This is a genomic window from Micromonospora siamensis, assembly GCF_900090305.1.
Classification (GTDB): domain Bacteria; phylum Actinomycetota; class Actinomycetes; order Mycobacteriales; family Micromonosporaceae; genus Micromonospora; species Micromonospora siamensis.
Map to the genome: position 1 here is coordinate 4,647,415 of NZ_LT607751.1, position 57,671 is coordinate 4,705,085.

Sequence of the window (57,671 nt, forward strand, 5' to 3'; positions counted from 1 at the left end):
GCCCGCACCGCCGCACCGGCGCCCCGCCGCCCCTGCCCCGCACACCCGGTCGCCCGAACGGCGGGACCGCCGGCCCACCGGCCGCCGGAGCCCCTCACAGCGCGGAGGGTCGCGCCTACCCTATGCTGGGAGCGCTCCCGGTCGTCCGGCGCGCGCCCCACCCACGAGGAGAACCGCCCATGTCGATACTCAGCCGTCGGCACCTGCTCCGCCGCGCCGCGCTCTCCGCCGACGCCACCGGGGCCCCCGGCCCGACCCGCGCCCCGGCGCCCCCCACCGCCGAGGCCGACGCGCCCGCCGGTGGGCTGCGGTTCCCGCCGGGCTTCGGCTGGGGCGCGGCCACCTCGGCATACCAGATCGAGGGCGCCGCCAAGGAGGACGGCCGCGGCGAGTCGATCTGGGACACCTTCAGCCGTACGCCCGGGCGCACCCGCAACGGCGACACCGGCGACGTGGCGGCCGACCACTACCGGCGCTGGCCCGAGGACCTCGACCTGATGCGCGACCTCGGCCTGCGCAGCTACCGCTTCTCCGTCTCCTGGCCCCGGATCCAGGCCGACGGCACCGGCCGGCCCAACCAGCGCGGCCTGGACTTCTACCGGCGCCTGGTCGACGGGCTGCACGAGCGCGGCATCGCCCCGATGGTCACCCTCTTCCACTGGGACCTCCCCCAGGCGCTCCAAGACGCCGGCGGCTGGGAGAACCGGGACACCGCCCACCGCTTCGCCGACTACGCCACCGCCGTCTTCGAGGGCCTCGGCGACCAGGTGCCGGTCTGGTTGACCGTCAACGAGCCGAAGACCGTGGTGCAGAACGGCTACCTGTGGGGGCACCACGCGCCGGGCCGGCAGGACGCCGACGCCGCCTACCTGGTCGCCCACCACCTCCAGCTGGCCCACGGGCTCGCCGTACGTGCGCTGCGCGCCACCGGTTCCCCGGCCCGGATCGGCCCGGCGCTCAACCTGCACCCCTGCTACCCGGCCGACGACACGGCCGCGGCAGCCGCCGCCACCCGCCTCTACGACGGGTACGAGAACCGCCTCTACCTCGACTCGATCTTCACCGGGGCGTACCCGGCCGACGTGCTGGCCGACCTCGGCCCGGACAGCCGGCTGGCCCGCGGCATCACCGACGGCGACCTGGAGATCATCTCCAGCCCGGTGGACCTGCTCGCGGTGCAGTACTACACCCCGATCTACGTCACCGCCGGCGGTGGCACCGCCCAGCGCTGGCCCACCTCCGAGGCGGAGTGGCAGCAGATCTACCCCGACGGCATGTACGACATCCTGACCCGGGTCACCCGCGACTACGGCCCGGTCCCGCTGACCGTCACCGAGAACGGGCTGCCCTGCCCGGACACCCTCGGCGCGGACGACACCGTCGACGACGCCGGCCGGATCAGCTTCCTGCGCGACCACTTCGCCGCCGCGCACCGGGCGATCGGCGCCGGCGTGCCGCTGGAGAGCTACCACGTCTGGTCACTGCTGGACAACTTCGAGTGGGCCGAGGGGTACGACCAGCGCTGGGGCCTGGTCTACGTGGACTACCCGACCCAGCGCCGGATCCTCAAGCGCAGCGCCCACTGGTACCGCCAGGTCATCGCCGACAACGGCCTCTGACCCGCGAGGAGGGGCCCGGTGCGGACCGGGCCCCTCCTCGACGACTCCGCTCAGCGGGGCAGCGCCTGCTGCAACTCCGCCCGCAGCGCCGGCGTCAGCATCTCGCCGGCCTGCTTGGCCAGCCGGGCCATCTCGTAGCCCACCACGCCGATGTCGGCCTCGGCGCCGGCCAGGGTGGCCAGGATCGAACCGTCGCGGATCTGCATGACCAGAAAGTAGCCGCGGCCCATCTCCACCACCGTCTGCTTGACGACGTCCCCGTCGAACATCTGCGCCGCGCCCGCGGTGATGCTCATCAGCCCGGACGTCACCGCCGCCAGCTTGTCCGCGTGGTCCCGGGGCAGGTGCGCGGAGATCGCCACCAGCAGGCCGTCGGAGGAGACCACCACGGCGTGCGCCACCCCCGGCACCCGCTCGGCGAACGCGGTCACCAGCCAGCTCAGGTCCCGTGCCTCCTGGCTCAACGTCGTCACTGCCATCCCCCTTCACTGCGCCCGCCAACCGGCGGCAGCCTGAACTCCGTGGTCTCCTCGGCCTCGGCCCGGCGGACCCCGCTGTAGAGCCGGGAGAGCATCCCGGAGACCGCGTCCGGATCCGGCTCGTGCCGGTTCTGCTCGGCCGGCCGGGCCGAACCGTTGACCGTCGGCAGCTGCGCCATCGGCACCCGCACCGGCAACCCCCGCTCGTTGGTCCCTCCGGTCACCGGCGTCACCGGGGGCGCCGGTGTCACACCGGCCCCCGCGCCCGGGGCCGGGCCCTGCCGGGACCACCACCCGCTCCCCGCCGACGCCGGCGGGCGACCAGCCGGGGCGAGGACGTCCTCGGACCGCACCGGGACCGGACGCGCCACCGGCGAGCCCGGCGCCGGGCGGTGTCCCGGCCCGGCGCCCACCGCCGGCTGCGCGGCGGGGGCGGTCGGGACCGACTCGCCGGCCGGGTACCGCGGCGCCGGAACGGACGGGCCCGCCGGGGCGACGAGCCCCGACGGCGCCTGCGCCGGGGCCGGCGGTGCCACCGGGATCTCCCGGCTGACGGGCGCGAGCGGGAACGGCCCGGTCCCCGGCGCGGCCACCGGATCGGGGCGACGGCCGGCCACCGGCAGCTCGGCCACCGGGGCGACCGGACGGGGCTGCCCGACCAGCGAGGTGAGCATCCGCGGCGAGGCCGGCTCGTCGAGTTCGGTAGACGGGGTCGCGAGGAGAGCGCCGGGGACCAGGATCCGGGCCACCAGGCCGTGCTGGCCGCCGTCCAGCCGCACCCGCAGCCCCAGCCGGGCGGCGAGGTGGCTGACCACGAAGAGGCCCATCCGCTCGGACGCGGCCACGTCGGCCGCCGGCGGGCTGGCCAGCACCTCGTTCGCCTGCTCCAGCGCCGCGGGGCTCATCCCCAGGCCCTCGTCGGCGACCTCGATCACCGCGTCCCGGCCCTCCGGCCGCACCGTCACCCGCACCACCGTGTCCGGCCGGGAGAAGGCGGTGGCGTTCTCCAGCAGCTCGGCCAGCAGGTGCACCATCTCGCCGACGGCGTGCCCGACCAGGTACAGGTCGGCCACCTGGTCGTGGCGGACCCGCTGGTACTGCTCGATCTCGGCGCTGGCCGCCAGCAGCACCGCGCCCAGCCCGACCGGTCGGTTCCACCGCCGGGTCGACTCGGTGCCGGCGAGCACCAGCAGGCTCTCGTCGTTACGGCGCATCCGGGCGGCCAGGTGGTCCAGCTTGAACAGGTTCTCCAACTGGTCCGGGTCGGCCTCCTCCCGTTCCAGCTCGTCGAGCAGCTCCAACTGCCGCTCCACCAGCACCTGGCTGCGCCGGGCCAGGTTGACGAACATCGCGTTGACGTTGCGGCGCATCATCGCCTGCTCCACCGCCACGCTGACCGCGCTGCGGTGCACCGCCACGAACGCCTCGGCCAGCTCACCGAACTCGTCCTGCGAGCGGACCACGGCCGGCGGGACCTGGATGTCCGGCACACCCCCGGTCACCCCCCGCAACCGGTCCAGGGCGTCCGGCAGCTCCAGCTGGGCGATCCGCATCGCCTGGCCCCGCAGCAGCCGCATCGACCGGGCCACCGACCGGCCGACCAGCAGCGAGATGAGCACGCCGACCAGCAGCACGGTGACCACCGCGCCGGCGACCAGCAGCGTCGTGCGCAGCTGGTCGGAGCTGGCGTCGTCGGCCCGGCGTACCGCGTCGTCGAGGACCTTCGCCTCCACCTGGCGCAGCAGCTCCTGCCGCTGCTCGCTGGCGGCCCACCACTGTGGCGCGGGCAGCACCGCCGGGCCGGCGCCGCCGGCCGGGAGGCTCTTCTCCTCCAGCTTCGCCGCGGCGACGAACGCCGGGTCCACCGACGTGCGGTCGTACGTGCGGATCTGGTCGGCCGTCGCCGCCACCCGGAACGCGCCGAGCGCGGTGAGCTGCTGGGCGCGCAGGTCGGTCAGGGTCACCTCGTCGTTCGGCGCGTAGCGACCGGCGCGGGCCGCCTCGTAGAGCTCGGCCCGGACCCGGGAGGAGAGCTCCTTGACCCGGGCCAGCTGGACGTAGCGCAGCACCGCGTCGCTGAGCGCCTGCTGCTGCTCGCCGGGGGACGGCTCGGCCAGCAGGTTGAGCAGCGCGTCGACGGCCCGGTGGTAGTTGCTCAGGATCGTCTCGCTGCTCAACACCGCCGGCGGGATCGCGGCCCGGATGTAGACGACCTGGTCGTACGCCTCGAGCACCTCCGAGTACGCGACCCGCCAGGCGGCGTCGGAGTCGGCCAGCGGCTCGGCCGCCGCGCGCAGGTCCCGCAGCGCCGCGTCGCTGGCCGTCTGCAACGGCTTCAGCGCGGCGATCGCGGCGTCCCGGTCGCCGTTGGCCCCGGCCCGGTGCAGCGCGCCCAGCTCACCCGCGGCGCGGTCGCGTTCCTGCTGGATCTGGTGGACGGCGGCGGTGATCTGCCGGCCGATGCCCACCTGGCCGGCGAAGTCGCCCAACGCCGTGGTCTGCCCGATCAGGCCCCGGGTGAGCACTCCGGCCACCACCAGGAAGGCCACCGAGGGCACCACCAGCACGGTGGCGAGCTTGGTGCTCACCCGCCAGTCGCGCAGTCGCAGCGGTGACCGCCGCCGGTGCGGGATCACCCGGACGTCGAACCGGCTCCGCCGCCCGGACGCCACGTCGCGCGACGGGTCGGGACCTGCGCCCACTCGTGCCTCCTCGGTCCCCTCGCGCCCGCCACGTCGGCAGCGGGGTCCATCCAACCAGGCCCTTGTCCGGTGTCAACGCCCTGGCCTGAGGAAACGCTCAGGATGGATCCGGTCGTCGGTCGCCGGCCACCGGGGCTGCCGGGGGCGGTTCCTCCGTCCGGCCGATGGTGGCCAGCTCACCGGCCTCGCCGATCCGGCCCAGTGCCACCAGGGCGGCCCCGGTGGCGCCGATCTCCGGGTTCGGCTGGTGGCGTACCGGCCGCGGCGCCAGGGAGGCGGCGAAGGACCGCCGCCACCAGGGGGACGCGGTCATCGCCCCGCCACCCAGCACCACCTCGACCGGTCGAGCGACGGTGGACTCCAGCACCGCGAGGTCGTCGGCGACCATCCGGCACAGCCCGGTCATCAGTCCGGCCAGGATCTCCACCGAGGTGGTGCCGAAGCTGAGCCCCTGGAGCTGCCCGGAGCCGGCCGGCGCCAGGCCGGGAGGCCGGTCGCCGCCGAACCGTGGGTCCGCCGGTAGGCCGCCGCCCGGCGGCAGCTCGGCGAGCGCGGCGTGCAGCGCCTCCCCCGCCGGCAGCCGCAGCTCCCGGGCGGCCCAGGCGAACAGGTTCCCCCCACAGGAGTACGCGGCCCCGGTCACCACGTGGTCGTGGTCGACCCGGTAGCGCCAGAGCTCGTCGGGCAGGGGCGGCAGCACCGCACCGGCGGGGACCCGCTGGATCAGCCGGACCGCGGCGGAGGTGCCGACGGTGACCGCCGCCCGGGTCGGGTCCACACAGCCCTGGCCCACGTTGGAGGCGGCACCGTCCCCGACCGGGGCGTGCCAGCGGGCCCGGGCCAGGTCCGGCCAGCGGCGGGCGTGCGTGGAGCGGAGCCGGCCCTGCCAGTCCAGCGGGGCCAGCTCGGGCAGCTCACCGTCGCCGACCCCGGCCAGCGCACACGCCTCGGCGTCCCAGGTCAGCTGCCGCAGGTCGAGCAGGCCGGTGCCGGAGGCCTGGGACACCGACATCGGGGCGTCGTCGAGCAGCGCGCCGAGGACGTACTCGGCCAGGCCGGCGAAGCGGGCCACCGGCGCGTCGATCCGCTGCCGCAGCCACGGCAGCCGGACGTTCCAGTAGCACCGGTGCCACCAGGCGCCGGTGCGCTGGTGCAACGCCTGCGGGTCCGTCGGGGCGGCCACGTCGGCGGAGGGCTGGGGCCGGGTGTCCAGCCAGGTGAGCACCGGTCCGAGGGGTTCACCCCGGCCGTCCAGCGGCACCACCGAGTGCCACTGCGCGGAGGCGGTGACCAGCTCCACCCCGGCGAGGTGACCGGCGGCGGTCAGCTCGTCCAGGCACTCGACCAGGCAGGCGAGGTAGCCGGGACCGTCCAGGGTGCCGGACCCGTCGTCGCCGACGTCGAGGCGTACCTTGCGGCGGGCCAGCGCGCCGGGCAGCGGGTTGGCCTGCGCGTCCAGCACCAGCCCGCGTACCGACGACGTGCCGAGGTCCAGAGCCAGAATGTTCATCGCGGGTCACCGTACCCGCCGGGACGGCCGGTCACGCCAAGATCCGCGGGCAGACGGGTGGACGTGCCGCGCGCCCGGTCGGGGCACCACGGCGGGCCGCCCGGCGGTAGAGTCGACGCATGCCCGCGCACCTGTCCTGCTGGTGGCCCGCCGACCCGGCGGCCCACTCCCGCGCGTAGCTTTCTTCCCGCGGCCGCCCCTCGAGGCGGCCGCCGATCTTCCTCCGGCACCGGGCCCGCCTCCGCGGGCGGCACCGGCCCCGAGAGGAGCACCCATGCACCGCACGCACGACCCGCTCGCCGCCGTCGCCGACGGCCGCGACCCCGGCCCGTTCGCCCTGGTCCGCCGCGCCGACACCGACCGGCTGGACCTGTTCACCGGCTCGGTGGTCACCGTCGACCGGCTCGCCGACATCCCGCTGCCGTCCGGCGGCCCCGGCCCGCGCACCCTGGCCCTGGTGCCGTACCGACAGATCGCCGAGCGCGGGTTCACTCACGTCGACGACGGCGTACCCCTGGAGTGCCTGCGCATTGATGGGCACCGCACGCTGAGCCTGGGCGAGGCGCTCGCGGCACTGCCCGAGGACCCGGTGGTCACCACCGACGGCGGCTTCGACATCGACGACGCCGAGTACGCCCGCACCGTCGACCGGGTGCTGGCCGAGGAGATCGGCCGGGGCGAGGGCGCCAACTTCGTCATCCACCGCACGCTGCGCGCCACCGTGCAGGGCTCCCCGCTGCGGGCGGCGCTGGCCGCGCTGCGCCGGCTGCTCACCCGGGAACGCGGCGCGTACTGGACGTTCGTGGTCTTCACCGGCGCCCGGATCCTGGTCGGGGCCAGCCCGGAACGGCACGTCAGCGTCGAGGGCGGCACGGTGCTGATGAACCCGATCAGCGGCACCTTCCGGCACGCCGGCGCCACCCCGGACCGGGCGGCGCTGCTGCGGTTCCTGCGCGACCCGAAGGAGGTCGAGGAGCTGTACATGGTGCTCGACGAGGAGCTGAAGATGATGGCCACCGTCGCCGAGCACGGCGGCCAGGTGATCGGGCCGTACCTGAAGGAGATGGCGCACCTGGCGCACACCGAGTACCTGCTCGCCGGCCAGGGCTCGGCGGACGTCCGGGACGTGCTGCGGCACACCATGTTCGCGCCCACGGTGACCGGCAGCCCGATGGAGAACGCCTGCCGGGTGATCGCCCGGCACGAGCGGACCGGCCGGCGCTACTACTCGGGGGTGCTGGCCCTGCTCGGCCGGGACGCGGCCGGCCGGCAGACCCTGGACGCGCCGATCCTGATCCGCACCGCGGAGATCTCCCCCGCCGGTGAGCTGCGGGTGCCGGTGGGGGCGACCCTGGTCCGGCACTCCACGGCCGAGGGTGAGGTGGCCGAGACCCACGCCAAGGCCGCCGGCGTGCTGGCCGCGCTAGGCCTCGGGCCGGACGCCCCGGCCCCCACCGGCGGGCCGGGGGCCGCCGGGCGCCCGGCGCTCGCCGACGACCCGGAGGTACGCGCCGCGCTGGCCGCCCGTAACGGCCCGCTGGCCCGGTTCTGGCTCGACCGGCGTACGCCCGGGGCGGCGGTGCTGCCCGGCCTGGCCGGCCGGCGGGCGCTGATCGTGGACGGGGAGGACACGTTCACCGGGATGCTGGCCCACCAGTTGCGCGCGCTCGGCCTCGTCGTGCGGGTGCGCCCCTGGCAGGACCCGGTTCACCTCGACGGGGAGGACCTGGTGGTGGTCGGCCCCGGGCCGGGTGACCCGCGGCGGCACACCGACCCGAAGCAGGCCGCGATGCGGGGGCTGCTGAGCCGGCTGCTCGACGAGGGTCGCCCGACGCTGGCGGTCTGCCTCGGGCACCAGCTGCTCGCCGGCCTGCTCGGGTTGCGGCTGCACCGCCGGGAGGCGCCGTACCAGGGGGTGCAGCGGGAGGTGCCGGTCTTCGGCACGCCGCGACGGGTGGGCTTCTACTCGACGTTCACGGCGCTCGCCGACGCCGACCGGCTGACCACCCCGTACGGGCCGGTGGAGCTGTCCCGGGACACCACGGACGGCGCGGTGCACGCCGTACGCGGCCCGGGGTTCGCCGGGGTGCAGTTCCATCCGGAGTCGGTGCTCAGCCGGGACGGCACCCCGGTCCTGGCCGAGCTGCTCGCCCATCTGCTCGGTCAGCCGAGCCGGCTGGCGACCGCGCATGATTCACCGCATCGCGGGTAGGGCGAAGGGCGACCGGTGGTCCGGACGGGTCGAGAGCCCCCGCCCGGGCCACCGGTCGCCACGCGGTGACCGGTCAGCCGGCGGCGAGCCCCTTCTTGAGGGCGGCGCCGATCTGGATGGCCCGCTTGGCGGTCAGCGCGGTGGCGCCGAGCGCGACGCTGTCCGGCGCGGTCTCGCCGTTGTTGCTGGTGTGCGAGGCGCCGTAGGGGTTACCGGCGGTGAACTGGCTCGGGTCGGTGTAGCCGGGGGTGACCACGACGCCGCCCCAGTGGTAGAAGACGGTGAGCAGCGACAGGATGGTGGACTCCTGGCCGCCGTGGGAGGTGGCGGTGGAGCAGAACGCCGAGTAGACCTTGTTGGCCAGCGCGCCCTGGGCCCAGAGCGGGCCGGTGGTGTCGATGAACTGCTTCAGCTGGGCGGAGATCATGCCGTACCGGGTCGGCGAGCCGAAGATCACCACGTCGGCCCAGGTGAGGTCGTCCAGTTCGACCTCCATGACGTCCTGGGTCTCCAGGTGGTGCGCCTGCCAGCCGGAGTTGGAGCGGATGGCCTCCTCCGGGGCCAGTTCCCGTACCTTGCGCAGCCGTACCTCGGCGCCGGCTTCGCCCGCGGCCTCGCAGGCCGCCTGCGCCATCTGGTAGGTGATGCCGGTCGCGCTGTAGTAGATGACCGCGACCTTGATCTGGCCGTCCATCACATGTGCCTCCCTCATTGTGGATCAGCTCCGGCGACTACCCCTTACTTGCGGCGTCAAACGTCTGCGGTCCGTGCTCAAGATTTGCGCAAGTTCCGGCAGCAGACGCTCTCCCGATCGGCCGCGCCGGGGATCCTGGTCGCACCCGGCGCCCGCCCGACGGTGCACCTGGACGGGGGATCGCGCTACGCCGACGTCGCGTCGGCGGAGCGCGATCGGGGTCCGCGAGCGCGGGGGAGCGTCGTACCCGCTGCCTATGCTGACCGTCCACCAGCGACGGGAGGCGGTCATGACCGTGGCACTGACCGGCGCGCAGGCGCTGGCCCTGCGGATGAGCAGCCTGCTGCTGCGACCACACCCGGCCGCCCGTCCGGACGACGTGGCCGGGGTGGTCGAGTGGTTCGGCGCCATGCAGGCCCAGGACATGGCGAGCGGCCTCTGGTCGCTGGGCGTCCGCCTGCCGGCTCTGACGCTCGGTGACGTCCAGGCCGCGTTGGAGCGCCGGGAGGCCCTGCGAACCTGGCCGATGCGGGGCACCGTGCACCTGGTGCCGTCCCGAGACGCCCGCTGGATGCTGGGGCTGACCGGCGTACGCACGCTGTCCGGTGCCGCGGCCCGACGGGCCGTGCTCGGCCTCACCGAGGCCGACGCGGACCGGGCCGCCGACGTGCTCGGCACGGCGCTGGCCGGCGGCGGCCGACTGACCCGCGCCCAGTGCCTGGCCGCCCTGACCGGGGCCGGCCTCGACGTCGGCGGGCAGCGCGGCTACCACCTGCTCTGGTACGCCAGTCAGCGCGGGGTCACCTGCATCGCCCCGCACGTCGGCACGGAGCAGACCTTCGCCCTGTTGGACGAGTGGGCGCCCGACCCGCACCTGCCGGAGCGCGACGAGGCGCTGGGCATCCTCGCCCTGCGCTACTTCCGCGGTCACGGGCCCACCACCGTGCGGGACTTCGCGGGCTGGACCGGGCTCACCATGGCCGACGCGCGCCGGGCGGTCGCCGTGGCCGGCGACGAGCTCGCCACCGCCTCGGTCGACGGGGTGGACTCGGTGCTGCACCGCACGCTGCTCGACGCGCCCCGCGACCCGGTGGACGACGTGCGCGTGCTGCCCGGCTTCGACGAGTACCTGCTGGGCTTCAAGGACCGCAGCCTGATGCTCGACCCGGCGCACCAGCAGGCGATCGTGCCGGGCAACAACGGGATGTTCCGGTCGACGGTGGTGCGGGGCGGGCGGGTGGTCGGCACCTGGACGCGGACCATCGCCAAGACCCGGGTGAGCATCGTGGTCCAGCCGCTGGCCGACCTGGACCGGGCGGCGGTGGACACGGCGCTGGCCGGCTACGCCCGCTTCCTCGGTCTTCCGGCCCGGGTCGACTGGGCGGACTGACCGGTTGCGGCGCGTCCGGGTGACCGGCGGTGCGCCGCCCGGCTCACCGGCGCATCGGGGCCGACACCGGTTCCTGGAGCACGGCGAACGCTGGCAGGGAGCCGATGAGCCTGGCTGTTCCGGCACGGCCGGCAGCACACGCACGGTGACCAGCGCCGGAAGCGACAATCGATTCGAGCGTGATACCTCAGAGTCATCAATATTCCTCTGAGGTATCACGCTCGGGTTGGTCATGGCCCGGCGAGAGCCGGTGGGCCCGCGGGCTGGGCGGATCCGGAGGCCGGTGGGCGCCCGGACGCTGGGCGGGTCTGGACGCCGGGTGGGCCGGTGGGCCCGGAGGCCGACGCAGCCGACGGACCGCTCGGCTTGAACAGCGCGCAGCCGAGGGGTACCGCAGGGAGGGCATTGCCCGGCAAGGGAAACCGCCAGAAGAGGCAGCGCAGCCGGGGGCCGGTGGGCCGCCCGACTCCCGAAGGGACTCGGGCGGCCCGCGAGGATCAGTCGCCCAGGGCGCCGGCGGAGCGACCCTCGTGCAGGGTCAGGTTCCGGCCGGTCGACGGGTCGAACAGGTGGATCTTCTCCAGGTTGAACCAGACCCGCCGGTTCTCCCCCTCGCGCACCGGCGACTCGGCCGAGAGCCGGGTGACCAGGTTCGCGCCACCGCCACTGAAGTCCGCGCCCGCGTCGGCGGCCAGTTCCTCCAGCTCGGCCGCGCTGGCCCGCTCCCCCTCGACGGTGAAGTAGACGTACTTGTCCGAGCCCATCGACTCGACGATGTCGACCGGCGCCTCGAACTCCAGGCCCCGGCGCCGGGTGTCGTCGTCGATCAGATCGGCGTCCTCGAAGTGCTCGGGGCGGATGCCGAGGATCAGCTCGCGGGGCGCGTCGGCACCCTCCAGCTCGCGGCGGACCCGGTCGCCGATCGGCACGTCGCCCAGCGCGGTACGCAGCGCGCCGTCCTGCACGGCGGCGTGCAGGAAGTTCATCGACGGCGAGCCGATGAACCCGGCGACGAAGAGGTTGCGGGGGTGGTCGTACAGCTCCTGGGGCGGTCCGACCTGCTGCACCGCGCCGCCGCGCATGATCACCACCCGGTCGCCGAGGGTCATCGCCTCGGTCTGGTCGTGGGTGACGTAGACGGTGGTGGTGCCCAGCTGCTTCTGCAGCTTGGACACGACGGTCCGCATCTGCACGCGCAGCTTGGCGTCCAGGTTGGACAGCGGCTCGTCCATCAGGAACGCCTTGGGCTGGCGCACGATCGCCCGGCCCATCGCCACCCGCTGCCGCTGGCCGCCGGAGAGGTTCGCCGGCTTGCGGTCCAGCAGTGTGGTCAGCTCCAGCACCTTGGCGGCCTCGTCGACCTTCCGGTCGATCTCGGCCTTGTCCAGCTTCGCCAGCCGCAGCGGGAAGGCCATGTTCTCCCGCACGCTCATGTTCGGGTAGAGCGCGTACGACTGGAAGACCATGGCGATGTCGCGGTCCCGGGGGGCCTTGTCGTTGACCCGTTCCCCGCCGATGCGCAGCTCACCGGAGCTGATGTCCTCCAGCCCGGCGATCATGTTGAGGGTGGTGGACTTACCGCAGCCGGACGGGCCGACCAGGATGACGAACTCGCCGTCGGCGATCTCCAGGTCGACGTCCTGCACCGCGGTGGTCCCGTCCGGGAACCGCTTGCTCACCTTGTCCAGCACGATGTCAGCCATTGTTGTCACCTATCCCTTGACGGCGCCGGAGGTCAGGCCGGAGACGATGCGGCGCTGGAAGAAGAGCACGAACAGGATGATCGGAATGGTGATCACCACGGCGGCGGCGCAGATCGCCCCGGTGGGGTCCTCGAACTGCGACTCGCCGGTGAAGAACGACAACGCCACCGGGACCGTACGGGCCCGCTCGGTCGAGGTGAGCGTGATGGCGAACAGGAAGTCGTTCCAGCAGAAGATGAAGACCAGGATGGCCGTGGTGAACAGCCCGGGCGCGGCCAGCGGGGCGATGACCCGCCGGAACGCCTGGCCCTGGGTGGCGCCGTCCATCTTCGCCGCCTTCTCCAGGTCCCACGGGATCTGCTTGAAGAACGCCGACAGCGTGTAGATCGCCAGCGGCAGCGCGAAGGTGATGTACGGCAGGATCAGCCCCGGCCAGGTGTCGAAGAGACCCAGCTGCCGCTCGATCTCGAACAGCGGCGACACCAGCGACACCTGCGGGAACATCGCGATCAGCAGCGAGACCCCGACCAGCAGCTTCTTGCCGGGGAAGTCCAGCCGGGAGATCGCGTACGCGGCCATCGCGCCGAGCACCACCGCGATCAGCGTGGCGATGAGCGCGATGCCGATCGAGTTGACCAGCGCCCGGACGAACTGGCTGGTGTCGAAGATGGTGCGGTAGTTGTCCAGCGTCCACTCGCGTGGCCAGAACTTGCCGTCGGCGAGGGTCGCCGGGGTCTTGAAGGACAGCGAGGCGATCCAGAGCACCGGGATCAGCGCGAAGACGACGACGATGACGTCCAGCAGACCCCAGCGCAGCTTCGCCCGCGTGGTGGTTTCGACCGACATCTCAGCGCCTCTCCCCATCGTCGCTGCCCGGGGCAGCGGTGCCGAACAGCTTCACGAAGACGAACGCGATGATCGCCACGGTGATGAAGATCAGCACCGACATCGTGGAGCCGATGCCGAGGTTCAGGCCCCGGATCAGGTTGTTGTAGGCGAGCATCGACACCGAGGAGGTCTCGTTGCTGCCGGCGGTCAGCACGAAGATGTTGTCGAAGACCCGGAACGCGTCCAGGGTCCGGAACAGCAGCGCGACCAGGATCGCCGGCTTCATCACCGGCAGCATCACCTTGGTGAACCGCTGCCAGGAGGTGGCGCCGTCGGTGGAGGCGGCCTTGAGCAGGTCCTCCGGGACCAGCGCCAGCCCGGCCATCAGCAGCAGGGCCATGAACGGCGTGGTCTTCCAGATCTCGGCCAGCATGATGATCGCCAGCGAGCTGGCCCGCTCGGTCAGCGGCGCCGACCCGTCCATCAGGTTCGCCAGGTAGCCGGTGCCCGGCGTCCAGGCGTACTTCCAGGAGAAGGCGGCGACGACCGTGACGATGCCGTACGGGATCAGCGCGGCGGTCCGCACGATGCCCCGGCCGACCAGCGTCCGGTGCATGATCAGCGCAAGTCCCATGCCGAGCACCAGCTCCACGGCGACGGTGACCACCGTGATCAGCATGGTGACGCCGAAGGCGGTCCACCAGAACTGGTTGCTCAGCACGGTCACGTAGTTCTGCAGCCCGATGAACTCGCGCTCGTCCGGGAAGCGCAGGTCGAAGCGCTGCAGGGAGAGCCAGATCGAATAGATGATCGGGTACGCGGTGACCAGCACCATCACCAGCGCGGCCGGCGCGCAGAGCAGCCAGCCGAGCTTGCGTTCGGCCCGCTTGTTCTCGCTCAGCGCGGTCTTCTCCCGGCGGTTGGCCCGCTGCGTCGGCGCCACGGCGTGCCGGCCGGTGGAGCGTTCGGTCTCCTCCGCGCTGACGTCCGCGCCCGTGGGCGTCGCGTTGATGCTCACGGCAGCACTCCCTTCGAGTCGAGGGCGTCGCCGATGGCCTTGCGCAGCCGGTCCGCGGTCTGCTGCGGCTGGATGGCCGAGGGCGGCGACAGGTACGCCGACATGACGGTGGAGATGCTCTGGTAGGCCGGGTTCAGCGGGCGGACCGCCGGGTCCTTGAGCTCCTCGAGGATGGTCTCCTTCATCGGGTACGCCTTCTCCATCTCCGGCTCGGCGTAGATCTTCTCGATGGTCGGCGGCACACCGTCGTTGATCGCGGAGAACTTCTGGTTCTTCTCGTTGCGGATGCACTTGGCGGCCTCGAAGGACTCCTTCGGGTGCTTGGAGTAGGCGCTGACCGCCATGTTGATACCGCCGATGGTGACCTTGCCGGGGGTGCCCTCCTCGACGCCCGGGTACCGGGCCCACTTGACCTTCTTGGCCAGCTCCGGGTCGCCCTCCTGCAACGCCGGATAGACGTAGGGCCAGTTGACCTGGAAGGCGCCGCCGCCGTTCTGGAACTCCAGCCGTACGGGGTCCTCGACGGCGTTGCTGAACGACGGCGACGTCACGCCCGACGTGGCGAAGCGCTGCAGCTGCTCCAGCGCCTTGACGGTGCCGTCGTCCATCACCGCCTTCTTGCCGTCCTCGCTGAGGATCTTTCCGCCGGCGCTCTCGGCGAGGCTGTTGTAGAGCACCACCAGGCCCTCGTACTGGGCGCCCATGGTGAGCACCTGGTACGGCTTGTTCTGGCTCTTGAGCTCCTTGGCCTGCTGGATCATCTGGTCCCAGGTCTTCGGCGGCTCGGGGACCAGGTCGCTGCGGTACCACAGCAGCTGGACGTTGGTGTTCTTCGGCGCGGCGTAGAGCTTGTCCTCGTACCGCGCGGTCTCCAACGGGCCGGCGAGGGTGCCCTGCTCGACGTCGGCCTTGTCCTGGCCGGTCCACTCGCGGATCCAGTCGGCGCTGGCGAACTCCTGGGTCCAGGTGACGTCCAGGCCGAGGATGTCCATCCCGGTGTCCTCGGCGGCGAGCCGACGCACCATCTGCACCCGCTGGTCGTCGGCCTGCCGCGGCAGCACCCGGTAGGCGATCCTGTAGCGCCCCTGGGCCTGCTGGTTGCAGTCGTCGACCACCTTCTGCAGGTTCTGCTCCGGCGGGTAGTACAGGTTCAGCGTGGGCGTACCCTCGCTGGCACCCGAACCACAGGCTGCCAGTGGCGCCACCAAGGTCAATGCGGCGGCCGTCGCGGCCAGGCGTACGCGTGGCCGGCGCCGGTGTCGCGACTCGTCGGGGTCCGTCGTCATCGCCCTCCCCCTTCCTTCGGCGAGAGCCGGGGTGGGGCGGTCCGTGCCCCGGCGCACGGCGGAACGACCCGGGACCGGTGGGGTGGAACCCGCCCGACCCCGGGCGTTTCGTGCGGTAACACTGCCCGACCTGCGAAGTCGCGAAACCTGACCCGGCCGTGAGCCGCCCGCGTCGCCGCAGTGTGGCGCAGATCACCACGCTGCGGACGGCCTGCCCCGGCCGTACGCTCGGCCGATGGACGCCACCTTCTTCTTCGATCCCGCCTGCCCGTGGACCTGGCGCGCGTCGCGCTGGCTGGTCGCCGTGGCCGAGGCCCGCGGCCTGGCCGTCGAGTGGCGGGCGTTCAGCCTGGCCATCCTCAACGAGGGCAACGTGCCGCCGCAGTTCGCCGAGGCGATGGCCGCCTCAGGTCGGGCGCTGCGCCTGGTCGAGGCGCTGCGGGCGCAGGGCCGCCACGACGACGCCGGCCGCTTCTACACCGAGTTGGGCGCCCGCACGCACGACGCCGGCAACCCGCCGTCGGACAAGCTGGGCGCCGAGGCCGTCGAGGCGGCCGGTCTGGGGTCCGAGGCGCCCGCGCTGGACGACGAGCGCTGGGACGAGGCGGTCCGCGAGTCGCACGCCCTGTCGTACGCCTCGGCGGGCCCGGACATCGGCTCGCCGGTGCTGATGATCCCCGGTGCCGAGCGCGGCATGCACGGGCCGATCGTCACCGAGGTCCCCGGCACCGAGGACGCGCTGACCATCTGGGACTCGCTGGTGCCGCTGCTGCGGCTGGGCACCTTCCACGAGATCAAGCGCGGCCGCCGCTGACCGGCTCGCCACGCGATGTCACATCCGGGCGGCATGATGGCCGGATGATCGCGCGCTTCAAGGATCTCTGCATGGACGCGACGGACGCGCACGCGCCCGGCGCGTTCTGGGCCGGCATCCTCGATGGGGAGCTGGTCGACACGGGCGACGGCGACACCCGGGTGGACCCGCGGGGGTCGCTCCGGGGCGGAGTCGATCTGGGTCAACACGGCGCCCGAGCCGCGCACCGGCAACCAGTTCTGCGCGTTCCCGCCAAGACCCACCGCCTGACGGCGACCCCCGCCCGGCGGGCCCGTCCCACCAGGTGACCGGGCGACTACCCGGCGCGCTGCCGGTCGACTAGCCTGTGACCTGCTCCGCAGCGCGCGTCGCCGTCGAAGTCGATACGCCTCCGGCCGACCCCCGCCCGCCCGATCGGTTGGTTCTGACGGGAAGTCCCTCCGCCGCGTCACCGGTTGGGCAGGATCGTCCTACGAGGAGGTGCCGTCGTGCAGGACACCCGCGCTCTCGCCCTGACGTTCGAGGTGAGCGGCCTGCCCCCGGTCAAGACCGAGGCGCTGTCCATCTTCGCCGCCGGCCACCGGCAGGCGACGAGGGTCCGCGCCCTGCTCCAGGCGGCCTGCACGGCGGCCCAGCGCACCGGCTGGACCCCGTTGGGCGGCCCGATCGAGGTGGACCTGACCCTGCGTTGCCCGCCGGGGCACCGCACCTCCGACGCCAGCACCCTGCTGGGCGGGGTGTGCGCGGTGCTCCAGGACAAGAAGCGGGTGTCGAACATCGGCCTGGCCCACTTGGGCGTCCTCGTCGACGTCGCGCTCTACTCCGACGACCGGCAGATCCGCCGCCTGTCGTACGTGGAAGAGCCGGCGGAGGAGTTCTCCTATCGGGTGCGGGTCGCCGCCGCGCCGGCCGGGGTTTGATCGAGGTCCGCGGCGGGGTATCGCGGACGCCGACGAAGGGAGCGCCGAATGTCGGAGCCACATGTCACGCTCGACCCGAGCGGGCTGGATCCTGTGCAGCAGAAGCTGCGCGGCCCGCTGGAGGAGCAGCTGACCTCGGCCCTGCAGGCGGCGACGGAACGGGTCCGTTCGAGCTACGCCGGTGAGCCGGTCGAGCAGGTCTGCCAGCGGCTGCTGGACGAGACCCGCTCCGGCCTGCACCCCGACATCGCCGCCGGCTTCAACCCGGACATGGACGAGTTCTGCCGCGTGGCCGTGGCGATCGTCCGCGGCGAGGTCTCCTGAACCACCGGTGACCCGGCCCCGCCCGACCCCGGGCGGGGCCGGGTCGCACCGTGCTCAGCCGCGGCGCACGTCGACCGAGACGACGTGGCCGCCGTCGGCCCCGGTCGACTCGGCCAGCCGGACCGACACCGCCCGGGTCAGACCGAGACCGAAGCTGACCTGGCCCTCGAAGTCGCCCGCGTCGGCCCAGCCGCGCAGGGTCGGGAACCCGATCGCTGCCGGCGGAGCGGTGGTCACCGTGCTGGCGCCGTGCGCGTCGTGGGCCTGGGCGGAGCGGAAGGCCACGGAGAGGAACGCCGCCCCCGGCAGCCGGACGGGGGTGCCGCTGCCGTCGGTGGTCACCTGCGGCACGTACGCCACCTCGTAGCCGGGGGTCGGCCCGCGGAAGACGAAGCTGATCCGGCTGTAGCCCTCGGCGGGGTGGTCTCCGACGCGTACGCCGGTCAGGGTGGACAGCGGCAGGCCCGGCTCGGGGGTGACCGGCGGGCGGACGACGTGGTCGACCCGGGCGGGCGTGGTGGGCACGGCCCAGCCGTAGGTGACCCGCCAGTCGCCGGCGGCCGGCGCCGGCCGGGAGGCCGCCGATGTGGGCAGCACCGGCGCGGAGGGCGCGCGGCCGGTCGCGGTCGCGGCGGCCGTCGGCGCGGTGGCGCTCGTCCCGGACACCGCCGGCGTGCCGGGCGCGGACGCCGTGCCGTCGGGGTCGGCCGAGCAGGCCGCCGCGAGCAGCACGACCAGGCTCAACAGCAGTGGTACGCGCCGATCTGTCATCTCCCCAGCGTGCGCCCCTCGAACCGGCCCTGACCAGGGCCGATCGTCCGATTCCTGCGGCTGCCGGCGCACCGACCCCGGGGCGCTCAGGCGGCCAGCGGCTCCACCCGCCACCCGGTCAGCGGGTGCGCGTGGGACGCCGGCAGGCCGGCCGGCCGGGTGGGCAGTTCGGCGGCGAACTCGCGGATCAGCGCGGGCAGCCGGTAGCGGTCCGACTCGTCCCGCACGACCAGGTGCGCGTCGACCAGGTTCTCCAGGGCGAGCCGGAGCCGGTGGGTGGAGACACCCAGTTGGGCCGCTGCCCGCTCGGGCAGCGCCGCCGCCTGCGTCGAGCTGCCCAGCACCTCCAGCAGCCGGCCGGCCACGTCGTCACCGGCGCAGACGGCGGCGTACCCGGCGGCGAGCCGGTCCCGCACGGAGAGGTCACCGTGGGCCAGCCAGTCGAGCCGGCGGCGGCTGTCGACGAGCTGTCCGGTCAGGTCACGCAGGGTGAGGCCCGGACAGCCGGCCAGCCGGGACCCGACGATCCGCAGGGCCAGCGGGGAGCCCGCGCACACCCGGATCAGGCCGGCGGTGTCCGCCGGGTCGGCGGCCAGCCGCTCCGGGCCGGCGAACCCGGCGAGCAGGCGGTGGGCGTCGGCGGCGCCGAGCGGACCGACGACCACCCGGCGGACACCGTCGAGGCTGTGCAGCCTGCGCTGTCCGGCGACGATCAACGCCGAGCCGGGGCCGGCCGGGATCAGCGGCCGGACCTGCGCGTGGTGGGTCACCCCGTCGACCACGATCAGCACCCGCCGGGCGGCGAGCAGCGAGCGCAGCCGCCCGGCCCGCTCGTCGAGGTGTTCCGGCAGGTCGGCCGGGGGCACCCCGAGCGCCCGCAGCACCCGACCCAGCATCGCGTGCGGCGTGATCCCCGGCCGCTGGGCGAGGTCGACGAAGACCTGCCCGTCGGGGAACTCGTCGGCCACCGCGTGCGCGGCGCGGACCACCAGCGCGGACTTGCCCGACCCCACCGCGCCCGCGACCACCACCGCGGCGGGGGCGGCGGCGGTCACCGCCGCGACCACGGCGGCCACCTCCCGGGTACGTCCGACGAAGCCGGCCAGGTCGGCGGGGAGTTCCCGCGGCACGAGCGGGCCTACCGACAGCGCCGCGTCGACCCGGGCGGCCTGCGGCCCGGCGGACCCGACGGGACCCGGCTCCGTCGGGTCCCCGGTGGCCGCGGCGTCGGGCGTCCCGGCGGACACGGCCTGCGGGTCGGTCGTCCCCACGGGTACGGCCGAGGTCCGGGTCGTCCCGACGGGAGCGTTCGGGGCCTCGTAGTGAAGCTCCGGCTCCCGGTCGAGCATGGCCCGGTGCAGGGTGGCCAGCTCCTCCCCCGGGTCGAGACCGAGCTGCTCGCTCAGCACGTCGTGCGCGTCCCGGTAGGCCGACAAGGCGCCGGTGACGTCGCCGCAGCGGTAGAGCGCCAGCATCAGCTGCGCCCAGGCTCGCTCCCGCAGCGGGTGCGCGGCCAGGTGCCGGCGCAGCTCCGGCAGCAACTGCCCGTGCTGGCCGACGCTCAACCGGGCGTCGGTCAGCTGCTCGAACACGTGCAGCCGCTGCTCGTCCAGGCTGGCCCAGCGGTTGTCCAGGGCGGTGCCCCGGGGCAGGTCGTCACCCGCCGGGCCGCGCCAGCACGCCAGCGCGGCGGTCAACCGCTCCAGCACCTGCCCGGGGTCGCCGGTGGTCCGGCCGCTCAGTCCCTCCGCGGCCAGCCGCTGAAACTCCGCCACGTCCAGCTCGTGCGGCGCCAACCGGAGTTCGTACGCGTTCGTCCGGGCGACCAGCCGGTCACCGACGATCCGGCGGAGCGCGGCGGCGTGGCTGCGGATGTTGGCCACCGCCGAGGCCGGGCGGTCCTCCGCCCAGGTCATCTCGGCGATCTGGTTGAGCGAGAGCGACCGGTTGGCCTCCAGGGCCAGGCCGGCGAGGATCGCCTTGCGCTTGGCCGCGCCCGGTGTGGTGACCCGGCCGTCGGTGAGTACCTCCACAGTGCCCAGCAGTCGGATCTCCAGCTGCATCTCGTCGCTTTCCCCCCGTTAGCGGCCTGAGCGGGCCCAGACTAAATGGACAGTCAGGGACGGAACAAGCCAGGCCAGCGGCGCAGCAAGGGTGACGAACATCTATGGCCGGAGACGGCGTGTCGACGTGATGGATTGCCGCTCGCCGACGCTGCGCTCACGCAGGTCACCGACTTCAACACTCCGCGTGACACAAAGCGGGCGGCTCACCTGCGGCCGGAGGGCGCGATCGCTGCCAGTCCATACCCCGGGGAGCACCCCGCCAATCCCCCGCACGGCTGATCGGTCGGTGCCGTTCGGTGGCCCGACCATTGGGTTGGACGAGGTGGAGCGGCGGGCCGGCCGATCGCTTCTGGTCGCATCGCACGTACTCCTCGCCGACCGACAGCGCCCGCAACGCGGGGTTGGGGCAACAGAGATGACGCCTCATACCGTCACTCGCCGTCAGCAGGCCGGCCTGACATGCCATCGGCCGGGGCTGCCCGGCGCCTAGACTCCGCGGGTGGGAACGGTGACGGAGGCATGGTTCCGGATCGAGAGCTGGGTGGAGAAGTACGCGCCGAAAAGCCTGTCGGCACTGGGACCGCCGGCGGATCCGAGTGCCATCCATGCGGGCGAGGCCCAACTGGGACTGACCTTCCCGCCACAGTCGGTCGAATCCCTGCGCCGGCACGACGGCCTCACTCGGTGGGCGATGATCCTGCCGGAAGCACCGCCGCTCGGCGTCAGCGGCATCGTCGAGCAGCATCAGGACCGCATGGACATCGCCGAGGACGTCGACGGCTTCGCCTCCCACGCGCCGGGCGTTGAACCGTGGTGGCACGAACGGTGGCTGCCGTTCGGCGCGTCCGACGGCGGTCTTCAGGTGATCGACCGCAGAGCAGGACCAGGACACGGCCGGTTGGGCTGGGCGCCACACGACAATCCGGGCGACTTCTCCGAGCCGTGGCCTACCCTGTGCGCCTATCTGACGCAGGTCGCCGACGCCCTCGGCGTTCGCGGCGAGGTTCACCCGTCTTGGTGACGCTGGCGCCACCGCTGTAGGTGATGGTGAACTTCGCGTCCGTCGCCGCGCCGGTGACCTGCGGGTAGTACACGAACACGTCGTAGTTGCCGGCCCGCGGGATGTTCAGCTGCCAGTTGTACTGGGCCGAACCGGTGCCCGCCGGGGCGGTGGCCACGTCGTAGCCGTAGTTGCCGGTCGCGGTTCCGACGGTCCAGGTGCCCTGCGAGGCGGTGTTGTGGGCGTCGGAGTTGTCGACCAGGACCACGTCCTTGCCGACCGGGATGCCGTCCTCGGTCCGGCGCTTCTCGTTGCCGGAGAGGAAGTACTCCCAGAGGATCGTCCGCGAGGTCGACCCGCCGGCCGCGGTCAGCGTGTTCTTGGTCTGCTGGCCGTTGTCGTTGTAGTCGAACGAGTTGACGATGTCCCACGGGTCGGTGGACGTCTTGGTCCAGCCGTTGTCGTAGTAGTCGTACCTGGTGACGTTACGGACGCTCTGCCCGTCCGACGGCGGCGCGCTGACCTCCTGGAGGTTGCCCACCGAGTCGTACGTGTAGATGGTCTTGTTGGGGGTGTTGTAGCGCGAGTCGTTCGGGTCGTAGGCCGACCACTCTTCCTTCTTACGGTTGAGCGCGTCGTAGACGATGGTGCTGGTGAAGTCGTCGGCGGTGCTGGTGCGGTAGGTGATCGGGCCGGCGGCGTCCTCGGCCGGTGACCGTCACGACACCGCCGTCCTGCCCAAGGCGACCAGCCGATGCGCAGGCCGGCAGATAAGGGGGATTGCCCGTGCGAAGGGGCGAAACGGGCGGAGCCCCGTCAACCGCGACGGGGCTCCGCTGTGGCATCACCAACAGCAATATGGACGGATCAACGGACATCTTTCACGTCCTGCCGATGGGGTGACGGTCCCAGAGGGACCATCACCCCACCATCGGCGATGTTCTACCGTTGATCCGCGGTGGCAACTATGGAAGAGTCGCCGAGCCCACGACGGACCGCCCTACCGACCTCCTCGACAGCGGAGTTCGCCGGAACGGTGACCTTCTCGTCGGTGAACAGGAATCCGGTTCGCACACCACGGTTCTCGGTGGAGACGATCACATAGCTGCCTGACTCGTCCCGCTCGACGCCAACCGCGCGAGTGCCTCGCGCCAGGGCAGCAAACGACCTGACGCCTGCCAATTTCAGCAGGGGCCGCAAAAGTTCCTTCACGTCCTCCGCAGAAATACCGCGCATCGGCTCCTCGCCGACCCGGAGCCCTTCCTGGACCAGCGAGCCGACCTCACCATCGGTCGCCTCGGGCGCGACGACCCGACACCAACCGTTCACCACGAGCGGGCCGTTCACCACTCTGGAATGGCTGGACACATAGATACGTCCGTCGGCGCGCTGGTAGACATCGACCCACCCGCTCATTTCACGATCACGTACCTCACGTCGATTCCTCGAGCCAACCCATAGCGGTAACCGTCCACCATGGCAGCATACTGTTGGCTCGATACTGTACCCGACGGGATACCGACGATCAAACTTCTATTCTTGATGTCCGTTTCCTTGATCGTGATACCGCCGTACGTGCGGCCCTTGTATCTTTCGAGCGCCCGAATGTCCCTGCGCAATTCCGTCTGGAGCGAACTTCCGTTATAGAAGCCATTGTGCAGAGCCTTGGTCTTGATACTGGTCGCAGTTCCGGTTGCGAAGTCGAAGGCGTCGATGGTCGGGTTGTTGGGTGTAGGAAGGCCCGGCAGGCCCATCTCATCCATGATCCGCTTCTCGAGCGCATAGCCACGCTGCCGGAAGGGGAGATCCCAGAGGCCGCGGCCCGCAGCGGCATCGTCCGCGTACTTGGCCAGCCGCCTCGCGGTGATGAGCGCGGACCCCAGCGCACCGATTCCATGGGCGATCTTGCCGCCGGGCACCGCGTCCACCGCGGTGAACCCGCACGCCAACTTGTCGCCCTGGAGGCAGTCCGGCGCGTCGGAGAACGGGATGAATCCGACGGCCGCTTCGACCATGGGGTCCTTGCACAGTTCAGCGGGGACGCAGGAGATCGGGATCGGAGTTCCCTGCGGCGATGGCGACGGCGTCGCCCCCGGCGATGGAGACCCACCCCCACTGGACCCACCTGCGCTGGGCGCGGGCGTGGGCGACGGGGTGGCCGACGGCGGGACGTAGGAACCGCCGCCATCGTTGATCCAGATGTGCCCGTCGAGCTCGACGGCGCTGATGGGGTTCCCACCACCGAACGCGTAGCGGTTGCCGGTGAAGGGGTTCAGCCCCAGGTTCATGTCCGACAGGGCGCCGTTGTAGTTGTCGCGGGTCAGGAACCGGTTGAGACCAGGGCTGTAGTCCCGGAACCCCATGTCGTACGACTCGGAGTTCTGGTCCCACCGCTTGGAGTTGAACCGGTAGAAGTTGTAGGGCTCCTTGGTGGGGTCGGCGGCGTCCGGCTTGTCGATCCCGGTGAACTCCGCCTCGTTGTCCTTACCGTAGGCCGTGTAGCCGTAGGTGGCCTTGGTCTCGCCGGCGTCGTCGGTCAGCTGTTCGACGTCGGTGTGCGGGTTGTAGCCGTAGTAGGCGTCTTCCTCGGTGCCGTCGTCCTTGTGCGTCACCTGCGACAGCCGTTGCCCGCCCGGCCCGTACTGATAAGACTTCGCGACCTTGCCGGCGACCACCTCGTCCAGAATCTCCTTGGAGAGCCCGAGGTAGTTGAAGTTGGTCGTCTTGGCGCCAGGGCCGCCGGCGTCGGTCGTCTTGGTCGCCGTCCGGTCCAGTGGGTCGAAGGTGTACTTGGTCGAGACGGTGCCGGAGGCCTTCTTCTTGCGATTCTCGATGACGTGGTCGAAGCCGTCGTAGACGTTCCGCTCCATCACCGTGCCGGCCGCGGTCACCGTGTCCAGACGACCGAACGGGTCGTAGTTGTACGAGGTGGTCGCCCCGCCGGCAGACGCGGTCAGCAGCCGGTTGCGGTCGTAGTTGAACGTCGTCGTGGAACCGCCGAGGGTCTGGTTGATGACATTGTTGTTCGCGTCGTGGACGTAGCTTTCCGTGCCTGGCGTGTCGCCCGTCTTGGTCACCGACACCAGCCGGTCGCGCGGGTCGTACGTGTTCTCAGTGGTGTTGAAGATGTACGCGGAGTGGTTGTCCGCACGCATCTTCTTGTTGACGTCCTTGGTGCGGTTGCCATTGGCGTCGTAGTACATGGAGTGCTCGGAGACGACCACTCCGTTGGGCTTCTTCTCGACCTGGTACTTGAGGGGCCCGTCGAGATAGTACGTGTAGTTGACCGTGTTGCCGTTACCCTTGGTCTCCTTCGCCTTCTCGCCGCGATCCGTGTACGTGAAGGTAGTGGTCTTCTTGTCCGGATCGGTCGGCGACTTACCGTTGGTGACCTTCTCGACCAGGTCGCGCGCGTCGTACTCGAAGACCGAATACTGCTTCTTGTGCACGGTGGTCAGCGGGGCGCTGTTCTCGTTGTAGGTGAATGAGGTGGTGTTCTTCACCGCCCCGGACTTGCTCTCCGTGACCGTCTGCACCTGGTTCAGGCTGGTGTAGTCGACGGCGTAGGTGTCCACCGGCGTGTTCGGTGACGAGTCGGTGATGGCTACGAGGTTGCCGTTGGGGTCGTACCGGTAGTTGTATTCGTGCTTTTCGTCGTCGGTCTCACCGGTGTTGTTGCGAACCAGCTTGACCGCGTCCGCCACGACCACTCCGGTGGCCTGGTCCGACAGCGACACCTTGTGGCTGTTGCCCTCGGTGAAGCTGTAAGAGCCGAGGCTGACCCAGGTGGCAGCGGCGGTGTTCTGGTTGACCGTCTTCGACGTGTTCCCACCCCCGTGGCTCACCGTGTATTTAGCGTCGGTGGCCGCGCCGGTGACCTTCGGGTAGCGGGCGAAGACCTCGTACGTGCCGGACTGCGGCACGTTCAACTGCCAGGTGAAGGTGTTCGCGCCGGATCCGGCGGGTCGGGTCGCGTAGTCGATGCCGTACTTGTCGCCGGCCGTGGTGGCCGGGGTCCAGGTGCCGGTGGTCGTGGTGTTGTTGAAGTCGGAGTTGTCGACGAGGACCACCTGCTTGCCGACCGGCACGCCGTCGTCTGCACGAGACTTCAGCTTGCCGTCAGGGTAGTGGGTCCAGGTCATCGTCCGGTTGGCCGTCGAGTTGGAGGGGTCCTCCCCGGCCGGCGTCAGCGTCCGCTTGGTCTGGGCGCCCAGGTCGTTGTACTCGTAGGCGGTGACGATGTCCCACGGGTCGCTGCTGGTCTTCGTCCAGCCGTTGTCGAAGTACGTGTACGTGGTGTTGTTCCTGGTCGCCTCACCCGCCGACGGCGGCGCCGACTGGGTCTTCAGCCGCCCCACCTCGTCGTACTCGTAGGTGGTGACGTCCGCCGCCGTGTAGCGGGAGTCGTCCTTGTCGTACGCGGTCCGGCTCTCCTTGACCCGGTTCAGCTTGTCGTAGACGTTCACCGTGGCGAAGTCGTTCGGGTCGTCCGGGGTCGCCACGCCGCGCGGCGTGGTCACCTTGACCTGGTTGCCGACCTCGTCGTACTCGAACCTGGTCACGTTGTAGGTGATGGTGCCCGCGTCGTTCTTGTGCGGTGCCTTCACCTGGGTCGGCTTGCCCCTCGCGTCAAGGCTGACCTCGGTGGTGTTGCCGAGCTGATCGGTGGTGGCGACGACCAGGCCGTCCCGGTCGTAGGTGCTCGTGGTGAACTTCCCCAAGGCGTCCGTCGTCTTCAGGATGCGGTGCGCCTGGTCGTGCTCGAACACCGCCGAATAGTCGTCGGTGGCGGCCGATGCGTTCTTCCGTGGGTCGATCACCTTACGGACGTTGCCCACATCGTCGTACTCGTAAGAAATCCGGTGACCCGCACCATTGGTGATGCTGGTGAGCTGGTAGATCGCGTCGTAACCGTTGGTGACGGTGTAATCCCCGACCGTCGCGGTCAGGTTGCCCTTCGGCTCGGTTGTGGTCAGCAGGTGGCCGACCTTGTCGTAGGTGTAAGAAGTCCGCCGCTCCGGATCGCCCGCGGAGTCAACTGGAGCCAACGAGTAGCCCAGCTGGTCGGCCCTGTCGTAGTACGCCGTTGTGGTGGCACCGTTCGGGGCCGTCGACTCGTAGACGTTGTCGTTCTCGTCGTACTTCGGCGCCGGCGTCGTCACCCACTCACCAGCGGCCTGGTTCTTGGCCACCTGGTTCTCCAGCGGACGGCCGAAGGTGTCGTATGTCTGGAGGGTGTCGTGGTTAAGCGCGTCTGTGACCTTCAGGACGTTACCGCGCGAGTCGTAGACGAACTTCGTGGCCCGGTTCTCCGCGTCGGTGGTGATCTGCGGGTAGCCGTTGGGGTCGAAACTACTGTTCGTGGTGACGTTGTCGTTGGCGTCCTTGGCCGTCAGCTGCTGGCCCCACGCGTCGTAGGTGTAGGAGGTCTTGTAGTCGTCCGGGTCTGCCGTGGTGTTGCCCATCGGGTCCACCACCCAGGACAGGTCGCCGTCGGTCTCGTACCCGAAGGTCCATTTACGACCCTCGGGGCTCGTCTTTTCAGCGAGGTCGGCGACGTATCCGTTGAGCTGGCGCTGGTAGGCCAGCACCGTACCCGATGTGCCGTTCTTGACCGCCTCAGCGTCCTTGATCTCGGTCGGGTAGCCGGTCTTCTGATCGAACGTCCAAGTCGAAACGGCGCCATTGGTCTCCTCGAGCCGGATGACGTTGTGGTCGTCGTCCCAGCCGAGCTTGGTTTTCTGGCCCTTGGCGTTGGTGGTCTCGATCGCCCGGCCGTAGCCGTCCTGCAGATAGGCCGTCGCGCGGTTCTCCGCGTCGGTGACCGTCGCATTGATGTTGTTGCCCTGCGGGCCGTCCGGGTCCACGTAGCCGAACTGGGTCAGGTAGCCCAGCCGATCGGTGTAGGACTTGGTCGTCCAGTGGAACTTCGGGTCGTCCCCGGTCTGCGGAGAGTTGTAGACGATGCCGGTGCCGTAGCCGGCCGAGGTCGCGTTCGACCGCGGGTCGGTGACCTTGACCAGCTTGACGTTCTTGTTCCCCTGCGTCATGTCGTAGCGGAACGAGAACACCTTCGGCGCGCCCTTGGTGGAGCCGGCGCCGTCGATCAGCTCACCGAGCAGACCCTTGTCGGTGTACGTGAAGGTCAGCTTCCGCCCAGAGATGTCGGTGATCTGCGAGACGTGGTCGATGATCTTCGGGTTGGTCAGCCCACCGGTCGCCCGGACCTTCGTCCAGTTGACGTCGTCGATGTAGTCGAACGTCTGGCCCTTGGCGTAGTAGTCCAGGGTCAGCGTGGTCCGACCGGCCGCGTCGGTGATGTACTTCAGGAACTTGGTGGGCGCGTTGTTGCTCTTGCGCTCCTCGTAGGTGAAGCGCATCTCGTTGCCGTTGTTGTCGACCGTGCTGGTGAGGAAGCCCTCGCAGTCGTAGAAGAACTGCGTACGGTCGGGCTTGGTCAGCCGCCACGCCTTCGGCTCCTGCGTGTTCGGCTTGCAGTCGAGGGCGGTGACCTTCTCCAGGTACAGGTGCACACCCTTGGGGCTCTTCCACGCCGAGGTGGCCGCGTCCCAGGTGAACCAGTGGCTGGTGCCGTCGCCGTCGGTCAGGGTGACCTTCGTCGGGTTCGGGTTCGGGTGGAAGTCCAGCGGAGTGCCCAGGCGCATCATCGACGACGCCTGCAGCGACCACCCGAAACCGGCCACCGAGTCGGAGGTGTCCAGCGAGTTGTAGGACATCCGCACGAACGTCGACAGACCCCGCGACGGGTTGGTCAACGCGTTGTACGACCACACCGTGTTGCCGGAGTACAGGTTGTTCATCAGCGTGCCGCCGGCACCGGTGTTCTTCCCCGCGTACGAGTAGAACTTCTCCAGACCCAGCTGGTCCGACGTCGGCTCCTCCACCGCCACGTTCTGCGGCAGCGGCTGGATCGCCGGCACGGTGTCGGTCAGCTTCTTGCCGGTCAGCTTGTTGCGCAGGCTCCACTGCAGCACGTAGTCGGTGCGCTTGTTCCCGTCCGTCGACGACGGTGGCGTCTTCACCTGCGCGGTGACGTCCACCGCGGCGCCGGGTGCGATGTTCTTCGGCAGCGCGGTACGCAGCTCGAAGGCGGCGTCGGTGGCCGGGTCCCCGGTCACCTCCGCGAGCCCGTCGGGCCGCTTCCAGTCGTAGCTGAGCTCCCAGTCGGTGGTGTTCCACGCGGCCAGGGTCGGGTTCGACACCGTCACCGGCACCGTGTAGGTGGAGTTCGCCGTGGTGACCTGCGGCGTGGACGCCGCGTAGTACGTCGACTCACCGGTCTGCTCGAGGTAGGTGACCTCCAGCGTCGGCCGCAGCATCGGGTCCGCCCCCTCCGAGGAGAGCAGCATCGCCCGCGCGGTCGCGTTGACCTCGTCCCGCTGGCGCAGCAGCAGGCCGTAGTTGGTCGCCGCGTTCTTCACCCAGCCGTCCACCGCCGAGGTGACGTCCCAGGTCTCCCACTCCGGGTCGTTGGTGAACCCGTTGAAGCTGGCCTTCCACGCGGTGTCGTAGTCACCGCCCTTGGTGGTCCAGGGGTTCACCCCGTCGTAGGTGTCCCAGGTCGCCTTGGTCTCGGTGAAGTTGCGCTTGAGCTTGTAGACGTCGACGTACTCGTCGGTGTCCGTGCCCGGGTACAGGTAGGTGTTGTACATCCGCAGCTCGGCGTCGACGACCCTGGCGTCGGTGGGGATGCCGGCCAGCGAACCGAACTTCACCAGGCCACGGGTGTCGCCGTAGTACGACGAGTTGTTGCCGGGGCTGACGTACGGGTCGCCGTCGTAGACGTCCACGTTGCTGGTCGGCCGCCCCGCGGACAGCGTGGTGTCGGTCTGCCCGGTGCGGTAGATCCGGGTGACCTGACCGGCCTTCGGCAGCATCGCCGGTTGGGTCGGGCCGGCCAGGAGCTGCCCGTCGCGGGTCTTGACCGCGACCATGTAGTAGTAGAACTTCCGCGCCATCGGGTCGGTGTTGTCCGCCGCCGTCGGCACCGCGGTGGTGTCCTGGTACGTGCGGGTGGCCGAGGACACCGGGGCGATCAGGGTCGCCGCCGACGGGGTGAAGCTCTGGTGGACGCTGCGGTGCACCTGGTACTCGACGACGTCGTCGCCGGTGGCCGTGGACGGGTCGGTGTACGCCGGCCAGTCCAGCACCGCACCGGTCGCGGTGACCGTCGTCGGCGGGCTCACCGCCACGCCGGGCCGCCCGTAGGTGACGACCAGCTTCGGCAGGTTGTAGTCCCGCCGGTCGTTGTTGTAGTAGTACTCGGACGCCTCGTAGACCGGGCCGCCGCGACCCTTGGTCGCCTCGTCGAGCGCCTTGACCATGAGGCCGTAGTTCGGCTGGGTCCCGTTGACCCACTCCTGCACGACGTCGCGCACCGGGAACGAGTTCCAGACGCTGGACTGGGCGTACTTCTTGACCGTGCCGGCCTTGGTGAACCGGACGGCGTCGGCGATCGCGGCGTAGCCGGTCACGCCGTTGAGCACGACCTTGCCGGTGGTGCCGGCGACGAACGGGTGGGTGCCGAGGGTGACCCAGGCGCCCGCGCTGCTCGGCGTGGTCTGGTCGACGTAGTACTTCTTCGAGCCGCCGCTGTAGTACACGGTGTACGGCGCGTTCGTCGGCCGGTCGGAGGCGCCCACGTAGTGCACCTCGACCTGGTAGTCACCGGACTCGGTGATGGTCGGCACCCAGGTGTGGCTGTCCGTCGAGGCGGAGCTGCTGTGCCACTTGTAGTCGCCGTTGATGCCCTTGGGTGCCAGCGTCCCGGTGGAGTACGGCCAGCTGCCGACCACCGAGGTGCCGGCGTCGCCGTCGTCCTTGAGCACCGTGTTCGACGCCGGGGCGCCCGCGAACCTGGTGTTCATGGTGCCCCACGTCGCGGTGCCCTCGGTCCAGTCCGCGGTGACCCGGTGCGCCTGCATCGGCACGTCGTACGCCCAGTCGGTGTGCGTCTGGGAGTAGTACAGCTGGAGCTGCGCGTCGTCGATCGTCGTACCGGCCGGGATCGCGTCGACGTCGAACTTCAGCAGCGACCGCCAGGCGGCCGTCGAGGTCGTACCGACCTTCAGCTGGTAGGTGTCGTTGTAGTTGGTGGTGCTGGCGCCCGAGTAGATCTGGACGTCCTGGGCGTCGGCCGGCACCGGGCGGACCTGGATGGTCGGGTCGACGACCACCGGGTAGACCCGCGCCGGGTCGTTCAACCACGACGCGTCCGCGGACAGGGTGATCGTGGTCTGCCCGTACATCTGCTGGACGCGCTGGCTGACCTTGTCGCTCCACACCTTGCCGTGCGGGGAGGTCGCGTCGTCCTTCGCGTCGTACATGTACGGCGCCGGCATCACGAAGGCCGGCTCGCCACCGCCGGGCCGCACGAAGGCGATCGAGCCGTCCGCGCGCTGCTCGGCGACGAGGCCGGCGGTGTCCAGGGTGAAGGTCCAGGTCGCGGCGCCGGTCGGCGCGTCGCGCAGGACGATCTTCTCCTTGAGCGCGGTGGGGGTGACGTCGTAGACGACGTCCGCGCCATCGGCCAGGCCCGGGTAGGTGACGGTGGAGCCGGTGACCTTCGGCGTCACGCCCCTGGCGGCGCCGGTCAGGCCCAGCTCGATGCTCCGGCCGTCCTGCTCGAAGCGGACGAGGTCCTTGGAGCTGGTGCCGAAGAGGCTGGTGAAGCTGTTGGTCCGGTTGCCCTGGACGTACCCCTTGGTGGTGGTCGGCCGGACCTGGGTGTCGATGGCCTGCCAGGCGCCCTTGGCGTCGCGGTAGTGCAGCGGGGCCATCGAGATCTCGGCCTGCGTGCGGCCGTCGGCCAGCTGGTAGACCCGGCTGTTGGCGGTGCGCTTGCCCGGCAGTTCCCTGACCCGCTTCTGCGCCGGCCAGACCTTGGCCTCGGCCGGCGGCTCGCTGACCGCCAGGCCGGCGGCGGGAGCCTCGGCCTTCGCCTCCGGCTTGCCGCCGGCGACGACGCCCCGGGCGGCCCGGCCGAGCTTCGACAGGAAGCCGTCGTCCTCCTCGGCGGTCCCCTCCGGCGTGGGTGCGCCCTTCGGCGCGGCGTGCGCCGCCTGTGGGCCGGAATATCGGCCCGGTAGGGCCTCCATCCCGCCCAGCGTGGCCACCAGGGCCACCACCAGACCCCCGATCAGGGGGACTCTTGATCTTTTCTCCACCGTTACCCTCCGGTCCACCGCCGACACGTCGGGTAGAGGCTAGGAACGGCACCTACTCGGAGGGCTACCGCGCCGCTATCGCGAGGAAGTCTCCGCAGGGTGGGAGGTTTGGCGACGTGGAAGAAGGGGTACGGCCGGCGTCCACCGTGGACGGACCGGTGCCGGGGAAGGCAGGAAGAGGGCATAGAAACGGGTCAGGACCGGGTCCGCAACTCCCCGGTCCTGACCCCCAGCCGTCCGGCGTGGTAGCGGAATTCGCCACGGAGAGCGCGGCAGGCGGGGCACGCCGCCCACGCCGGGCTCCACACGGCGAGCCGGCCCGCTTGCACTCAGCTCCACGGTGCCCAACTACCGGACTTCGGCGCGTCCGGCGAACTCACCCCGAAGAGTCGTTGGACGCGGGGCCCAATTTAGGCGCGTCGTCGCAGCTCGGACAAGCTTTGGCGGGTGCGGGCGGATGTGATTGACGCCAACGTCAAAAACCGGCATGTCGCCGTAACGAGGTCAGCCGATCCGGCGCTGTTCCTTCCCGAGGAGAGGAGTACGTTCCGGCGTCGGGCGGCCCCCGGTGAGCGTACCGGCCGCCCAGGCGCCCGCGGCCAGAGCCAGCGCCACCAGGTGCAGCAGCCGCACCCCGGCGGGGGCCGGAATGGTGGCGGCCGGCAGGGCCGGGAGCACCGCACCGCCGGCCAGGCTGACCGCGAGCGCGGCGCGCCAGAACCGGACCGGTCGGGCCGGTGGACCGGAGGGCGGCGGGCCGGCGCAGACCCGACGGCGGGGCGCGGCCCACAGCGCCAGCCCCAGCACGACCGCCCCGCCCACCGCCGAGCTGAGCAGGTCGGCGAAGGTCCACCAGTACATCCCGGTGGTGGCGTGGAAGTCGATGCCCAGCGCCCTCGGCCAGCGCTCGGTGTGGGTGACCCGGTCCAGGACCACGTGGCTGAGCGCGCCGATCAGCGCCGAGCAGACACTCACCTGCCACGGGTGCCGTACGCGGCCCAGCGCGGCGTACTGCGGCCAGTCGAACAGCCGCTGCCCGGGCAGGTGCACCGCCACCCCGGCGATCGTGCGCCGGACGAGCCAGGCGTAGCCGAGCGCCACCGGCAGGCACCACCAGAGCACCCCGCCCAGGGTGTGCGTACGCATCCCCAGGGCGAGGGGTGTGCCGACGAAGAGGTAGCCGACGTCCGGCGCCATCGCCCCGGTGGCCAACGCGACCCCGTCGAACCAGCGCGGTCGCCACAGCTTCAGCGGCAGCACCGGCGCCAGGTGCGACGGGAAGGTCAGCGGCACCTGCCCGACGTTACCGGCCCGCGCCCGCCCCGAAGAGCGTTAGCAGCTCGCGGAACTCCTTCAGGTGGACCACCCCGGGATCGTCCGGGTCCAGCTCGTCGTGCTCCAGCACCCAGGTGTTGTCGTTGGGGATGAAGACCGCGTTCAGGCCGGCCGCCCGGGCCGGCCGGATGTCCGAGCGCGGCGAATTGCCGATCATCCAGGCGACCGCCGGGTCGAAGCCGTGTTCCCGCGCCAGCCACCGGTAGGTGTCGACGTCCTTCTCGGGCACGATGTGCGCCGCCCGGAAGTGGTGCAGCAGCCCACAGGCGTCCAGCTTGCGCTGCTGTTCCTCCCGCTCACCCTTGGTGAGCAGCAGCAGCTCGTGCCGGCCGGCGAGCGCGTCCAGGGTGTCGGCCACCCCCGGCATCAGCTCCACCCGGTGGGCGATCAGCGCGGCGGCCAGCTCGTCGACGGCCCGCCGTTCCGCCTCGGTGGCCGGCCGCTCCCGCAGCCGCTCCAGGCACTCGCCGAGACTGCGCAGGAAGACCTTGGAGCCGTAGCCGTGCGCGACCGCGTTGGCCCGCTCGATGTCGTCGAGGATGGCCCGGATCTCCGTGCGGTCCAGCTTCGGGTGGTCGATCCAGCCCAGGAAGTCGTCGATCACCCGCTCGAAGACGACGTTGTTCTCCCAGAGCGTGTCGTCGGCGTCGAAAACCAGGACCTCTGCCTCGCGCGGCTGCGCCATGCGGCCTCCTCCCGTGTCCGGTGCCGGGGAAACCGTACTCGGACGGGCTCGCCGGATCACCCGGGTTTCGGGCCCGGCCCACTCGGGCTCGAGCGGCCTTGGTCAGGCGATCTGACGAATGTCGTTGCCATAGTCGAAGATGATGCGGAGCTTGGCTCCCAGTGCCTCGGCATAGCGGGCGAGCGTGGCGACCTCGTTGACGTCGAGGTCGCCGTTCTCGATCTGGCTGATGCGGCCGGGTGTGACTCCCATGGCCTGCGCCACGTCCCGCTGCGTCAGGCCGAGGCGCTTCCGCTCCTCCGCGAGGTGGAATGCGCTCACCCATGCCTCGGTCCGCTCGCGCTCTGCTTCCAGAGCCACGCGGTGGCCGTCGTCCAGGTCAGCCCGGACGTCCTCCCAGTCATGGAACTCCGTCGTCACGGCTTCTCCTCCCGACGCTGGGTCTCGTGGATGATCCAGTCAGCGTAGGCATCCTCGGCTTGCGGCACCGCACGGTTGTACCACCGGTCCCAGTCTCCAGCCTTGTTGCCGGCGACCAACAGCACAGCCTGGGACCACGGGTCGAACACGAACAGGATCCGGATGGAAACCTGCTGACCCGATCGTGCAACCAGTCACGGACCTGTCCGGTCACCTTGATGGTCCACCGCCGCCCACCCACGGCGGAAGTATAGCCCGGACTAAAGTTCAGCGGCGGAGGGTGAGGATGAGGTCGGCGACCAGGGCCGTCCACCCCGTCTGGTGCCACGCACCCAGCCCGGCCCCGTTGTCACCGTGGAAGTACTCCGGGAAGGCGATCAGGTCCCGCCAGTCGGGGTGGGTCTGAAACAGCTGGGCCGCGCCGTAGATCGGCCGCCGGCCCCAGTCGTCGCGGGTGAACATCGAGATCAGCCGGGCGGAGAGGTCGTCGGCGATCTCGTCCAGGGTCTTCTTCACCCCCGAGCGGGTCGGGTACTCCACCTGGAGGTCGTCGCCGAAGAACGCCGCGTAGTCGCGCAGCGCGCTGATCAGCAGGAAGTTCGTCGGCATCCAGATCGGCCCGCGCCAGTTGGAGTTGCCCCCGAACAGCCCGCTGGTCGACTCGGCCGGCTCGTAGCCGACGCAGAACTCCTGGCCGCCGAGGGTGACCGCGAACGGCTTGTCCAGGTGCGCGCGGGAGAGCGTACGCAGGCCGAACTCGGAGAGGAACTCGTCGGTGTCGAGCATCCGGGCGAGCAGCCGGGTCACCTGCTCCGGGCCGACCATGGACAGCAGCCGCTGCTGGCGGCCGTCGGGGCCGAGCCGGCGGGCGCCGATCACGTGCGCGTACTCCGGGCGGTGGGTGAGGAACCAGCGCAGCCGGGCGCCCAGCTCGGGCAGCCGCTGGAGGGTACGCGCGGTGAGCCGGGTGGTGGCGGCCAGCGGCAGCAGCCCCACCACCGAGCGGACCTTCAGGGGCACCTGGCTGCCGTCGGCCAGCCGCAGCACGTCGTAGAAGAAGGCGTCCTCGTCGTCCCAGAGCCCCTGCCGGTACGCCGCCCCGGCGATGTACGCGAAGTGCTCGAAGAACTTGGTGGCGGTGTCGACGTACGCGTGGTCGTGCTCGGCCAGCACGACCGCCATGTCCAGCAGGTTGAGCGCGTACATGGCCATCCAGCCGGTGCCGTCGGACTGCTCCAGCACCCCGGCCACCGGCAGCGCGGCCGAGCGGTCGAACGGGCCGACGTTGTCCAGCCCCAGGAAGCCGCCCTCGAAGACGTTGTTGCCGCCGGTGTCCTTGCGGTTGACCCACCAGGTGAAGTTGAGCAGCAGCTTGTGCATCACCCGGGCGAGGAACTCGTGGTCCCGGGAGCCGTCGATCTCGAACACCTTCAGCGCCGCCCAGGCGTGCACCGGCGGGTTCACGTCGCCGAACGCCCACTCGTACGCCGGGATCTGCCCGTTGGGGTGCAGGTACCACTCGCGCAGCAGGAGCAGCAGCTGGGCCTTGGCGAAACCGGGGTCGACCCGGGCGATGGTGACGCAGTGGAAGGCCAGGTCCCAGGCCGCGTACCAGGGGTATTCCCACGGGTCCGGCATGGAGATCACGTCGAAGCTGTTCATGTGCCACCAGGCGCTGTTGCGCCCGTGCCGGCGTCCGGCCGGCGGGGGCGCCGAGCCGGGGTCGCCGTCCAGCCACCGCTGCACGTCGAAGTGGTAGAACTGCTTGCCCCACATCAGCCCGGCGATGGCCGTACGGGCGATCAGCGTTTCGTCGGGGTCGGCGGCGGCGGGGATGACCCCGGCGAAGAAGCGGTTCGCCTCGGCCCGGCGGCCCCAGAACACCGCGTCGAAGCCGTCGGTGAGGTCGGCCGGTCGGGGGGTGCCGCCGCCCGGCGGCGGGGCGGTGCGGGTCAGTCGCAGCCGGATCTGCCGCTGCCCGCCGGCCGGCACGTCCAGCACGTAGTGCAGGGCGCCCTTGGTGCCCTGCCGGTCGGGGTTGACGGTGTCCGCGCCGTCGACCACGTGGTCGTTGATGCCGTCCTTCGGGTACGCCGACCGGCCGTCCAGTCCCCACAGCCGCTCGGCGTTGGTGTCGTTGTCGCAGAGCAGCGGGGTCGGCTCGCCCTCGCCCTCGAGCACGATCTGCCCGAGCACCCAGTGCTCGCCGACCAGCCGGGCCCCGCTGCCCGTCCCGGGGTCACGGTCGGCGCCGACCAGGTTCGGGATCCGGTCGCCGCCGGGCAGCCCCCAGGCCCAGGTGTTGCGGAACCAGAGCGTGGGCAGCACGTGCAGGGTCGCCGCCTCGTCGCCCCGGTTGGCGACGGTGACCAGCACGCACATGTCGGTCGGCGACGCCTTGGCGTACTCGACGGTCACCGCCCAGTACCGGTCGGCGTCGAAGATCCCGGTGTCCACCAGCTCGTACTCGGTGTCGTCCCGGCCGCGCAGCGCGTTGACCGCGACCAGTTCGTCGTACGGGAAGGCGGCCTGCGGGTAGTGGTAGCGCCAGCGCATGAAGGAGTGGGTGGGCGTGGAGTCCTCGTACCACCAGTACTCCTTGGCGTCCTCGCCGTGGTTGCCGCCGTCGCCGCCGAGGCCGAACATCCGCTCCTTGAGGATCGGATCACGGCCGTTCCACAGCGCCAGGGCGAAGCAGAACGTCTGCCGGTCGTCGCAGACGCCCGCCATGCCGTCCTCGTTCCACCGGTAGGCTCGGGACCGCGCATGATCGTGGGGGAAGTAGTCCCACGCGGTGCCGTGTTCGCTGTAGTCCTCCCGTACCGTCCCCCACGCCCGCTCGGACAGATAGGGGCCCCATGCGCGCCAGTCCTGCTCCCCGGCGTCGGCCTGGGCCAGGCGCAGCCGCTCGGCGTCGAAGGCGGGTTCGTCGGAGTGCGAACGGTCGGTGATCACCTGCACATCTTCGACGCCGCCGGGGTACTTGACCACAGCGCCCATTCTCGTCGTGGCGTGTTACACCTCGCCGCCACTGGAGGGAAGTTGATCGACATCGGTTTCGGACCGCAGGTGTGCGGCGACCTGACCGCCGCCGCCGGCCGGGAGTGGCTGGTCACCGACGGCCGGGGCGGCTACGCCATGGGTACGGTCGCCGGCCTGCGCACCCGCCGCTACCACGGCCTGCTGGTGGTGGCCGGTGCGACGCCGGCCTCCCGGAAGGTGGGACTGGTCGGCCTCGACCCGGCGTTGACCTGGCCGTCGGGCGCCCAGGTGCGGCTCGGCGCGCACGAGTGGTCCTCCGGCGACGTCGACCCGCGCGGCTTCGAGCTGCTGGAACGCTTCGAGCTGGTCGACGGGCTGCCCCGCTGGCGCTGGCGGATCGGCGACGTGGTGGTCGAACGCGAACTGGCCATGACGTACGGCCGGTCCTGCGTGGCCGTGGTCCACCGGCTGGTCTCCGGCGGCCCGGTCCGGCTCGACCTGGCGGCCGTCTGCACCTGGCGGGACGCCCACGGCGAGCGGCGGGCCGACGGGCCGACCCCCCGGATGGAGCAGGCCGACGGCGGGGCGGTGGTGGAGGGGGCGTTCCGGATCTCCGGCCCGGACTGGCACCCGGAGGGCCAGTGGTGGCTGGGCGTGCACCACCGCGAGGAGGCCGCCCGGGGGCTGAACCCCGACGAGGACCTCTGGTACGCGGGCCGGTTCGCCGGGATGCTGGAGCGCCCCGGGGACACCGTGTCCGTGCTGGCCTGGGCCGACGACCTCGCGCAGGAGCCGCCGCCGGCGACGGAGGTGGTGGCCGCCGCCCGGCGGCGCAACCGGGCGGTGGTGGCGGCGGCCCACCCGGCCGACGCGGTCGACGCGACGCTCGCCCTGGCCGCCGACGCGTTCGTCGTCCGCACCGCGGCCGGCCCGGACGTGGTGGCCGGCTATCCCTGGTTCGGGGCCTGGTCGCGGGACACGATGACCGCGTACGAGGGGTTGTTCCTGGCCACCAACCGGTTCGACGAGGGTCGGGAGCTGCTGCGGTCGTACGCGGCGACGCTGTCGGAGGGGATGCTGGCGAACACCGCCGACACCGGCCGGGTGGAGTACAACACCGTCGACGCGGCGCTGTGGTTCCTGCACGCGGTGGACCGGCACGTCACCCTGGCCGATGACGCCGACCTGGGCGCGGAGCTGCTGCCGGCGCTGCGCGGGATCGTCGACGCGCACCTGGCCGGCACCCGGTACGGCATCGCCGTCGACCCGGCCGACGGGCTGATCACCCAGGGCGGCCCGCCGGACGTGGCGCTGACCTGGATGGACGCCCGGGTGTACGGGGTGCCGGTGACCCCGCGTACCGGCAAGCCGGTGGAGGTCAACGCGCTCTGGGTCAACGGGCTCGCCGGCCTGGTCGAGCTGGCGCAACGGGCCGGTGAGGACGCCGGCGATCTGATCCGGCTGCACGAGCGGGCCCGCACGGCGTTCCGCGCCCGCTTCCCGGCCCCGGCCGGCTGGCTGTACGACGTGGTGGACGCGCCCGCGCCGGCGTACCCGCTGGGCGGGGCGGCCCACCACGACGACGACCTGCTCCGCCCCAACCAGCTGCTGGCCTGGTCGCTGCCGTACGCGCCGATGGAGCCGGACGAGCCGATGCTGCGCCGGCTGCTGGCCGGGCTGTTCACCCCGCTCGGCCCGCGCAGCCTCTCCCCCGACTCCCCCGGCTTCGCGGGCCGGCACCGGGGCGGCCCGGCCGAGCGGGACGGCGGCTACCACCAGGGCACGGTGTGGCCGTGGCTGATCGGCCCCCTGGTGGATGCCCATCGGCGGGCGAAGCTACCGGTCGATAACCTTTTGGTCGGACTTGAGGGTCATTTGGTGGATTTTGGGATAGGTTCGGTGAGTGAGACGGCCGACGGTCTCGCACCGCACGCCGCAACCGGGTGCCCCTTCCAGGCCTGGTCCGTCGCCGAGCTGCTGCGGGCCCGCCGGAGCCGCTAAACACGCTTTACACAGTCGCAACGGCGACGTCTCCACCGGTTATCCACCCCCGGCGAGGATTGGTCACAACCCAGGCCACGACCCGGCACCCGGTCACGGGCGCCCGGTCGAGCCTGCGCGGGACACCACCTGAAGGGGGCCGCATGTCACCGGACGCCGACGTGATCGACATCCACCCCACCCGGCGCCAGCGGGTGCTGATGCTGTCCTGGGAATATCCGCCGGTGCTCGTCGGTGGCCTCGGCCGCCACGTCCACGCCCTCTCCGTCGCCCTCGCCACCGCCGGCCACGAGGTCACCGTCGTCACCCGCCACACCGACGGCGCACCCCTCGAGGAATACGCCGACGGCGTCCGCATCCTGCGCGCCGCCGAGGACCCCGTCCGCTTCCCCCTCGCCACCGACTCCCTCCTGGCCTGGACCATGGCCTTCAACCACACCCTCACCCGCGCCGCCCTGCGCGCCACCGAAACCGGCGCCTACGACGTCATCCACGCCCACGACTGGCTCGTCGCCCACACCGCGGTCACCCTCGCCGAACACCTCGACCTGCCGCTGGTCACCACCATCCACGCCACCGAGGCCGGCCGGCACCAGGGCTGGCTGCCCGAGGAGATGAACCGCACCATCCACGGCGTCGAACACTGGCTGAGCAACGCCTCCGCCCGGGTGATCGCCTGCTCCGGCTACATGCGCGAGCAGGTCACCCGGCTCTTCGGCGTACCCGACGGGCGGGTCGACGTGGTGCCCAACGGCGTCGACGACCGGGCCTTCAGGGCCCGGCCCCGCGCGGTCGCGGACGCCCGGGCCCGGTTCGCCGGCGAGGGCCCGCTGGTCGGCTTCGCCGGTCGGCTGGTCTACGAGAAGGGCGTCCAGCACCTGGTACGCGCCGTGCCGCAGCTGCGGCGCCGGCATCCCGGGCTGCGGGTGCTGGTCGCCGGCGACGGCCCGTACAAGGCCGAACTGGTCGCCGAGGCCGACCGGTTGGACCTGCACGACACGGTCCGCTTCACCGGCTTCCTCGACTCGGTCGCGCTGCCCGCGATGCTCGGCGCCACCGACGCCACCGTCGTGCCCAGCCTCTACGAGCCGTTCGGCATGATCGCCCTGGAGGCGGCCGCCGCCGGGGCGCCCCTGGCCGTCGCGGCCACCGGCGGGCTCGCCGAGATCGTCGAGCCCGGGATCACCGGCGTGACCTTCCCGCACAGCGACCCCGACGCCCTCGCCGGCGCGGTGGACCAGCTCCTCGGCGACGAGGTCTTCGCCCGCCGGGTGGCCCGCCGGGCCCGCGGCATGGTCACCGAGCGGTACGGCTGGTCGACCATCGCCGCCCGCACCGCGACCAGTTACGCCACCGCCCGTCGGGAGCACGGCCCGTTCCAGGCCCGGCGCGCGGCCACCCTGTTGGCCGGCGGGCGCGGCCGGATCGTTATCCCCGACGGCAACCTGCTCGCCATCGAGGGCGCCGCCTGCTGAAGAAGAAATCCGACGACCGATAGGTCCGCCCCGATCCATTGGCTAAGTTGTACGTCGGCCAACGGTGAGGAGAACGGTGCAGCAGGTAGTGATCGCCGGTCGGTACCGCCTGCTCGAGCTGGTCGGACGGGGCGGAATGGGCCGGGTCTGGCGGGCTCGGGACGAGGTGCTGGACCGCGAGGTTGCGCTCAAGGAGATCGTGCCCCCGGCCTGGCTGGCCGAGTCCGAACGCGACGAGCTCCGCCTGCGTACGCTGCGCGAGGCGCGGACCGCCGCCCGGCTCAACCACGCCAACGTGGTCCGCGTCTACGACGTGGTCCGGGTCGAGCACCACCCGTGGATCATCATGGAGTACGTGCCGTCCCGGTCGCTGCAGACCGTGCTGGACACCACCGGCCCGCTCGACCCGGTCCGCGCCGCCGACATCGGACTGTCGCTGCTGGCCGCCCTGCGCGCGGCGCACGACGCCGGGGTGCTGCACCGGGACGTGAAACCGCAGAACGTGCTCGTCGCCCACGACGGCCGGGTGATGCTCACCGACTTCGGGCTGGCCACCTTCGACGGCGGCGACGGGCTGACCACCCGCCCCGGCATGGTCCTCGGCTCACCGCAGTTCGTCGCCCCGGAACGCGCCGCCGAGGGGGTGTCCAGCGTGGAGGCGGATCTCTGGTCGCTCGGCGCCACCCTGCACGCGGCCGTCGAGGGCCGCTCGCCGTACGCCCGCAGCACCGCGATGGCCACCCTCGCCGCACTGGCCTCCTCCCCGCCCGACCCGGCCCCGAACGCGGGCCCGCTGCGGCCGGCGCTGGAGGGGCTGCTCCGACGCGATCCGCGCAGGCGGATCCGGCACGACGAGACCGCCCGTCTGCTGGAGGCGGTCACCCGCCCGGCCGCCACCGTCGAGCCGCCGACCGAGCAGCTGCCCGTGGCCCGTTCCGGCACCGCGCTGGTCACCCCTCCCCCCGCCTGGCCGGGGGCCCGCCCACCCGCCGGCGACTCAGGGTCCGGCGGGCTGTCCGGCGCGGCACCGGCCAGCCCGGCGGTGCCGCCTCCGGTCGGCCCGCTCGGCGGCCCCCGGGACATGGCCGTGCACCGCGGCGCGGCCGTCGTCCGCCCGGGCGGCTCCGACACCCCGCTCGACGTGATCCCGGGCCCCGTCCCCGCCTCCGGCGTGGCCCGGGAGTCCGGGCACGGCTGGACCGGCGCCCCGCTCGACACCGGGCCGCCCGCCGGCGGGGGCCCGTCCTGGACCGCCGGTCCGCTCGGTCCGCCGGAGCCGCCGCCGGGCGCCCGGCCGGGGCGCAGGATCGGCGACGGCGCCCAGCGCTGGGCGCTGCTGGCGATGGCCCTGCTGGTGGCGGTGGCGGCCGGGGTGGGCACCGCGCTGGCCGTCACCCGGGACATCGACGACGACCGCCCCGCCGGGGCCGGCGGCAGCAGCGCGCCCCAGGAGCATCCGGAACCGCCGCCGGGCGGCGAGCCCGGCCGGCGCGGCGAGGACGGTTACCGTCCGCCACCGCCGTTCCCCTGCCTACGGCCGGACCCGGTCGGCGAGCCGATCGCCCGGGGCAGCGCCACTGCCGACGACGGGTTCCGCCCGCCGGCCGGCTGGACCTGGCACGCCGGCACCGGCTACCGGATCGCCGTGCCGGTGGGCTGGCTGCTCAGCCGGAACGGCACGGTGGTCTGCCTGCGCGACCCGACCAGCCGGCGCACGGTCAGCGTCGAGCCGGTCACCTCCGACGCGGCGGACCCGCTGGCCCGGCTGCGCGCCGAGGAGCGCCGGGAGCTCGACCGGGGCACCCTGCCGTCGTACGACAAGGTGCGGCTCGCCGCGGACGGCCGCGGCGCGGTGTGGGAGTGCCGGTGGGTCGCGCCGTTCGGGGAGCGCCAGCACGCGCTGCGGATGCTGCCCGGCGGTGACCTCGGTGGCTGGACGATCGGCTTCAGCACCTCCGACGCGGACTGGGAGGCGGCCCGGCCCGAGCTGGCCGTGTTCCGGGAGAGCTTCCGCTCCGGAGCGTCGGCGCGGATCACCCCCACCTGAGCCGCGCCGCGCCGCGCCGGGCACGCGGGGCGCCGCGCCAGCGGATGAGAAATCGCGTACCGCTGGCTATCGTGTACCCGGGGTGACCGAGGGGGACGCGACGTGCGGCAACAGCTGGTCGCCGGGCGCTACCGGCTGCGGCAACTGGTCGGCACCGGCGGCATGGGACGGGTGTGGTTGGCCCGCGACGAGATGCTGCACCGCGAGGTGGCCGTCAAGGAGGTCGTCCCGCCGAACTGGCTCGCCGAGGCCGAACGCGACGAGCTGCGGCTGCGTACACTGCGCGAGGCGCGTACGGCGGCCCGGGTCGACCACCCCAACGTGGTCCGGCTCTACGACGTGGTGCACGAGGGCGAGAGCCCCTGGATCGTGATGGAGTACGTCCGCTCCCGCTCGTTGCAGCAGATCATCACCACCGAGGGCCCGCTGGATCCACGCCGGACGGCCCAGGTGGGGCTCGCCGTGCTGGCCGCGCTGCGCGCCGCGCACGCCGCCGGGGTGCTGCACCGCGACGTCAAACCGCACAACGTGCTGGTCGCCGACGACGGGCGGGTGGTGCTCACCGACTTCGGGCTGGCCACCTTCGACGGCGGCGACGGGGCGATGACCGGTCCCGGCCTGGTGCTCGGCTCGCCGCAGTTCGTCGCCCCGGAACGCGCCCGCGACGGGGTCTCCGACCCGCGTACCGACCTGTGGTCGCTCGGCGCGACGCTCTACGCGGCGGTGGAGGGGCGGTCGCCGTACGCCCGGGGCAACGCGATGGCCACGCTGAGCGCGCTGGCCACCGAGCCACCGGACCCGGTACGCCGGGCCGGCCCGCTGCGGCCGGTGCTCACCGGCCTGCTCCAGCGCGACCCGTTGCGTCGACTCACCGCGGCCGAGGTCGAGCCGCTGCTGCGCGGGGTGGCCGGCTCGGCCCTGGTCCGGCCGGCGCCCTCGGGTGGTGGCGGGGGCGGCGTCGCGCTGCCCGCGCCGCGCGATCCGGGGCCCTCCGACCGGGTCGTCGGGCCGGCGCGGGCCGACCGGGCGCCGGTGGACCGCATCGAGCAGCCCGCCCGGCACGGCCCCGGCCCCGCCTTCGGGGTCGACCTGCCCGCGGCCGGTGGCGGCGGCCCGGGGACGACCACCGCCGCCGAGCTACCCGTGGCCGGCGGCCCCGCCGTCGGCGTCGAACTGCCCGTGGCGGGTGGCGGCGGCCCTCGGCCGGCGCCGGGCAGCGTCCAGCTCCGACCGGTCACCGGCCACCCGGTCGGCGGGGCGGCGAGCGGCCGGTACGCCGAGCCGGCGCCGCCGGCCGCGACTGGCGACAGCCGTACCGACGGCGTCCCGAACGCCCGGCCCTCCCCTCCGGGCCGGTCGGCCCGGCGTACCCGACTGGTCGGGGTGGGCGCGGCGGTCGCGCTGCTCGCCGGGGCCGGCGCGGCGGTGGCGCTGCACGACGCGGACGGCCCGGACCGGCTGCCGTCGGGCGCCGGCTCCCCCGCGGTGACCGCACCCGCCACCGCGGGTCCGGCCACCACCGGGCCCGCCACCGGGGCGGCGGTTCCGGCCGCGTTCGCCTGCGGCACGCCTCCGTCGACGGCCACTCCGGTCGCCACCTCGCCACCACGGGCCGGGGAGGACGCCCTGTTCCCGGGGTGGACCTGGTACCGCGACCCGGCTGGCTGGCGGATCGCGACACCCACCAGGTGGCTGCGCTGGACCGAGTCCGGGGTGACCTGCTTCCGCGAGCCGAACGGCTCCCGGCTGCTCAGCGTGGCGCCGGTGGAGCCGCCGGCCGACCCGGTGGCGTACTGGCGGGCCGAGGAACGCCGGCTGCGGGGCGCCGGCGCGCTGCACGACTACCGAAAGGTGGAGATCTCCGCGCTGGAGATCTACGGCCGGAACGCGGCGATCTGGGAGTGCGTCTGGCGCAACGCCGCCGGGGTGCGGGTGCAGTCGGCCCGGCTGCTGGCCCAGCCCGCGAAGGGGCGGGCCTACGCGGTGGCCTGGCTGACCACGGAGTTCGACTGGCAGGTCAACGGGCAGTATTTTCCCATGATCCGGCAGAGCTTCGACGACGACGGCTGAGGCACCATCCCCTGTGGACGTCCGGTCCATTGCCCCCTCGGTCCCCCTCTGGCACAGTGGCGTAGTTTTGTGGATCAAGAACTTCCGGGGAGGCGAGCGCCATGATGGGACCGTCCCACGCACTGTCCGGCGCGGCGGTGTGGCTGGCCGGGTCGTGGGCGCTGGACCACTTCGCCGACTACCACCAGTCGCCGCTGGCCCTGGCCGTCGGCACCGCGGTCTGCGCCGGTGGTGCGCTCTTCCCCGACCTGGACCTCTCCGGCAAGGTGACCCGCAACCAGGGCGGCGCGACGGTCGCCCGCACCTTCGGGGTCTTCTCCCTCTTCGTCGCCGAGGTGATCGAGAAGATCTCGCTCGGGGTCTACTACGCCACCAAGCTCAGCCGCGACCCGCGCCGCAACAACGGCCACCGCACGCTGACCCACACCCTGCCGTTCACCGCGCTGGTCGGCTGGGGCACCACCACGCTCTGCGCCGCGTACGGCAAGTGGGCGGTGGTCAGCATCCTGTTCTTCATGATCGGGCTGGCGCTGCGCGGCCTCTTCGACGAGTGGGCGGAACGGGCCGGCTGGGTCATCGTCACCCTGGCCTCGGCCGCCGCCGCCTGGTACACGTTCGCCAACCTCCCCGGTGACCGGGGCTATCCGATGATCGGCCTGGCCGTCGCGGTCGGGTGCGTGGTGCACATCCTGGGCGACATGATCACCAAGGCGGGGGTGCCGATCCTCTGGCCCATCCCGATCAAACGCCGGATGTGGACGATGATCGGCCTGCCGAACAGCATCGCGCTGCGTACCGGCAGCAAGGCCGAGGTGGTGGTGCTGCGGGCGGTGCTCACCGCCGTCGCCGTGCTCGCCGCGGTGGGGCTGGTCGCGCCCGGCGTGCTGCGCCGCTTCGACATCGAGATCTGACCGCCCGGCGCACCCCTGGTGGGATTCGGGGTGCGCTACCGCGCGGTACGGGCGACGGTGGAGCCGGTGGCCGGCAACGGGGTACGGCCGGGACGCGCGGAGGTGACGCGATGACGGGACGGGTCTTCCCGCCGGGATTCCTGTGGGGGTCGGCGACGGCGGCGTACCAGATCGAGGGGGCGGCCCGGGACGACGGCCGGTCCCCCTCCATCTGGGACACCTACAGCCACACCCCGGGGCGGACGCTGAACGGGGACACCGGCGACGTGGCCGCCGACCACTACCACCGGTCGGCGGAGGACCTGGACCACATGGCCCGGCTGGGGCTGGGGGCGTACCGGTTCTCGATCTCCTGGCCCCGGGTGTTCCCCGGCGGGCGGCGCAACCAGCGCGGGGTGGACTTCTACTCCCGCCTGGTGGACGGCCTGCTGGAGCGCGGCATCCGGCCGGTGGCCACCCTCTACCACTGGGACCTGCCGCAGGACCTGGAGGACGCCGGCGGCTGGCCGGTCCGGGACACCGCGCTGCGCTTCCAGGAGTACGCCGCCGACATCGTCGGCGCGCTCGGGGACCGGGTGCACACCTGGACGACGTTCAACGAGCCGTGGTGCTCGGCGTACCTCGGCTACGCCTCGGGGGTGCACGCGCCCGGGCGTACCGAGCCGGCCGCCGCACTGGCCGCGGTGCACCACCTGAACCTGGCGCACGGCCTGGCCGGGCGGGTGGTCCGGGAGCTGGCCCCGACGGCCGAGCTGTCGGTGACGTTGAACCTGCACGTGATCCGCCCGGCGTCCGGCTCGGAGGCCGACGCCGACGCGGTACGCCGGATCGACGCGCTGGCCAACCGGGCGTTCCTCGGGCCGATGCTGGACGGGGCGTACCCGGCGGACCTGCTCGCCGACACCGCGAAGGTGACCGACTGGTCGTTCGTGCGCGACGGCGACGAGCGCACCGCTGCGGTGCCACTGGACGTGCTCGGCGTCAACTACTACTCGACCACGCTGGTCCGGGCCTGGGACGGGGTGTCGCCCCGGTCGGACGCCGACGGGCACGGCCGCTCCGCGCACTCCCCCTGGGTCGGCGCGCAGGACGTGGACTTCCTGCCCCAGCCCGGCCCGTACACGGCGATGGGCTGGAACATCGACCCGAGCGGGATGACCGAGCTGCTGCTGCGGCTGCACGCGGAACACCCGGACCAGCCGTTGATGATCACCGAGAACGGCGCGGCCTTCGACGACGTGGTCACCCCGGACGGGGCGGTGCACGACGACCGCCGGGTCGACTACCTGCGCCGGCACGTCGACGCCGTCGGGGTGGCGATCGACCGGGGCGCGGACGTGCGGGGCTACTTCGTCTGGTCCCTGCTGGACAACTTCGAGTGGGCGTACGGCTACGACCGCCGGTTCGGCATCATCCGGGTCGACTACGACACCCTGACCCGGATCTGGAAGGACAGCGCGCACTGGTACCAGCGGCTGGCGGCCACGAACGCCCTGCCGGGCTGACCGGGACTGTCGGTGGGCCGGTCTAGGTTGAGCCGGCAGGCCCACGACGGACAGGGGAAGAGATGACCACGCTGGAGAACCGCCCGAACACCGCGCTGCTCGTCGTCGACGTGCAGAACGACGTCGTCGGCGGGGCATACCGCCGCGACGAGGTGGTGGCCACCATCGCCGACCTGGTGGAGAAGGCCCGCCGGGAGGGCGTCGCGGTGGTCTGGGTGCAGCACTCGGACGCGGGGTTGGAGCACGGCAGCGACGCGTGGCGGATCGTGCCGGAGCTGGTGCCGGCCGAGGGCGAGCCGATCGTGGAGAAGCACTACGGCGACTCGTTCGAGGACACCACCCTGGAGGCGGTCCTGGCCGACCGGGGCGTCGGGCGGCTCGTGGTGGCCGGCGCGGAGACCGACGCCTGCATCCGCTCGACGTTGCACGGCGCGTTCGTCCGCGGCTACGACACCACGCTGGTGGGCGACGCGCACACCGCGGGTGACAAGACGGCCTGGGGCGCGCCGCCGGTCGAGCAGGTGGTCGCGCACACCAATCTGTACTGGGGGTTCCAGTCCGCGCCGGGGCGGGAGGCCGGCACGGTGGAGGCCAAGGAGGTCGACTTCGGGGCGCCGGCCTGAGGGCTGAGGCTCCGCGTCAGACGCCGACGCGCTGCTCGGGCACGGTCAGGCCGTAGAGCAGCATGAGCTCCGGGCTGTCCACCCGGCTGCCGTCGGCGACCGTGTCGCAGGCGATGTCGACGATCTGGTCCTTGTGCGCGAGCAGGTAGGGCCGGGCACCCACGTCGGCGCTGGCCAGGGTGGCGATGCCCGGCCAGTGCCGGCGCCCGAAGAGCATCGGGTAGCCACGCAGCCCGCTGTAGGTGGCGCAGACCAACACGTCCGGGTACGGCAGGGCGGTGACCCGGCGTACCGCGGCGGCGGTCAGGCCGGGCATGTCCACCGGCACCACCACGACCGCCTCGATGCCCTCGTCGGTGAGGGCGGCCAGCCCGGCGCGGATCGACGAGCCGACGCCGGTGCCCCAGGCGCGGTTGACCACGACGGTGGCACCGGTCAGGTCGGTCGTCTCGCGGACCTGTTCGGCCGCCGCCCCGAGCACGACCACGACCTGCCCGCAGCCCGCCTCGGTCATCGTGTCGATCATCCGGTTCACCAGGGGGCGCTCCCCCTGGTGCAGCAGCGCCTCGGGGCCACCGATACGGCGTCCGCCTCCCGCTGCGATGATCATTGCTGCGATCCGGTTCAGCTGTGCCCCCTCGACCGTGGGGACCGGCCGGGCGCGCAGGCGTCCGGTCCGTCCCGTCGTACGCACACCGGGCCCAACGAGCGCCGCCGGGACGGGGTAGCGGGGCAAATCGGAAATAATGCCGCTAGGCGGCGTCGGCGTAACAGTCGACGATGGACATGTCCAGCGGAAACCTGACCGGGGTCTCGCCGAACAGCAGCGCGGTCGCCCGCTCGCCGCAGCGCGTCACCGCCTCGGCCACCGCCTCCGCCTGCTCGGCCGGGCAGTGCACCACCACCTCGTCGTGCTGGAAGAAGACCAGCTCGGCGGGGGTGCGGGCGAGCGCCGTACGCAGCACCGCCAGCAGGGTGGAGGCCCACTCGGCGGCGGTGGCCTGGATGACGAAGTTGCGGGTGAACCGGCCCCGGGACCGGGCCGCCCGGGCTCCCGGGCTCTGCGGGTCGGCCACCGGCTCCGGGTCCAGCCCCGGCAGGCCGTCGCCGAAGCCGGCCGAGCCCGGCGGGCAGGTACGCCCCAGCCACGACCGGACCAGCCCGCCCGCCTCCCCCGTGCGGGCGGCCGCCTCCACGTGGCCGAACGCGACCGGATAGTTGCGCCGCAGCACGGCCAGCGCTGGCACGGCGGCACCACCGGTCTGCCCGTACATCGCGCCGAGCAGGGCCACCTTGGCCTTCGCCCGGTCACCGCCGAACGCGTCCCGGGCCAACGCCGCGTAGAGGTCGCCGGCCCCACCGGCCGCCGCCAACCGGGCGTCCCCGGAGACCGCGGCGAGCACCCGCGGCTCCAACTGGCCGGCGTCGGCGACCACGAACCGGTGGCCCGGGTCGGCGACGACCGCCCGCCGGATCACCTTGGGGATCTGCAACGCGCCCCCACCCCGGGTGGCCCACCGGCCGGAGACCACCCCGGCCGGCACGTACTCGGGGCGGAAGCGACCGCCGGCCACCCAGGCGTCCCGCCAGGCCCAGCCGTGCGCCGTCCAGATCCGGTAGAGCTCCTTGTATTCCAGCACCAACGGCACCGCGGGATGGTCGACGCCGCGCAGCACCCAGGCCCGGGTGTTGGGCAGCTCCACCCCGGCGCGGGCGAACGCCCGGATCAGCTCGGCCGGTGAGTCGATGTGCAGGCCGGGCACCCCGAGCAGCTCGGCGATCCGGGCCGACAGCTCGGCCAGCCGGCGCGGCTGACCGCCCACCGGGGAGGGTCCGCCGAGCAGCTCGGTGAGGATCGCGTCGTGCACGTCGACCCGCCAGGGCAGGCCGGCGGCGCCCATCTCGGCGGCCACCAGCACGCCGGCCGACTCGGCGGCGACCAGCAGCCGGAACCGGCCGGGATGCTCGGTCGCCGCGATCCGGGTGAGCTGGTCTGCGTACACCCGGGTCAACGCCGTGATGCCCGGGCCCGGCGGCCCGGACGGGGTGTCGAAGAGGGCGCCCTGGGCATGGCCGGGCGGCTCGGGCTGGCGGGGCGGCGGGTCCGCCGGCACCGGCGCGCCGCTGAGCCGGGCCCAGGCCGCGGCGAGCGAGCGCGGCTCGCCCCAGCGGCCGGCGTGGCCGAGCAGCAGCGCCTCGGTCAGCTCCACGTCGTGGCAGCGGTCCAACCGGATCCCGGCGCGCAGCAGCGCCGGATAGATCGCGGCGCCGGTGGCCCAGACCCAGCGCGGGCGGTCGGCGGCCTCCCGGGCGGCGACCGCCGCGACCAGGTCGGTGACCGGTTCGGCGGGCCCGGCCGGCTGCCCGGCCGCGTCGAGGGGTTGCAGCTCTCCCCCGCCTCGCTCGTCCGACACCACCGCCACCAGCACGGACGCGATTCTGCCTCGGCCCTGCGACAACCCCGGCTCAGGGCCAGAGCGCGGCGACGTGCTCCGCGTGGGCGGCGCCCACCCGACGTCCCTCGCGGGCGGCCGGGCCCCGGGTGGCCGGGGAGAGCGCGTTGACGCCGAACGCCTGGACCGAGGCCGGATCGGCGTCGATCACGTGCACCGCCGCCGGCGCCAGGGTCTCGATCTCCTCGGTGAGGTTCCCCCACGGCTCCGCCGTGGCCGCGAGGACGGGACGGATGATCAGCACGTGCGCGGCACCCGCGGCCAGGTCGGCGTTCGCCGCCGACCACGCGCCGCCGTCCATCAGGCGGCGGTCACCGATGGTGACGACCGGCCACACCCCCGGTACCGCGGCGCTGGCGGCGACCGCGTCGAGCAGGTCGACCCCCGAGTCGCGGGTCAGCACGACCCGCTCGCCGGTGTCGGTGTCGACGGCGGTGACCAGCAGGCGCCGGTCCGGCCACCGCTTGACCGGCAGCCGGGCGTCCACCGCCGCCAACCGCACCGACGGGTGGACGGTGTCGGCGGCCAGCGCCAGCCGGCCGACCCGCCGCCGGGCCTCCTCCGGGGTCGCCGCGCCGGCCATCGCCGCGGCCAGGTCGGCGAGGAGCACGTCGTTGTCGATCTCCACCTCGATCTCGGCGCTGCCCGGGCGCAACTGCGCCTGGTAGAGCTCGTCCAGCGGAACGCCGCTGGTGATCTGGGCCGCGACGGAGGCGCCCGCCGAGGTGCCGACCACCACGTCGGCGGCGAGGATCCGGTCGGTGAGGGCGGGCTCGGCGTCGGCGAGGCCGCGCAGGACGCCGAGTTCCCAGGCGATGCCGGCGACGCCGCCACCGGCCAGGACGAGTGCGGTGCTCACCCGGCCGAGTCTGGCACGGTGGTGGGGAAGGCGGAGGCCCATCCGGCGGACATGCCGCGACCGGACCCCCTGAAAGCGAGATACGCAGTGAACCAGGACCTGCACGTCGAGGTGCCGCTGGTGCGCCGACTGGTCGCCAGTCAGTTTCCCGAGTGGGCCGACCTGCCGATCCGGCCGGTCGACGCGGACGGCAGGGACAACGACGTCTTCCGACTCGGCGGCGACCTCTGCGTGCGGCTTTCCCGCCGGGCACTGGGCGCCCGACACCTGACCACCGAGTGCCGGTGGCTGCCGGTGCTGGCCCCGCACCTGACGCTACCGGTGCCCGTGCCGGTGGGGCGAGGCGTGCCGTCGGCGGAGTACCCGTTGCCCTGGAGCGTGACCCGGTGGCTGCCCGGGCGGACGGCGGCGCTGGAGCCCGTACGCGACGAGATCGGGGCCGCCGACGAACTGGCTCGGTTCATCGCCGCGCTACGGGCGGTCGACCCCACCGGTGGCCCGGCGAGCGAACTGCGTGGCGTACCCCTCCGCGAGCGGGACGCCGCCGTACGAGCGGCGATCGCAGGCGCGACCGACCGTGATCGAGCCGGCCTGACGGAAGTGTGGGACAGCGCCCTCACCGCGCCGCCGTGGACCGGCGCGAGAGGGTGGAACCACGGCGACCTGCACCCGGCGAACCTGCTGGTCGTGGACGGCCGGCTGACCGCCGTCATCGACTTCGGCCTGCTCGGCGTCGGCGACCCGGACGTCGACCTCGCCGTGGCCTGGACGGCGCTCTCCCGACGGGCGCGGGAGCACTTCCGGGCCTCGTCGGGCACCGACGATGCGACCTGGCGTCGGGCCCGGGGCCGCGCCCTCGACTTCGGGCTCATGTGTTCCGCCCACGCGGACCCGCTCACGATCACCGCGCAGGTGGGCCGCCGTACCGTCGACGAGGTGCTCGCCGACGAACCGCGGCCCACGGCGTCGCGGCTTCCGTAGGCGACGGCCGGAAGCCGACCGGCCCCCTCCGGTTCCGTTGTGGCGTCAGGGTCGTACCGGCGGCGCTACTTTCCCACGCCCGCCGTCAGCCCCGACTGAACCTGGCGCTGGAACACGATGTAGACGATCAGCACCGGCAGCATCGCCATCGTGACCCCGGCGAACAGTCCCGACCAGTCCGACTTGTAGCCCTGGTTCACCGACAGCTCGATCAGCCCCTGCGAGATCACCTGGTGCTTCGGCTCCCCCGCCACCGACTGCATCAGCAGGGTGGGCAGGTACCACTGGTTCCACTGGCCGAGCACGTTGAAGATGCCGATGCTGATCAGGCCCGGCTTGGCCATCGGCAGCATGACGCTGAAGAAGAGCCGGCTGTGCGAGGCCCCGTCGACCAGGGCCGCCTCGGCGATCGAGTCGGGCAGCGTCCGGAAGAACGAGTGCATGAAGAAGATGGTGAACGACAGCGACCAGGCGACGTAGACCACGATCAGCATGAGGTGCCTGTTCGGCCCGAGCAGCGGGAAGACGATCCCCATGTTGTAGACGCCCTTGAACAGGGGCACCGCCGCCAGGTAGATCGGCAGGGTCAGGCCGGACAGGAACATGTAGTAGATGGCCCGGTTGCCGCGGAACTCGTACCGGGCCAGCACGTACGCGGCCATCGAGCCGAGCAGCATGGTGAGGGTGACGCTACCGGCCAGCACCAGCACGGTGTTGAGGAAGAACGCGCCCAGGTGTCCCTCGCCCCAGGCCCGGGCGAAGTTCTCGAAGTGCAGCTTGTCGGGGATCAACGACAGCGGCTCGCGGATCACCTCGGAGTCGTCCTTGAGCGCCGACATCACCACCCACAGCAGCGGGTAGATCACCATCAGCGCCCACACCACCAGGAACAGGTGCGAGAAGCCGTTGAAGAAGCGTACGCCGATCCCGGGCCCCACCGGCCGGGACCGCGCGGGCGCGGTGGCGGGCGGGGCCTGGTCCGTGCGGTCGTGCGTCGTGGTGCTCATCGTCCAGACCTCCTCAGTACTCGATCCGCTCACGGCGGGTGATCCGGAGCTGCGCGGCGGCGAGCAGGATCGTGAAGATCGCCAGTGCCACGCCCATCGCGCAGGCGTAGCCGAACTGGCCCTTCTGGAACGCGGTGAAGTTGAGCACCGACGCGAAGATCTCGCTGGCGTGGTCGGGGCCGCCCTGGCTGGGCGTCATCACGAAGACCAGCGCGTACATGTCCAGCGCGATGAAGCCCAGGTAGACCCAGGCCACCGAGATGGTGTCGCGCAGCAGCGGCAGGGTGATCCGGAAGAAGGTGTGGAAGCGGCTGGCCCCGTCGAGGAGGGCCGCCTCGTAGATGTCCTTCGGGATGGACTGCATGGCCGCGGAGAAGAGCACCATGTAGAAGCCGGCGCCGCTCCAGACCGCGATCAGCAGCAGCCACCACAGCACCGCCGGTACGCCGAGGAAGGGCTCCGGGTCGGCGGTGAAGGCGATCGGGTTGTCGGCGTCGACCAGCCCGACCTTGATCAGCAGCCCGTTGATCAGTCCCTGCCCGTCGGTGCGGTAGATCTGCTGCCACATCACCGCGATGACGACCAGTGACAGCACCTGCGGGAAGAAGAAGACGACCTTGTAGAGGCCGGAGCCGAACACCCCCCGGATGCCGGCCCTGTCCTCGCGTCCGCCCACGTTGAGCAGGAACGCGAGGAACAAGGCCAGCCCGATGGTGAACAGCGGCACGGTGATCAGGAAGAACACGTTGTGCCAGAAGGCCTTGCGGATCAGCTCGTCGGACAGCAGCCGGACGTAGTTGTCCAGCCCGACGAACTCCTGCCGGTCGGAGTACCCTCCCCAGTCGGTCAGCGAGTAGCCGGCCGCCTGGGCGAAGGGCCACACCACGTAGAAGAGGTACAGCGCGACGGGCAGGGCCAGGAAGCCCGTGACGAAACGCGCGACACCGTGCCGCATGGGACTCACTTCCTCGTTCAGCGTCAGGCGGTGCGGGTCTGCTTCTTGATCGACGAGTCCTTGGCGACCTTGTCGGCCGCCTGCTGCATCCGGTCGACGAACTGCTGCGCGGTGAGCCGGCCGGCCATCAGCTCCTCGGAGAGGTTCTGGCTCTCCTTGTCCAGGTCGGCGTAGAAGTCCCAGAACTTGGTCTTGATCAGGTCCTTGGGGGCGTTCTTCATCAGCTCGTTGGCGGTGGACAGCGCCGAGTCCTGCACGTTGTCGCCGGAGCCCTTGGTGGAGGCCAGCGACTTGGTCAGCTCGGCGTACTTCGCCGAGCCGGCCTTGGAGAGCACCGCCCGCAGGAACTCCTTGGCGGCGGCCTTGTTCGGCGCCTTGCTCGGCACCACCAGGCCCTCGCCGGCGCCGGCGAAGACGTCCTTGGGCGCCTTGTCGCTGGCGCCGAGGCCCCAGTAGTCCGACAGCTTCATCTCGAAGCCCGGCGGGATGGTGGAGGCCATCTCGTTCTTCAGCCAGGTGCCGACCTGGATGAAGGCGGCCTTGCCGTCCAGCCACGCCTGCTGCGACTGGGTGTGGTTGAGCTTGCCCGGCAGCAGCAGCTTGTCCTTGACCAGCTTCTCCCAGGCCTGGAGCGCCGGCAGGATCCCGTCGGCCTTCCAGGCGTTCTCCTTGAGGTTGTCGATGTCGACCACGGCCTGCTTGCCGGCGGACTTCCAGATGGTCGCCATCAGCGCCCAGCGCGGGTAGTAGCCGTGCACCGCGTCGTGGACGTACGGCGCGATGCCCTTGGCCTTGATCTTCGGCGCGAGGGCGAAGAACTCGTCGAAGGTGGTCGGCGGGGTCCAGCCCTCCTTGTCGAAGAGCGCGCCGTTGTACCAGTTGCCCCAGACCGTGAAGGCCACGTTGACGACGTAGAACTTGCCGTCGAAGGTGCCGTCCTCGCGGGTGCCGGGCAGCAGGGTGTCGCCCACCGTGCCGCCGCCCTCCCAGGCCGGCGCGGCGAGCACGTCGTCCAGCGGCTCGATCGCGCCCTCGTTGATCAGCGTGCTGATGTCCATCATGTCGGCGCCGGAGTTCATCACCAGGTCGCTCGGCTGGGTGGCCATCTTCGGCTGCTCTTCGGTCTTGATCTTCTGGGTGGAGCTCATGTTGACCGTGACGTTCGGGTGCTTGCCGTTGAAGACGACCTTGTCCTCCTTGGCCCACTGGTCGCCGAGGCCGCCGTTGAAGATGACCACCTTGACCGCGCTGCCGTCCTTGACGCCGAACGGGTTGTCCGCGCTGGTGGTCCCGCCACCGCTCTCGGTGGACTTGGCCGGCTCGCTGCCGGCGCAGGCGCTGAGCAGGCCGGCGGCCGGGGTGACGAGCAGGCCCGCCGCGGCGGCGCGGCGCAGCAGGGAACGGCGGCTCAGGTCGGCCGGGTTCTCGGGGATAACCGCCATCTCGATCTCTCCTTGTGGTGTTGGGGCGAGGTGGAATGCGTCCGCGATCACGGGGTGACCCCCTTCGCGGCCTTGTGCCCGTCGACGGCCTGGGCGGTACGCCGGAAGGCCGCGTGGGCGCGGTCGTGGGTGCGCTGGGCGACCGCGATGTAGAGCAGGTCGAGCACCACCAGCTGGGGATGCCGCGCGGAGAGCGCGTCGGGCCGGAAGCTGGTGGCCTGGCTGGCGGTGAGGAGCACGACGTCGGCCAGCTCGGCCAGGGGCGAGCGGGGGAAGCCGGTCAACGCGACGGTGGTGGCGCCGCGGCTGCCCGCCTCGGCGAGCATCTCGATGGTCTCCCGGGTCTGCCCGGTGTGTGAGACCCCGAGGCCGACGTCGCCGGGGCCGAGCAGCGCGGCCCCGGCCAGCCCCTCGTGCACGTCGCTCCAGGCCCACACGGCCACTCCGATGCGGTGCAGGCTGGCCTGCATCTCGGTGCCGACCAGGGCGCTGCCGCCGGCGCCGAAGATGGCGACCCGGGTGGCCCCGGCGATCGCCGTGGCGGCCCGCTCGACCTCGGCGAGGTCGAGCCGGGCGGCGGTGTCGTGCATGGCCCGGGTGTCGGCGGCCATGATCTGGTCGAGTACGCGGGACAGCGGGTCGCCGGGCTCGATCTCGCGCCCGATGTCCACGGTCCAGCCGGCCGAGCGGGCCCGCCCCGTCTCGGCGGCGATGCCGAGGCGCAGGTCGGCGTAGCCGTCGAAGCCCATCGCCCGACAGAACCGGGTGATCGTGGCCGGCGACGTGCCGCTGCGCTCGGCCAGCTCCACGATGGTCGCCCGGGCCGCCGCCTCCGGGTCGCTGAGCACGTGCTCGGCGACCCGGCGCAGCGCCCCGGTCAGCTCCTCCGTGCCGGCCCGGACCCTGACCAGCACGCCCTCGGCGACGGTGGCGCCCGTCGCGCCCCGCCGCTCCGCCACGTCGGCGTCGACCAGGGCGGTCCCCGCGCCGGTGTCCACCTCGTGTTCGGCCATCGAGAGCCTTTCGGAAAGAGTGTTAACTGTTAGTGGTAAAAGTTCTTACTGAAGGCCCCTTCCTGTCAAGAGCGTGGGCGAAGTTTTCAAACCGTTACCTGGGACACACCGTCGACCGGGCCGCCGGTCTTGCCCGCCGACGCGGCGCCGACCAGCATGAATGCTTCCCACACCCGAGCCAGGGAGGCCGCACCGGATGTCCGGCACCATCGTGGTCGGCCTCGACGTCGGGGGTACGTCCACCCGCGCGGTCGCCCTCACCCTGACCGGCGAGCGGGTCGGCAGTGGCCGGGCCGGCGGCGGGAATCCGACCACCCACGGCGCCGACGCGGCCGCCACGCAGCTGCTCGCCGCGCTGAACGCCGCACTGGCCGACGTGGACACCGCCGCCGTGCGCGCCGGCACCATCGGGCTCGCCGGGGCGGGCCGGCTGCTCGCCGACCCCGACGGCCGGGCCGCCTTCGACCGGGCCTGGCGCGAGGCGGGCCTGCGCTGCCCGTACGCGGTGCACGGCGACGCCCTGGTCGCGTACGCCTCGGGCAGCCCGGCCCCGGACGGCACGGTGCTCGTCGCCGGCACCGGCGCGATCGCCGCGCAGGTCCGCGACCTGCGCCTGGACCGGGTGGCCGACGGGCACGGCTGGCTGCTCGGCGACGCCGGTTCGGGCTTCTGGCTCGGCCGGGAGGCGGTCCGCCGCCTGCTGGCCACCCTGGACCGGGGCGAGCACCCCGGCCCGCTCGGCCGCGCGGTACTCGCGGAACTCCTCGGCACCGACGAGGTGGCCGCCCGTCCCCGGGCAACCGTGGACGCCGTGGTGCAGACGGTCACCCGGCGGCCCCCGGTGGAACTGGCCCGGCTGGCTCCCTTGGTGGTGACCGCCGCCGCCGAGCACGAGCCGGTCGCCGGCTCGTTGGTCGCCGAGGGCGCCGCCCACCTCGCCGAGACCGCCGGCCGGATCCGGCCGGCCGGATCGACCGAGCCGCTGGTGCTCGGCGGCGGGTTGCTGACCGCGGACACCCCGCTGGCCGCCGCGGTACGCGCCGAACTCGCCCGCCGCTGGCCGGACGCGCCGGTGCGTACCGCCGGGGACGGCGCCGCCGCCGCGGCCTGGCTCGCAGCCCGCGACCTGCCCGAGGTCACCGACCCCACCACCCTGCACGCCCTGATGGTGCGGCCGCCGGCCTGACCGGCTGGCACACCCCACCGGGACGGTCCGCACGCGGCGCCGCAGCGGACGTGCCCGTCGACGGCGTGCGGCCGGACCACCGGGACCCTGGCGGCAGGGTCCGCGACGATCAGGGCGGGAGGGATTCCAGGGTGGCCGAGAGGCGGCGCCAGACGTGGGAGCGCCAGCCGCCGCCGAGCAGGGTGGCGGTGCGCTGCT

43 protein-coding genes (1 of these 43 running past the window's edge) are annotated in these 57,671 nt (G+C 72.3%); 17 read left to right on the forward strand and 26 right to left on the reverse strand.

What is annotated here, in order from left to right; all coding sequences use genetic code 11:
• Positions 1–179: 179 nt before the first annotated feature.
• Positions 180–1,619 (forward strand): GH1 family beta-glucosidase, encoded by a 1,440-nt coding sequence (locus GA0074704_RS21160; protein WP_088972109.1) that lies wholly within the window; start codon positions 180–182, stop codon positions 1,617–1,619.
• Positions 1,620–1,669: 50 nt separating this feature from the next.
• On the opposite strand, the gene GA0074704_RS21165 is transcribed toward GA0074704_RS21160, so the two are convergent.
• From GA0074704_RS21165 to GA0074704_RS21175, 3 genes are all read right to left on the reverse strand, one after another.
• Positions 1,670–2,098: a roadblock/LC7 domain-containing protein gene (locus GA0074704_RS21165; protein WP_446686030.1), complete on the reverse strand. Its 429-nt coding sequence runs from the start codon at positions 2,096–2,098 to the stop codon at positions 1,670–1,672.
• Positions 2,089–4,800: a sensor histidine kinase gene (locus tag GA0074704_RS21170; RefSeq protein WP_157743758.1), complete on the reverse strand. Its 2,712-nt coding sequence runs from the start codon at positions 4,798–4,800 to the stop codon at positions 2,089–2,091. The genes GA0074704_RS21165 and GA0074704_RS21170 overlap by 10 nt, the downstream gene beginning before the upstream one ends.
• A 97-nt stretch (positions 4,801–4,897) precedes the next feature.
• Positions 4,898–6,310, reverse strand: a complete 1,413-nt coding sequence (locus GA0074704_RS21175; RefSeq protein WP_088972111.1) for an FGGY family carbohydrate kinase — start codon at positions 6,308–6,310, stop codon at positions 4,898–4,900.
• Positions 6,311–6,584: 274 nt separating this feature from the next.
• Between GA0074704_RS21175 and GA0074704_RS21180 the strand changes: the two genes are divergently transcribed.
• Positions 6,585–8,522 (forward strand): chorismate-binding protein, encoded by a 1,938-nt coding sequence (locus tag GA0074704_RS21180; RefSeq protein ID WP_088972112.1) that lies wholly within the window; start codon positions 6,585–6,587, stop codon positions 8,520–8,522.
• Between the two features lie 73 nt (positions 8,523–8,595).
• Here the strand turns inward: GA0074704_RS21180 and wrbA are convergent, their stop codons facing one another.
• Complete coding sequence (gene wrbA / locus GA0074704_RS21185; protein ID WP_088972113.1) at positions 8,596–9,216, reverse strand: NAD(P)H:quinone oxidoreductase; 621 nt, start codon at positions 9,214–9,216, stop codon at positions 8,596–8,598.
• A gap of 289 nt (positions 9,217–9,505) precedes the next feature.
• Here wrbA and GA0074704_RS21190 point away from each other — a divergent pair, with 289 nt between their 5' ends.
• Positions 9,506–10,606 carry a winged helix DNA-binding domain-containing protein gene (locus tag GA0074704_RS21190; RefSeq protein ID WP_088973862.1) on the forward strand — a complete coding sequence of 367 codons (1,101 nt, stop codon included), beginning with the start codon at positions 9,506–9,508 and terminating at the stop codon, positions 10,604–10,606.
• A gap of 497 nt (positions 10,607–11,103) precedes the next feature.
• Here GA0074704_RS21190 and GA0074704_RS21195 read toward each other — a convergent pair whose 3' ends face one another.
• Genes GA0074704_RS21195 through GA0074704_RS21210 form a run of 4 tightly spaced genes read right to left on the reverse strand, consistent with a single transcriptional unit; the run spans position 11,104 to position 15,441 of the window.
• Positions 11,104–12,309, reverse strand: coding sequence for an ABC transporter ATP-binding protein (locus GA0074704_RS21195; protein WP_088972114.1), 1,206 nt, complete (start codon positions 12,307–12,309; stop codon positions 11,104–11,106).
• A gap of 9 nt (positions 12,310–12,318) precedes the next feature.
• A complete protein-coding gene (locus GA0074704_RS21200) occupies positions 12,319–13,155 on the reverse strand; it encodes a carbohydrate ABC transporter permease (protein ID WP_088972115.1) in 837 nt (278 codons plus the stop codon).
• 1 nt (position 13,156) lies between these two features.
• Positions 13,157–14,155 (reverse strand): carbohydrate ABC transporter permease, encoded by a 999-nt coding sequence (locus tag GA0074704_RS21205; RefSeq protein WP_088972116.1) that lies wholly within the window; start codon positions 14,153–14,155, stop codon positions 13,157–13,159.
• Positions 14,152–15,441 carry an ABC transporter substrate-binding protein gene (locus tag GA0074704_RS21210; RefSeq protein WP_088972117.1) on the reverse strand — a complete coding sequence of 430 codons (1,290 nt, stop codon included), beginning with the start codon at positions 15,439–15,441 and terminating at the stop codon, positions 14,152–14,154. Before GA0074704_RS21210 ends, GA0074704_RS21205 begins: the two co-directional genes overlap by 4 nt.
• 235 nt (positions 15,442–15,676) lie before the next feature.
• On the opposite strand from GA0074704_RS21210, the gene GA0074704_RS21215 reads away from it, so the two are divergent.
• From GA0074704_RS21215 to GA0074704_RS21230, 4 genes are all read left to right on the forward strand, one after another.
• Positions 15,677–16,255 (forward strand): DsbA family protein, encoded by a 579-nt coding sequence (locus GA0074704_RS21215; RefSeq protein ID WP_088972118.1) that lies wholly within the window; start codon positions 15,677–15,679, stop codon positions 16,253–16,255.
• Between the two features lie 71 nt (positions 16,256–16,326).
• On the forward strand, positions 16,327–16,563 hold the full coding sequence (locus GA0074704_RS21220) for a hypothetical protein (RefSeq protein WP_172880687.1): 237 nt from the start codon (positions 16,327–16,329) through the stop codon (positions 16,561–16,563).
• Positions 16,564–16,743: 180 nt separating this feature from the next.
• Entirely contained in the window at positions 16,744–17,175 is a 432-nt protein-coding gene (locus tag GA0074704_RS21225) for a RusA family crossover junction endodeoxyribonuclease (RefSeq protein WP_088972120.1), read from the forward strand.
• Positions 17,176–17,223: 48 nt separating this feature from the next.
• On the forward strand, positions 17,224–17,499 hold the full coding sequence (locus tag GA0074704_RS21230; RefSeq protein WP_088972121.1) for a hypothetical protein: 276 nt from the start codon (positions 17,224–17,226) through the stop codon (positions 17,497–17,499).
• 54 nt (positions 17,500–17,553) lie between these two features.
• Here the strand turns inward: GA0074704_RS21230 and GA0074704_RS21235 are convergent, their stop codons facing one another.
• On the reverse strand, positions 17,554–18,270 hold the full coding sequence (locus GA0074704_RS21235; protein WP_088972122.1) for an AMIN-like domain-containing (lipo)protein: 717 nt from the start codon (positions 18,268–18,270) through the stop codon (positions 17,554–17,556).
• Positions 18,271–18,356: 86 nt separating this feature from the next.
• Positions 18,357–20,333, reverse strand: coding sequence for an AfsR/SARP family transcriptional regulator (locus tag GA0074704_RS29695; RefSeq protein WP_088972123.1), 1,977 nt, complete (start codon positions 20,331–20,333; stop codon positions 18,357–18,359).
• 502 nt (positions 20,334–20,835) lie between these two features.
• Between GA0074704_RS29695 and GA0074704_RS28910 the strand changes: the two genes are divergently transcribed.
• On the forward strand, positions 20,836–21,357 hold the full coding sequence (locus GA0074704_RS28910) for an SMI1/KNR4 family protein (RefSeq protein WP_157743759.1): 522 nt from the start codon (positions 20,836–20,838) through the stop codon (positions 21,355–21,357).
• On the opposite strand, the gene GA0074704_RS21245 is transcribed toward GA0074704_RS28910, so the two are convergent.
• From GA0074704_RS21245 to GA0074704_RS21280, 8 genes are all read right to left on the reverse strand, one after another.
• A complete protein-coding gene (locus GA0074704_RS21245) occupies positions 21,284–21,877 on the reverse strand; it encodes a golvesin C-terminal-like domain-containing protein (protein WP_088972124.1) in 594 nt (197 codons plus the stop codon). The two genes, GA0074704_RS28910 and GA0074704_RS21245, sit on opposite strands and share 74 nt — an antisense overlap.
• 401 nt (positions 21,878–22,278) lie before the next feature.
• Positions 22,279–22,752, reverse strand: a complete 474-nt coding sequence (locus GA0074704_RS21250) for a hypothetical protein (RefSeq protein ID WP_088972125.1) — start codon at positions 22,750–22,752, stop codon at positions 22,279–22,281.
• The gene (locus GA0074704_RS21255) at positions 22,749–31,454 is read right to left on the reverse strand and encodes a golvesin C-terminal-like domain-containing protein (protein WP_157743760.1); all 8,706 of its coding nucleotides are present in this window, start codon (positions 31,452–31,454) and stop codon (positions 22,749–22,751) included. Before GA0074704_RS21255 ends, GA0074704_RS21250 begins: the two co-directional genes overlap by 4 nt.
• A gap of 573 nt (positions 31,455–32,027) precedes the next feature.
• Positions 32,028–32,816: a DUF4184 family protein gene (locus tag GA0074704_RS21260; RefSeq protein WP_088972127.1), complete on the reverse strand. Its 789-nt coding sequence runs from the start codon at positions 32,814–32,816 to the stop codon at positions 32,028–32,030.
• A gap of 10 nt (positions 32,817–32,826) precedes the next feature.
• Positions 32,827–33,543, reverse strand: a complete 717-nt coding sequence (locus tag GA0074704_RS21265; RefSeq protein WP_088972128.1) for an HAD family hydrolase — start codon at positions 33,541–33,543, stop codon at positions 32,827–32,829.
• A 102-nt stretch (positions 33,544–33,645) separates the two neighbouring features.
• Entirely contained in the window at positions 33,646–33,963 is a 318-nt protein-coding gene (locus GA0074704_RS21270; protein ID WP_088972129.1) for a helix-turn-helix domain-containing protein, read from the reverse strand.
• On the reverse strand, positions 33,960–34,157 hold the full coding sequence (locus GA0074704_RS21275; RefSeq protein ID WP_197697679.1) for a type II toxin-antitoxin system RelE/ParE family toxin: 198 nt from the start codon (positions 34,155–34,157) through the stop codon (positions 33,960–33,962). The genes GA0074704_RS21270 and GA0074704_RS21275 overlap by 4 nt, the downstream gene beginning before the upstream one ends.
• Positions 34,158–34,230: 73 nt before the next feature.
• A complete protein-coding gene (locus GA0074704_RS21280) occupies positions 34,231–36,963 on the reverse strand; it encodes an MGH1-like glycoside hydrolase domain-containing protein (RefSeq protein ID WP_088972131.1) in 2,733 nt (910 codons plus the stop codon).
• Positions 36,964–37,005: 42 nt separating this feature from the next.
• Here GA0074704_RS21280 and GA0074704_RS21285 point away from each other — a divergent pair, with 42 nt between their 5' ends.
• From GA0074704_RS21285 to GA0074704_RS21315, 7 genes are all read left to right on the forward strand, one after another.
• Positions 37,006–38,946: an amylo-alpha-1,6-glucosidase gene (locus GA0074704_RS21285; protein ID WP_088972132.1), complete on the forward strand. Its 1,941-nt coding sequence runs from the start codon at positions 37,006–37,008 to the stop codon at positions 38,944–38,946.
• A 143-nt stretch (positions 38,947–39,089) separates the two neighbouring features.
• A complete protein-coding gene (locus GA0074704_RS21290; RefSeq protein ID WP_088972133.1) occupies positions 39,090–40,421 on the forward strand; it encodes a glycosyltransferase family 4 protein in 1,332 nt (443 codons plus the stop codon).
• Between the two features lie 76 nt (positions 40,422–40,497).
• Positions 40,498–42,468, forward strand: a complete 1,971-nt coding sequence (locus tag GA0074704_RS21295; RefSeq protein ID WP_088972134.1) for a serine/threonine-protein kinase — start codon at positions 40,498–40,500, stop codon at positions 42,466–42,468.
• Positions 42,469–42,630: 162 nt separating this feature from the next.
• Positions 42,631–44,538 (forward strand): protein kinase domain-containing protein, encoded by a 1,908-nt coding sequence (locus tag GA0074704_RS29535; protein ID WP_408632011.1) that lies wholly within the window; start codon positions 42,631–42,633, stop codon positions 44,536–44,538.
• Positions 44,539–44,639: 101 nt separating this feature from the next.
• On the forward strand, positions 44,640–45,449 hold the full coding sequence (locus GA0074704_RS21305; RefSeq protein ID WP_088972136.1) for a metal-dependent hydrolase: 810 nt from the start codon (positions 44,640–44,642) through the stop codon (positions 45,447–45,449).
• A gap of 110 nt (positions 45,450–45,559) precedes the next feature.
• Positions 45,560–46,954, forward strand: coding sequence for a GH1 family beta-glucosidase (locus GA0074704_RS21310; protein WP_088972137.1), 1,395 nt, complete (start codon positions 45,560–45,562; stop codon positions 46,952–46,954).
• A 62-nt stretch (positions 46,955–47,016) separates the two neighbouring features.
• The gene (locus GA0074704_RS21315) at positions 47,017–47,577 is read left to right on the forward strand and encodes an isochorismatase family protein (RefSeq protein ID WP_088972138.1); all 561 of its coding nucleotides are present in this window, start codon (positions 47,017–47,019) and stop codon (positions 47,575–47,577) included.
• Positions 47,578–47,593: 16 nt separating this feature from the next.
• Here GA0074704_RS21315 and GA0074704_RS21320 read toward each other — a convergent pair whose 3' ends face one another.
• The 3 genes from GA0074704_RS21320 to GA0074704_RS21330 all read right to left on the reverse strand — a co-directional run bounded on the left by GA0074704_RS21320 (position 47,594) and on the right by GA0074704_RS21330 (position 50,889).
• Positions 47,594–48,187, reverse strand: coding sequence for a nucleotidyltransferase family protein (locus GA0074704_RS21320; RefSeq protein ID WP_088972139.1), 594 nt, complete (start codon positions 48,185–48,187; stop codon positions 47,594–47,596).
• Between the two features lie 142 nt (positions 48,188–48,329).
• Positions 48,330–50,036, reverse strand: coding sequence for a bifunctional 3'-5' exonuclease/DNA polymerase (locus GA0074704_RS21325; RefSeq protein WP_088972140.1), 1,707 nt, complete (start codon positions 50,034–50,036; stop codon positions 48,330–48,332).
• Between the two features lie 7 nt (positions 50,037–50,043).
• Positions 50,044–50,889: a patatin-like phospholipase family protein gene (locus tag GA0074704_RS21330; protein WP_197697562.1), complete on the reverse strand. Its 846-nt coding sequence runs from the start codon at positions 50,887–50,889 to the stop codon at positions 50,044–50,046.
• A gap of 87 nt (positions 50,890–50,976) precedes the next feature.
• Between GA0074704_RS21330 and GA0074704_RS21335 the strand changes: the two genes are divergently transcribed.
• Positions 50,977–51,870 carry an aminoglycoside phosphotransferase family protein gene (locus GA0074704_RS21335; protein WP_197697563.1) on the forward strand — a complete coding sequence of 298 codons (894 nt, stop codon included), beginning with the start codon at positions 50,977–50,979 and terminating at the stop codon, positions 51,868–51,870.
• Between the two features lie 65 nt (positions 51,871–51,935).
• Here the strand turns inward: GA0074704_RS21335 and GA0074704_RS21340 are convergent, their stop codons facing one another.
• The 4 genes from GA0074704_RS21340 to GA0074704_RS21355 are packed head-to-tail and all read right to left on the reverse strand — an operon-like array spanning position 51,936 to position 56,287.
• Positions 51,936–52,877 (reverse strand): carbohydrate ABC transporter permease, encoded by a 942-nt coding sequence (locus GA0074704_RS21340; RefSeq protein ID WP_088972143.1) that lies wholly within the window; start codon positions 52,875–52,877, stop codon positions 51,936–51,938.
• Positions 52,878–52,890: 13 nt separating this feature from the next.
• On the reverse strand, positions 52,891–53,832 hold the full coding sequence (locus tag GA0074704_RS21345; protein ID WP_088972144.1) for a carbohydrate ABC transporter permease: 942 nt from the start codon (positions 53,830–53,832) through the stop codon (positions 52,891–52,893).
• A gap of 23 nt (positions 53,833–53,855) precedes the next feature.
• The gene (gene ngcE / locus GA0074704_RS21350) at positions 53,856–55,274 is read right to left on the reverse strand and encodes an N-acetylglucosamine/diacetylchitobiose ABC transporter substrate-binding protein (protein WP_088972145.1); all 1,419 of its coding nucleotides are present in this window, start codon (positions 55,272–55,274) and stop codon (positions 53,856–53,858) included.
• Between the two features lie 47 nt (positions 55,275–55,321).
• Entirely contained in the window at positions 55,322–56,287 is a 966-nt protein-coding gene (locus GA0074704_RS21355; RefSeq protein ID WP_088972146.1) for a MurR/RpiR family transcriptional regulator, read from the reverse strand.
• 196 nt (positions 56,288–56,483) lie between these two features.
• Between GA0074704_RS21355 and GA0074704_RS21360 the strand changes: the two genes are divergently transcribed.
• Positions 56,484–57,473, forward strand: coding sequence for an N-acetylglucosamine kinase (locus GA0074704_RS21360; protein ID WP_088972147.1), 990 nt, complete (start codon positions 56,484–56,486; stop codon positions 57,471–57,473).
• A gap of 109 nt (positions 57,474–57,582) precedes the next feature.
• On the opposite strand, the gene GA0074704_RS21365 is transcribed toward GA0074704_RS21360, so the two are convergent.
• Positions 57,583–57,671, reverse strand: partial view of an SRPBCC family protein gene (locus tag GA0074704_RS21365; protein ID WP_088972148.1) — the 3' end only. 346 nt of this gene lie beyond the right edge of the window; 89 of the gene's 435 nt are visible here — the last part of the coding sequence; the start codon falls outside the window, past its right edge; it ends in the stop codon at positions 57,583–57,585.

Excerpts from the sequence above, each read along its gene's own strand:
- GA0074704_RS21160 (WP_088972109.1), top strand. The coding sequence starts at position 180 with ATGTCGATACTCAGCCGTCGGCACCTGCTCCGCCGCGCCGCGCTCTCC.
- GA0074704_RS21165 (WP_446686030.1), bottom strand. The coding sequence starts at position 2,098 with ATGGCAGTGACGACGTTGAGCCAGGAGGCACGGGACCTGAGCTGGCTG.
- GA0074704_RS21175 (WP_088972111.1), bottom strand. The coding sequence starts at position 6,310 with ATGAACATTCTGGCTCTGGACCTCGGCACGTCGTCGGTACGCGGGCTG.
- GA0074704_RS21180 (WP_088972112.1), top strand. The coding sequence starts at position 6,585 with ATGCACCGCACGCACGACCCGCTCGCCGCCGTCGCCGACGGCCGCGAC.
- wrbA (WP_088972113.1), bottom strand. The coding sequence starts at position 9,216 with ATGGACGGCCAGATCAAGGTCGCGGTCATCTACTACAGCGCGACCGGC.
- GA0074704_RS21190 (WP_088973862.1), top strand. The coding sequence starts at position 9,506 with ATGACCGTGGCACTGACCGGCGCGCAGGCGCTGGCCCTGCGGATGAGC.
- GA0074704_RS21195 (WP_088972114.1), bottom strand. The coding sequence starts at position 12,309 with ATGGCTGACATCGTGCTGGACAAGGTGAGCAAGCGGTTCCCGGACGGG.
- GA0074704_RS21200 (WP_088972115.1), bottom strand. The coding sequence starts at position 13,155 with ATGTCGGTCGAAACCACCACGCGGGCGAAGCTGCGCTGGGGTCTGCTG.
- GA0074704_RS21210 (WP_088972117.1), bottom strand. The coding sequence starts at position 15,441 with ATGACGACGGACCCCGACGAGTCGCGACACCGGCGCCGGCCACGCGTA.
- GA0074704_RS21215 (WP_088972118.1), top strand. The coding sequence starts at position 15,677 with ATGGACGCCACCTTCTTCTTCGATCCCGCCTGCCCGTGGACCTGGCGC.
- GA0074704_RS21220 (WP_172880687.1), top strand. The coding sequence starts at position 16,327 with ATGGACGCGACGGACGCGCACGCGCCCGGCGCGTTCTGGGCCGGCATC.
- GA0074704_RS21230 (WP_088972121.1), top strand. The coding sequence starts at position 17,224 with ATGTCGGAGCCACATGTCACGCTCGACCCGAGCGGGCTGGATCCTGTG.
- GA0074704_RS21235 (WP_088972122.1), bottom strand. The coding sequence starts at position 18,270 with ATGACAGATCGGCGCGTACCACTGCTGTTGAGCCTGGTCGTGCTGCTC.
- GA0074704_RS29695 (WP_088972123.1), bottom strand. The coding sequence starts at position 20,333 with ATGCAGCTGGAGATCCGACTGCTGGGCACTGTGGAGGTACTCACCGAC.
- GA0074704_RS21250 (WP_088972125.1), bottom strand. The coding sequence starts at position 22,752 with ATGAGCGGGTGGGTCGATGTCTACCAGCGCGCCGACGGACGTATCTAT.
- GA0074704_RS21255 (WP_157743760.1), bottom strand. The coding sequence starts at position 31,454 with ATGGAGGCCCTACCGGGCCGATATTCCGGCCCACAGGCGGCGCACGCC.
- GA0074704_RS21265 (WP_088972128.1), bottom strand. The coding sequence starts at position 33,543 with ATGGCGCAGCCGCGCGAGGCAGAGGTCCTGGTTTTCGACGCCGACGAC.
- GA0074704_RS21280 (WP_088972131.1), bottom strand. The coding sequence starts at position 36,963 with ATGGGCGCTGTGGTCAAGTACCCCGGCGGCGTCGAAGATGTGCAGGTG.
- GA0074704_RS21290 (WP_088972133.1), top strand. The coding sequence starts at position 39,090 with ATGTCACCGGACGCCGACGTGATCGACATCCACCCCACCCGGCGCCAG.
- GA0074704_RS29535 (WP_408632011.1), top strand. The coding sequence starts at position 42,631 with ATGGGACGGGTGTGGTTGGCCCGCGACGAGATGCTGCACCGCGAGGTG.
- GA0074704_RS21305 (WP_088972136.1), top strand. The coding sequence starts at position 44,640 with ATGATGGGACCGTCCCACGCACTGTCCGGCGCGGCGGTGTGGCTGGCC.
- GA0074704_RS21310 (WP_088972137.1), top strand. The coding sequence starts at position 45,560 with ATGACGGGACGGGTCTTCCCGCCGGGATTCCTGTGGGGGTCGGCGACG.
- GA0074704_RS21315 (WP_088972138.1), top strand. The coding sequence starts at position 47,017 with ATGACCACGCTGGAGAACCGCCCGAACACCGCGCTGCTCGTCGTCGAC.
- GA0074704_RS21320 (WP_088972139.1), bottom strand. The coding sequence starts at position 48,187 with ATGATCATCGCAGCGGGAGGCGGACGCCGTATCGGTGGCCCCGAGGCG.
- GA0074704_RS21340 (WP_088972143.1), bottom strand. The coding sequence starts at position 52,877 with ATGAGCACCACGACGCACGACCGCACGGACCAGGCCCCGCCCGCCACC.
- GA0074704_RS21345 (WP_088972144.1), bottom strand. The coding sequence starts at position 53,832 with ATGCGGCACGGTGTCGCGCGTTTCGTCACGGGCTTCCTGGCCCTGCCC.
- ngcE (WP_088972145.1), bottom strand. The coding sequence starts at position 55,274 with ATGGCGGTTATCCCCGAGAACCCGGCCGACCTGAGCCGCCGTTCCCTG.
- GA0074704_RS21355 (WP_088972146.1), bottom strand. The coding sequence starts at position 56,287 with ATGGCCGAACACGAGGTGGACACCGGCGCGGGGACCGCCCTGGTCGAC.
- GA0074704_RS21360 (WP_088972147.1), top strand. The coding sequence starts at position 56,484 with ATGTCCGGCACCATCGTGGTCGGCCTCGACGTCGGGGGTACGTCCACC.